Below are 57,671 nucleotides of genomic sequence, written 5' to 3'. Positions count from 1 at the left end.
TGTCAAACCCGATCAGCTTATAGCAATATTTATTTTGCTGGGGAGTGGTATAATTTAATGCAACGTAACTGATTGAAAAATTTTGCCCGTAAGCCATCCTGATATTTTTCGCAATTGAAATATCCTCCTTGAGCGATGAGCTTTCACCAGGATAAACGGTACTATTAGAAACTTTGAGCTCGGTTAAAAGGACTTTAGGAATAGCATGATTATTAGGTAAAAGCTTTGGATCAAAATAGTTAAAGCCGTCCTGCCCGCCAAAAAAGAGCTCACCCCTTGTTGATTGCATACCTGAACCTGAAATGAACGGGCTGTTTTGGACACCATTATGAGTAGTGAAGTTTTTGAATTTTTTATTGACCGGATCAAAGCTGTAAATACCCTGATCTGTACTGAACCATAACATACCGTTTTCATCCTGAAGGATCTTGTGAACAATGCCACTGGATAATCCCTCCCGGTCTGTATAGGTAATAAACTTACCATCCTTCTGGTTAAAGAGGCTTAGCCCTCCTCCATTAGTCCCCACCCAGGTATTTCCGGCACGGTCATGAAACATACAGAGTACTCCATCATTTGCCAGGTTGCTGTTGCCCCTGTTGTAGATCTTGAATTTTCCAAGGTCCTTATTAAATACAGCAATCCCCGTGCCTAATGAACCTACCCATACTTCACCATTTTTATTTTCAGAGATGGTACTGATATAACCGTTCAATGCTAATGGCATTTCGCCCTTATGCCTGGCATTTTTAGTGTATTTGATAAACACGCCGGTTTCAGGGTTATAAAGGTTAACGCCTCCGCCTAAAGTACCTACCCAAATACGGCCGCGGGAATCTTCCTCAATGCAACGGATATCTTTATTGTTGATTTCGTTATCTCCGGCTCCTGTTGAAATTTTTTTGAACAGGCCCGTAATTGGATCAAGCCGGAAAAGTCCTTTGTGAAAGGTTCCCATCCATAAACTACCGCGCCTGTCCAACTTCAAAGCAAGCACAGATAAATGTCCCATCTGGCTTCCCTCGCCGTAATGGGTAAATAAACCCGTTTTCTGATCAAACAGGTTAACACCGCCACCATCGGTACCAACAAAAACAAGGTCGGTTTTATATTCGGCAAAAGAAGTCACCAGTGGTGAAGCAAGACCTTTGGGATCAAGTGCATTGCTTCGTTTAAGGTTAAACAGCGGAAGGTTGCGATCATATTTGTTTAGACCTCCCTGGTAGGTACCCAACCAAAAGATTCCGCCTTTATCAATATAAATACTCTTTACAGATTTATTGGCCAGGCTAAAAATCTTTCTGATGTCTGGTCCGATTTTAAACGAGGTATAACCCGACAGATCAAATATATTTAAACCCTCCTCTGTGCCCAGCCATAGTTTATTATCACCGGCAGGTTCAATCACATAAATATCATCACTGCTCAAACTTTCAGGATCGTTATCGGCATGACGGAAACTACGAAAACTTTTGCCGTCGGGCATAAGCAGGTTTAATCCCCGGGTAGTCCCAAACCACATATTGCCATTCGGATCTTCAGTTATGCTCTTTACTACGTTATCGCTTATACTTGCCGGATCCGCATCAGCATGTGACAGTAAAGAGCTTTTACCCGACTTTAGGTCGAACACATAAACCCCGTTATTCGTTCCCGCCCACATTCGTTGCTTACTATCCTCAAACAAACTTAAAACCACGAAAGAATCCGACACCTTTCCCAGCTGTACTTTCAAAATTTTATTTGTGCGGAAATCAATTTTCCGGAGGGTGCCATAGCTGCCTACCCACAAATTGTTCATGTGGTCTTCGCATATGGCACGGGCGCTGATATCACGAAGGTTCGGCCAGTCGGCGCTGGCCCGGCGGGATTCGAACGAATTATGCCGGCGATCATAATAAGCCAGGCCTCCCCCTCCCGTACCAACCCACATACGCCCTAAATGATCCTCACAAATTGACAAAATCTCATTGGCAGGTATACTGGTAGAGTCCTGTGCATCATGACGATATATGGTGAAGTTTGTGCCATCAAATTTATTCAACCCGTCGCTGGTCCCGATCCACATCAATCCCCGGCGGTCCTTCCAGATCACACTAACCGTGTTAGAGGACAATCCGTCTTTGGTGGTCAGCGCTGTGAAATTGAGATCACGCTGGGCTAAGACCATGCAGCACCTGCAGCATAAGAATAGTAAAAAAATTAACGCTTTGCCTGTTAAAGGTGTCTTTGGCATCATTAAATTAAATATCTATAGGTTCACGGCTTTATAAAAAAAATCAGCCATCGTATTAATAAGGCTTATTAGTATCAATACGAGGTAATTGGTTAAATCAAATATAGATAAACAAAAATTAAATGTGCAATCGATTGCACATTTAAAAATCAATCTTATTTGTTCAACCCGAATGGGGATTACAGGAACCGTAAAGGCAATGCCATGGTAAATTTGCATAACAAATCCGGTTTAAAAAATCTGGCTATTTCGGGATAGTGAATGTCTGCCTGAAGGATGATTTAGTCCGGTTCGTTGATTTGGCACTACCTGACAGGGTGTTTGAGGCTGTAGTTTTACTAAAAAAAACTAAAAGCTATGAAAACTAACAAAAACAGGCTGGCTGCTGCCATTATTATTACTGCCCTTGCAGTTTTTACTCTCCCTTCATCTGTGCTGGCTCAAAAAGCCACAGCAGGGCGTACCGAATTACAGCGGCATGACCTTAGTACTCCCGGCCGTGAAATGGTACAGGTACGCGTAGATGTTGAAAAAGGAATGTCGTTCCCGCAGCATACGCATTTCGGCGAAGAAATTATTTATGTACTTGATGGGTTACTGGAATACCAGGTAGCAGGCCAACAACCGGTAACACTTAAAGCAGGTGATGTTTTATTCATTCCTTACGGAACCGTGCATTCGGTAAAAAATGTGGGGACCACCAAAGCGAGTGAGCTTGCTACCTATATTGTTGAAAAAGACAAACCACTTGTTACATTAATTAAATAAGGTTCATTATAGATTTTGGAAGTATCGATCCCCGGTTTCATCAATCATCATTGCGATCAATACTTCCAAAATTGCTTCGGGCACAGCTTTATAAGCTTGATTTAAACCGGTAAGCTCCCGGCATCAAACGATAAATTGCTTTGTTTCCTTCAAACCTGATAAAGCTGATACCCTTTGCACCTGTAGCAGGATTACCGCCTTCGGTTATGCCTTTAACAGTACTTGCCGGAAGAAACAATGTAGCTGTGGTATTAGCCGGAACAGTTGCATTATAGGTCAATATTTTACCGCTTACCGACCAGCTGCTGTTTATCCGTCCATAAGGCGAATCATAAGATCCTTTAGCCCAGGTCATCTTCCCGGTCGGGTCGGGCTCGGGCTGCAAAATAAATTTCTTAAAACCAGGCTCATCGCGTTGGATGCCGATAGAATAAGCAAGCATCCACTGGCCAATAGCACCAAATGAATAGTGATTAAACGAGTTCATACTATTATTTCCGCCAAAGCCATTTTCCACGGTGTACCCATTCAGCCTTTCCCAAATGGTTGTAGCACCCTGGTCAATAGCATACAGCCATGATGGGTAATGCTCATTCTGCAGCAGTTTATAGGCCAAGTCCGAATGCCCATGATCTGAAAGCGCTTTACTGATCCCGCCTGTACCTACAAACCCGGTCATGAGCGAATAAGCCGGACGGACGATCCCCTGGTCATCTTTATTCTCGCGTTCAACAGCCGCCTGCAAATTTTTCGTCATATAACTGATGTTTTCATCGCTGAACACGCCGAGTGCCAAACCTGTTGCATAGGCCGTTTGCGTATCCGAAACTTTAAACTCCTTCTTGCCCGGTTCGCCGAACATCCCGCCACCAATAAGGCCTACTGCCTTTTTATCAGCATTAACAAATGTTTTGTTGAAGAAAGCTTTTCGCTCATCATACTTCTTCCTGAATTTCTCGGCATCATCCTTTTTACCTAAAATACCAGCAACCTTTGACATAATACCCAGGTCATAAACATGGTAAGCAGTAACCGGAAAGGCTGTGCCCAACTGCATATACTGTGGCCCAAGCCAGTCGCCCAGCACACCATCCGTACTGAAGCCGGTTTTAGGATCAATAGTTGAGTCGATGTAATCCATATACCTGCACATTGCTTCATAATGTTCGGCCAGCAGGGATACATCATTATATTGCTGGTAAGCCTCCCAGGCTACGGTGATGCCTGCACTTCCCCAGATCACACCGCCAAATCCGCCGCCTACAGGTGCAATATCGGTAAACCGTCCCTGCTCCGTTTGCAGATCACGCATGGCCAGCATATGCCTGCGCAGAAACTGATCTGCATTGGATACATAGGTTGCCGTACGCGAAAAAATACTGATATCGCCCGACCAGCCCATGCGCTCGTTCCTTTGCGGGCAATCGGTTGGTATGGTGAGGAAGTTATCGATGTTTGACCACGTCAGGTTTGACCATAGTTTATTCACCTTCGGATTGGAAGTTGCATAATCGGCAGTCAATTTTTTGACAGAGCTGATCGCGAGTCCCTGTACATCACTAAGGGGCAATGGGCTATCAATACCGGTAATTTCGATGTACTGATATCCATGCGATGTAAAATGCGGCTGAATCACCTGGTCACCATCTTTCATGATATAAAGATCCTGGCTTAATGCTGCACGGTAATTTTCGGTCATGATCATGCCTACATTTTTACCAGACTCTTTCAGGTTGGGGTACATGATCTCAGCATAGCGCAGGGTTAGTTTTTTCCCGGCGATACCATTTTTGATTCTGATCTTAGGCACGCCTACAAAATTTTGCCCCATATCATAAACGTAAACGCCTTTTCGAACTTCCTTCACTGCTTTTGCGGTAAGGGTTTTATAGATCCCTGCCGATGTTCCGATCTGCCCGGTCATCGAAATATGATCAAAATCAACAGGAATCTTTTTTCCGAAGTAGTCAACGTCATCCCCTGTATATGTTGTTCCTTTTAACGATACTTCCTCCGCTTTTTGCCAGGTATGATCATCATAGGCTACCGTGTTCCAGTCTTTAACTGCTGCTTGACGCATGGCATCATCAACCTCGCCCATATCCAGGCTGCTATAAACAACAGGGCCGTGGTTAAAATACTTCCAGTTTTTGTCGTTAGTTTTGATCACCTCCTCTGAACCATCAGCATAAGTAATCACCAGTTTCGCCAATAAAGATTGCCGGTCGCCAAAATGGTTCCAGACAGATCCGTAGCTTAACAATCCGCTCCACCAGCCTTCACCAAGCATAGCTCCGATAGCATTTTTACCTTTGCCTATCATAGCCGTTACATCGTAGGTTTGATAAAGCTGGGTCTTGTTATACTGGGTAAGGCCGGGATTGTAATAATCGTTACCTATCCTTTTACCGTTAAAATAAATTTCATAAATCCCCCTTGCAGTGACATAAAGCCTTGCTTTCGAAATAGCTTTATTCGCACTAAACACCGACCGTAACATCGGCATGGCATTTCGGCTGGGATCGGCAAGGATGAATGCCCCGGCACTTCCACCACTTACTTCATATTTTCCATTTTTTATAACCAGGCTGGAGGCAGGCGCAGCAGCGGCTTCTTTAAAAATTCCGCTGTAATTATTTTCTTCGGGTTTTTCACTGAATAAAGCGTTGCGCGGCGACCTGATATTTGACACAGTAAGATCGGAAAATTCAGCTTTCTGGTTCTGGTCTGCCGAAAAGCCTATTTCACCTAACATTCCATAAGATACAACATCTCCCCCCGCGCCCAGCGGGTTAAGCGTTATCACCGCTCCGCGGTTTGCCGGTACGGGGCTGGCTACTGCTGTGCCTCTTTTTTCATCGGCAAGAAATGTTTTATCATCATCAACAGTAAATGTAAGCGTACCAAATTCATTATGGATGAGGATGGAGTGCTGTTTGTTCTTATTGCCGTTGCCAATCAGGTCGGTTTTTACCGGAAAGCTTTTAAATACTTTACCCAGGGTATCTTTATCTGAATACCCGGCCCTATATACATTGATTCTGGCATTCCCTCCCTGCTCCAGGCCGGAAATATCCAGCTCCACCTTAAAGTATGATTGGTTCTTTTTATTGGCAAGCTGGAAAACGTTCCTGTTACTATCCATCAACCGTGGGTCATTAGCGGCAAAAATTATACTTGCCCTGGAGCTGCCTGGAGCGATAGCCACTTTATATTTCAGGTTATACAGCGGCAGGTAATGTGCATAAAGCACCAGGTCATTATCCCCTCCTCCTATCCATTGCGCACCATCCCAGGCCGACATCTCCGTGTCCATAAGCCCGGTTTCGAACCAGGAGTTTGCGGAAGAAACGCCGCCTGCCTGATCCCAAACATTTACCGTCCAGCTATAGCGGGTCGCGGCTTTTAGCGGCGAGCCTGCATAAACCACAGCCAAGGCCGTTCCGCTTTTTATTTTGGAGCTTTTCCAAACTACTTTTCCCTGTGCATCTTTTACAGAGATCTGATAAGCAACCTGGCTATAGCCTCTCGATCCTTCAGGGGCGAGCATCTGCCAGCTAAACCGGGGCAGTTTAACATCAATCCCAATAGGATGGTCAGTATATTCCACCTGCAGGTTCACTATCCTGGTTCCCTTTGCGGCAGCATATAGGTTAACTTGTATAAATGAAAATAACAGTAATAAAATCAGGACAGCCGATTTGGCTATAGAGGCAGGATTTTTTATCATAATTGGGTTTACAGTAAAAACAATTGGCAAAGCAATATGCTAATTAAATGATTCTTAACTGTCCCTTACTTACCCCTTTGATAAACTATTCAAATTATTTTCAAAACAACTGGTTGATATATCAACCAATTATCTACTTTTGTCTTATGGATAGGAATTATGGCAATCCTCTGCCACCGTATTTAATCGCCCAAATTGGGGCAGTTTCAAACAGGTTGCGCCGGGAATGTGATAAAATTTTCCGCGACCAGGGCCTCCCTCTGGAAATGGATCAACTACAGGTTCTACTTAGCCTGTACTATACAGGGACTACCTCGCAACAAGAAGTATGCTATAAGCTGCAACGCGACAAGGCCTCCGTTAACAGAACAGTAGCCTTCTTGCTTAAAAATGGCATGGTAAAGGTAGATCAGGACATTGATGACAAACGGAAAACTCGCGTTGAATTAACAGACTATGGCCACAAGCTCTCTGTACAGGCCGACATTGTTATTGAAAAATTTGATACTGCTTTAACGGCAGAATTTACTGCCGAAGAAAAGAAACAGCTCGATTACCTCATGAAAAAACTAATTTCAATAGTTACCCCTATGTAATCAACCCCATCTCCTATAAACTTTAAAACAAATTAACAGACATGAAAAAATGCATTTTTCTTCTGGCAGGACTCTTATTGCCTGTACTGTCCTATTGCCAAAGCCCGGATACGGCAAAACATAAAAAACTGCTTACTACATCACCCTTTCTTGGTGGCGTTAGCGTAACTGATATTGTTAGCCCTGTTAAAGTAAACAACAATACCATAACGCTGCAGCAGCCAATAGCAGATATCGGCATCCCTGTTTACAAAGATTTTTCCAGTGTAAACTCTGTTCTAATAAAAACCGGGCTCCGGTACAGGGGCCTTTTCCTCTCAAATGAAGAAAAAATTGGCGAAAGTGCCTTTCATTCAGTTACTATTCCTTTATTGCTGAATTATTCGCTATCCCGGACTAAAACAATTTCCTTTATAGGTTTAGCCACTGCCGGTTCAGATTTTAAACACAGTATCGAAGCCAATGATATCCTGTATACACTTGGTGTACGCATGGGGTATCGGTCAGGCAAATCTTTTAAATGGGGAGTTACATTGGTGTATACACGCAACTACTCGGGGCAGTTTTTATTGCCCCTGCCTGATTTTGACTGGACTATTAATGATAACTGGAACTTTACCGCTGTTTTACCCTCAAGAGCATCATTAAAACGCAGACTTTCGAACTCACAATCGCTGGGTGTAACTATGGCAATTGACGGAAGCATGTACCGCCTCAATACCAATGACCAGCCACAATACCTGCATTTACGACAAAACAGCGCCGGTTTATTATATGATCTCACACTCGGCAGAAGATGGAAATGCACCCTGGTAGCCGGCCATACATTTATGCAAAGACTGGAAACATTCAACATGGATCAAAAGGTGCCATTTGAAGGATTTGGTAAGCTTAATGACCGGGTAGCCAATGTTGCTTATAACCAAAACTCATTTATATTTCAGGGTGGGGTTAGTTACCAGTTTTGATAGGATAGTTGTGATTTGACTCCTTTCTGAATTCAAAGGTTTCCTGGAAAATCAGGAGACCTTTGGAATATTCCCATCCACAATACTAACGCCTAACCGCCCAGGCTAAACCATCTGCCCCACGGATATCAATATGCCCGGTCACTTCTAATTTATTAAGGTCGATCACCGCCACGTAGTTATCGCCGGTGCAGCCAATAAATGCACGTGATCCGTCATCATCTATCAGGATACCCGCCGCGCCGTGACCCGTATTCAGGCGTTTCAGTTCCTGGTGTGATACTGCATCGAAAATAAACAGATCACCTGTGCGGAGGCTTGTAACCAATACGCGCTTACCATCCGGCGTAAACTTAAGCCGGTTAGCACCCACAACCTTGGCATCAATTGTAGCAGTTACCTTTTTGGCCGCGATATCAATGATTGAAATAGCGCCTTCATCAGCACCTGCAGTCCATAATTCACGGCCGTCGGGCGAAACATCAAAACCTTCAGAGCCTTTAGCTACCGGAATAACAGTTTGTACCCAGTTGCGGCGCGCCGGTGGAGCGAACCCTCCCGGAGGGCCCGTAGGTTTAACCAGGCTATCCACCAAAAAGCTTACGGTTGCCGAGGTTACATTTGTGGTGTAAACCTTCTTCCCGTCATCGGTTACATAGATCATATGCGTTCTGTCCTGGCCGGTTCCCATAGCCCAGTCAAATTTACCTGTTGCCGGATCATAGCGGCCAACGGCTTTGGCTCCCTCTGCAGAAAACCACACCTTACCAACGGCAAATGTTAACCCGTGCGGCCCCATCAGCGGCCTGGTATCAATAGCGGGTAAGGCCTTTTGTGCTATAAGATCAACCACGCTAAGCTCGTGCAGGCTTCCGCCGCCATAGATCGAAACATAAGCCATCTTTCCATCAGCCGATGCAATAACCTCATGTGGATCGGAACCTACCGGCACCCGCGCAATAACCTTCAGCGTAACCGGGTCAATGATTGCCAGGATATGATCGCTTTTTGAAAGTGCAAGCAGGGAGCGCGGTGCCGTAGCCTGTGCCTGGCATTGGGTTATAGTAAACGTTATCAGGATCCATAAAAAGCTTACAGCAAGTAAATTGATCAGGCCGAATTTTAGAGCTTTAAATTTAAAGCTTTGGTTACGAGAGACTTTTTTCATGCGGTTTGTAGATTGGAAAAACAGGCTATAATTAACCGAAGGCGGTCATAAGAAATGCCCCTTCCTTAAACAAATATACTGAACGTAAACTAAGCTTTCTCTGCTGCTGCCGGATAATCGACGATGGCCGGAAGGTAACCGATTATGAGTTGTTTTTAATAGACAAGCGCCGTAAAACTGAAATTCCTTCTATTGCTAATTCGCTATTTACTTCATATTTTTATATAACAGCTTCAATACTTTAGCGTATGAACCAGCCAGCCATCGCCGGCATTGCGCCATTCTTCATTGTAAGTAATGTCACAACGGCAATATCCTTTTATCGGGAGAAACTCGGTTTTGATACCGTTTTCCAGGAGCCGGATCACGATCCGTTTTTTGCAATTGTACAGCGGGATGGGGCGATGATCTTCCTGAAATCTGTAGGCGGGGACCCGCTTCCGAACTACAAGCAAGCCCCGGATGCCCGTTGGGATGCTTATGTTAGTGTACCTGACCCGGATACACTGGCGGCGGAGTTTATATCGCGCGGTGTTAGCTTCACTGTACCGCTACTGAATACTCCTGATGGTTTGCGCGGCTTTGAGCTGGAAGACGCTGATGGTTATATTTTATTTTTCGGTCACCCCCGCTAATAGCTAAATAGATATACAGGTATGCTTTTTGCAACAGGTACAGCATGGATCAAAATTATTTACTGAACTCCGTAGATGGGGTCGACGTTATCTTAATTCCCGGTTCAGGCAGTAGCGTCTGCGTTTTCGAACCAGACACACAAAGCAGTCCGGGCTTGCCACAACCATTACGGGCTACTATACTGGATAAAGAACTGGTTTTTCAGCCAACAGGCAGCAATACTATATCAGAAGATGAACTGTTGAAAGTTATCCGCTGGTACAGTTACCGCAAAACTTTTTCCTGAAATATCTCCTGAAAATTACGCCAACGAAGCAGCTTTCATATTTGCTGATATGTAAAATGGCGTATATAAACTTTCCCGAACCGGGGAAGAATTAACCCTGCCATGGCGCTGCCCCGCCCAACCCTTACTATCTATCTTTATTGTATTGATATTGTTACAGATAGACTTTTATCAGAATGGCTTTTAACCCAATTGGAAGCAGTAAAAACGCTGCTATTGATTTGGGTTAATTTATCACCCCATTTAAGCATTTCAAATTACTCGTACACCAGGTTGAATCGATAATATAAGAGGTATAAAAAAAGCCTCTCCCTGAACAGGGAAAGGCTTCTGAGCGAAAGACGAGATTCGAACTCGCGACCCCGACCTTGGCAAGGTCGTGCTCTACCAACTGAGCTACTTTCGCGTTGGTGGCCGCAAATATATAACTTCCGCCAGGTGCTGGCAAAATATTTTTTGAAATTTCGCACATTAAATTTAACACACTTTTAATCAAATGTTTATACCAGGCATGAAGCCTGTTATAGTTTGCAATTGTTGTCCGTTTTAAAAACAAGCGCTTAAAAGAAGGCAAAGAATGCGCTTAATTTGTCCGTTTGGGTGTGTTTTATTTGAAGTCGCTCTCTGATATGTTGACAAACAGTTTCCCTCACTATCGCACCTAATTATTAAATTTGAAGATAATTTCCTGATCCGGGAAGCGATAATATATAACAAGTGTATGGTGCTGGAGCCTTTTCATGAACTCGTCCTTAAATTTATTAAAAATACTAACCGGCCGATATTTTTAACCGGTAAGGCCGGCACAGGTAAAACCACTTTTCTCCGCTGGATCAGGGCAAACGTTACCAAAAACCTGGCAGTTGTAGCTCCTACCGCAGTGGCAGCTATTAACGCCGGCGGCGTAACCATTCATTCCTTTTTCCAGGTACCTTTCGGGCCGCAGGTACCGGTAACCGATCATAACAACCACAGCACGCTGTTAAGGCAGGTAAGCCTCGAAAAATCAAATATATTAAAATGCCTCGACCTCCTCATTATTGATGAGATCAGTATGGTGCGGGCCGATACGCTCGACTATATTGATACCGTACTGCGCCAGGCTAAAGGATCGGCGAGGCCTTTCGGCGGGGTTCAGTTGCTGATGATCGGCGACTTATTTCAATTGCCCCCGGTTTATGAAAAGGACTGGCCGGTACTCAGAAACTTTTACAAAGGCCCCTATTTTTTCGATAGCCTCGCTTTTCAAAAATTCCCGGTGCTAACTTTTGAGCTTACCCAGGTTTACCGCCAAAAAGACCCGGTGTTTGTTGAGATACTGAATAATATCAGGAACGGCTATGCAGACAGCGAAATGCTTAACAAACTGAATGCGCATTATAACCCTAACCTGAATGCCAACTGGCTTAAAGATTACGTAACCCTATCAACCCATAACCAACTGGTTAACGAAATTAATCAGCAGCGTTTACTGGAACTTGATGGCGAAGCCCACACTTTTAAAGCCACCGTGACCGGCGATTTCCCTAAAGAGGCCTACCCTGCCGAAGAGGATTTGGTATTGAAAGTTGGCGCACAGGTAATGTTCATTAAAAATGACAGCTCGGGTAAAAAGCAATATTATAACGGGCGTACAGGGCGTATAGTTGCTATGGGCCCGGGCAATATCCGTCTGAATTTTCTTGATGACGGCTCTGAATTCGAGGTAACCCCCGAAACCTGGCAAAATGTAAAATATGCGCTGGCCGAAGATGAGCAAAAGGTAAATGAACAGAACAATGGTTCGTTCAGTCAATACCCCTTGAGGCTGGCCTGGGCTATCACCATACACAAAAGCCAGGGGCTAACATTCGAAAAAGCGGTTATTGATGTTGATGCCGCCTTTGCCTTCGGGCAGGCGTATGTTGCGCTAAGCCGTTGCCGCGCGCTTGATGGCATGCTCCTTAAATCACCGGTACGCCCCGAAAATATCCGGACCGACCCCGAAATCATCGGTTTTATGCAAAATGCCGTCATTTCTATGCCCGATGAACAGCTGCTTGAAAGCACCATCCGGCAAATAGCGCTGGAAGAAATGAAAGACATCTTTGATTTTTCGATGCTTACAGGCGCCTGGAAACAGCTAAAGACCATCATGCTGGCCCATGGGGTTAAAAATAGCCCCTTATCTGAAAGTATTAACAAAACAGACCACAACTGGGATACTGAAATTAAAAACATCGGCGACCGTTTTATCCGGAAGGAATTCGCCGCCTTGCCGGATGATCAGCTCATCTGGAACAATGCACCGTTTATAGGCAGGTTAAAAAATGCCGCCAACTATTTCCTGCCTAAATTAAATGCTTTTACAGAGGCTATTAATGGTTTCTATATTGCCATTAATAACACCAATCCTCCGGCCGAATTTTATGACAGCTTAAATCACTTACTGGTTAACCTGAAGGCGAAAACGGCAGCATTTGTACGCCTGCCCATAGCCACATCGGGCAGGGATGTTTTATCATCGGTACAGGAAGCCGGGATAAGTTACAAGCCTGTGTATAAAAACTGGAACCCGAAATCCCTGCCAAAAGAAAAGGAAATTGTTAACCCAGAGCTATATAAGCTGTTGTTGAACTGGCGCAAAGAAACCAGTCTTGAGCGTAAGATCCCTGAACATACGCTGGTATCAGAAAATATGCTGCGGGATATCACTTCAAAACTGCCGCGATCATTAAACCAGCTTTCGCAATTAAAAAGTTTTGGTGACGCCAAAGCAACAGACCTGGGCGAGCCCATCCTGAAAATGATCCGGAGCTATTTAGGCGAAAATGACCTGTTTTCCTGAGCCACTAAATTAAAACCTTGGGATTTCCGGGCCGTTATACGGATTTTCGAGCGCGTTTTTGATCCTTATTAACTGGTATTGGTGCCTCCAGTTATCGGGATAATTTTTCATATTTTTTAATAGTTGCTTAACAAAATCGGCAACATGGAGCTGGGTTGTAGCACGGTCTAACCTTAACTCATCGGGTAAAGTAACATTACTAAAGTATTCACTCAATTCTTCGTAGCTCATGATGCAAAAGTAAAAAAAGCCCGGCATTTTAATACCAGGCTTTTAAGCGAAATATCTTCCGATAGCTTAAAACACGTAAAATAAACTGGCCTGAACGTTATTATTTTTAAAATCGTTGTTGATGCTGGAAATATTAAAGTTGCCCACTTTTGAAAGTCCGTAAACATATCTTACACCGATACCAAGGCCCAGTTTCGATTGAAAGCCAACACCTCCGGCCGCTGCCAGGTCAAGTTTTTTGGCAAAATCGCCCGCGCTTAATCCTGAAACATCTTCTTTAGCTTTCATACCCACCTGCGGACCGGCTTCAATATAAAAACCTGAGTCACCGCGGTATTTTAACAGAAAAGGGACCGAAATGTAGGATAGTTTAAGGTTTTGATCGCCAAGTGAACCGCCCTTAATTTTTGCACCTTGCGAAGAGAATAAAAACTCTTCCTGGATCAGGAAATTATCGGTGATCTTAAACGCAACAGTAGCACCTGCGTGAAAACCAACCAAGGGGTCAGTAGGGAAACTGGCATTGGTAAAGTTGCTATAGTTGGCTCCTGCCTTAAGCCCAAATTCAAGGCGCGACGCAACCTTTTGGATTAAGCTCTGGCTGAAACCTTTAGTTGATACCAGGATTAAACAAGTAAACATAATGAGTAGCTTTTTCATAAATTTTAATTTCAATATTTGAGATAAATTTTTGCGGCCCGAAAGCGCATTTGTTTTTTTATAGCGCAAAAGTGAACCTATGAAGCGGCCTGCGAAAGGAAAAGCTAACCGAAGCGGGCAAAGTAGCGCCGGAAGCGGAATAATTGGAAAAATACGTTACCGCTGCAGCATAAAAAAATAGCGTTATTATGAGGTAAGGTATTGCATAGCGTCTATAAATAAATACAACATGCCCAGCTAAAAATCAAATCATTGGCTTTTAGCTTTGTGTATTTTGCTTTTTGCTTTCATAAATATTTATCAGGCTTTTGCCAGCCAGGCAAGGAATTGAGAAGCTTTGCCTTTGCTTACCACAACTTTTTCGCTGAAAGTAATATTGAGGTTAAGCGATAATTTACGGGAGAAAAAGCTGGAAACATCAATAATGGCTTTTCTGCTGACCAAGAATTGGCGATTGGCCCTGAAAAAATAGCTGCCACATGTTCTTTCCAGTTCATCCAGGTTTTTGTTAGGATAAAACTTCTTGCCCGAAAAGGTCAGCAAATGTGTAACCTCATTTGAAAGATAGATCAACGCGATATCATCTAATTTTATCGGGATGATCTTATCCTGGTGATAAACCAGTACTGATGATGGCCTGGGCGTTTCTTTTTTGGCTAACAGCTCCAATAGCATGTCATATTGCGGCGGCTGCTTTGTCAGAAATACCTTTTTTAACTGGGCATAACGTTCAAGCGCCTGCTGAAGGGTTTGTGTTGTAAAGGGCTTTAAAATATAATCTATTCCGTTCGCTTTAAACGCGTCCAGTGCATACTCATCATATGCCGTGCAAAAAATAACCGGAACATCAATAGCAATTGCCGCGAAGATCTCAAAACTTAAACCATCCCCCAGTTGAATATCACTGAATATAAGATCGGTTTTATTACCGCCGGTAAAATAGCCAATGGCCTCCTTTACAGAATGCAGCTGTACAATGGTTGCAGGTTCACTGACAAGCTGTGTTATACTCAGCTCCAGGTCATCGGCAACTAACGGTTCATCCTCTATGATCGCTATATTCATTATTCAATAATCTGATACTTACGGAAAATGTATTCGCATTTTCATTGATAATAACTTCATCCCCCGATAACAGGCTATACCGTTCGGCAAGATTGGCCAGCCCATGGTAGGTTGAAGTTACATTAAGATTTTTCTTTTTAAGCGTATTGGATACCACTATCCTGTCTTCTGAACAAAAAATATTGATAATAAGCGGCGACTGCTGGGTTAGCTCATTATGCTTGATTGCGTTTTCGAGCAGCGGCTGTAATGAAAAAGATGGCAGATAACGGTCATTCAAAATATCGGCAGGTAAGTCAATAATACAGTTTAATGCCGAACCAAACCTTATCTTTTGCATTTCCAGGTAGTCGAGCAACAGCGCCAGTTCATCGGCAAGGCTCGAAGTTTTTGCTGCATGATTATAAACAGAGGCCCTTAAAAAATTAGCCAGGTGAACAATATAATTATCTCCCGCGCACGGATCTTTCCGGTAAAGTGCTTTAAGCGTATTAAGTGCATTAAACAGGAAGTGCGGGTGGATCTGCTGTTTTAACAGCAGATTTGTGGCTTCGGCATGTGCTGTTTTGATTTGGGATAGTTCCAGATCGGCATGTGCTTTATCAGCCTGCAGGATCACGAAGTCCTGTAGCAGGACAATCACGGTATTAACAAGAATACCGGAAACAAGAAATATGATCAGATAAACCGGGAAAGGGAATAAATTACTTTTGTGTTCAATATAATCAAACGCGGGTGCCAGCATCACGTATGCAGCAGCGCTTGCTGTATAAGTAAAAAAATAACGGTACCGCCTGAATACTTTACCCCTGGCGCTATACTTACGGGCCAATAAGATCAGGATCCTGACATTTACAAATGCCACCAAACTTATCCCCAGCGCGGTCATAGCCATATAAAAAACCTTGTATAGCGGCGCTTCGTCCAGTAAAAAAATAAAATACAGCGATATGATCGCGGTAAAAGTAGATACAAGCAGCCAGTTAAGCCGGATGAGGCTCTTAATTGGTAATGGAGACGGCATATTACTCAAAGATAGTTAATCGGCATAAGCCCGGTATCAATTTACTCCCGAAACAGGCAAAAAGGGACCTGAACGTACTTTTAAAGGGTTTAAAAAGTGCAACTGCCGAAAGTATCTTTGTTTTTCTGATTATAAAAAATCCGATTCACCAGGTTACTTTCCTTTCGGGAATTTATCCCCCATCAAATTTAAATGAATCCCGTACTCCAGCCAGGCCTTCAACCCGTCTAAAACCGTAGTAAAACCTCCTGTCGAATCTTTGATAGCAGCAATTAATTCGTCTCCCGTTTTATTGAAGCCATAATTCTGAATCTCTACATAGGTAGCATCATCGCCCATAGCTTTAAAATTAAAATCAACAGTTGTCGCAGGCGATCCCCATTCAACGGTGATCAATTCGTTTTCTTTAATAACTATCGGAACCACTGCCGATGATACACCATACATTTCCCATGACCAGGTAACCTGCTTTCCGGTTTCCAGTTTACCTGTTGATTGTGTAAACCAGAATTGCGTGGTAACATACGGATCGATAAAAGCGTTAAACACTTCGGCAACAGGCTTACGGATCAGCATTTGCGCTTCGGCGCTTTTTGATTTTTCGGCTTTCATATTAAGTAAATATTAAAGGGCTTAAAATGTAATAAATCCGTGCTTCAGGATAATCAGTTTTAAAATAACATATATCATATTTTAAATGTTTTATAGCAGGCGAGCCAAATGCAATCTGCTTCATGCTATCCTCATTTAGGATTTGTATCTTTGTTTAACATTATTTAACTATCATTCGCTTGGAGTTTCGGGTTTGCTTTCTTTTATTTATAAGCGTAATGCTGGCATTGTTATCCTCAACCAAAATCCGCAGAGTTTTATTTATCTGCCTGTTTATCTTCATTTTACCATCAACCTTGTTTGCACAAAACCTTTTTTTGCAAAAGGTAGAGATGTGCAACATCACCAATTATTGCATGGATTGCGGCGATCCCAAGGCCAGCTGCGATCAGCTTGCCATTGATTTTGTTTCTGCGAGGATCAATAACCGTTACCTGCTAAAAGAAGCTACGGGCTCCATAACCTTCCAGGTTTTGGTTGACGAAAGAGGGTTTAGCTGCGTACTTAGCCATAACGATGCAAGCAAAAGCGCCCTCACTAACGAGTTGATCACCTACCTGAACGGTTGTATCTGGAAACCGGCCAAAGTGGATGGAAAACCGGTAGCCTCGTCTGTAAATGTGATCTTTCGTTTTATAAGCGGCGGCGTTTACGGCCAGGTACAAAGGCTGGACCTTGCCGAAATGAAACCTCCCGGCGACCCAACCATTTACAATAAAACTTTCACCTACGCTAATCCATCATTAAAAAACTACGACTTTACAGTTTGGACAAAATATAACTCGCCCCTGGTTGATAACATCAGTAAATCAGCTGCTATGGATCAATCGGATCTGTTATGGTATGCTACCGAAAAAGGGATGACCCGTTTTGAGGGAACAACATTTATCCCGGTTAATGAATATAATTCGCCATTCCCGTCAGATGCTAACATAAAGGAAGTAACTATCGACAGAGATAACAATAAATGGGTTTATTACGATAATAAAATATTTATGTACGGCAGCGGCGGCTGGCAGCTGTTTGATTTTAAACAGTTTTTAGCAGGCGGGGTTAACCAGGTGCTGAACAGCCGCAACGGCGAATTGCTTTTTACAACCCAAAACGGCCTTGTTGTAAAAAGGAAAGATAAAGTAGTTGTGATAAACAAAAAATCGATGCCTGAAATGCCCTCAAGCAATGTACTTTTTGCCTATGTAGATAGTCAGAAACGGCTTTGGATAGGTACGTCAAAAGGCACTATTATGATTGACAAGAGCGTTATCACCTCTTTTAACAGCCTCAATAATACCCCGTTAAAAAATGCAACCATTTCGGGCGCTGTGGAGGATGAAAAAGGAAATGTTTACTTCTCACTTGTTGATTGCTATAAACAGCCTGGCGAAAATGACAGCGATAAGGAAGGTGTTGCTGTATTAAAGTTTAATGGCAATTGGCTGCATTATAACGATAAAAACTCGGGCATACCCGCTAACCATGTTAATACCATGTTGTATGATAAGTTTGAGCATGTTTTGTGGCTGGGTACCGATGAATCAGGCATTGCCAGGTTCGACCTGAACAATGGCTGGGAAAATTATCACAATAACAATTCGCCGTTACCGGGTTTTACTATTTACCAGATAGTACAAGATTCAAAAGGCATCATTTATGCAACTACTGCCAATGGTTTGTTAAGGATCAAAAAAAAGACAGGAGCTTAACATTAAGCAACTTTATATTATCAAAATAGCTTAAACTGCATTATAAACAAATCTGTTTACATTTGCTTGCTGGTTAACATCGGGCCCTTTTGACAGTAGTAAGTTCATTCGCATTTAGTTTGATTATCCTTCCACTGTCCCAAACCCCTCCCATAATTGTCATCTTTGCTCCTTCCCTCAAACATCATTTACAATTATGTTTGTTATGCAGCCTGATATTTTTAAGGCTATCTTTAAATAAAACTACCCATCATGATACTCCAAAATAAAAACGCGGTAATTTACGGTGCAGGCGGTTCATTAGGCGGTGCAGTTGCAAAGGCGCTGGCCGCTGCCGGGGCGCACGTATTTTTAACCGGGCCTAATCCCGCCTCAATTCAAAAAGTAGCTCATGAGATTATTGCTTCAGGGGGCCTGGCTGAAACAGCAATTGTAGATGCATTTGACGAAAAAGCAATTGATCGGCATTTACAGCAAGTGGTAAGCAGCGCAGGAACAGTTGATATCTCATTTAACGCCGTTGGAGTTGATGTGGTGCAGAACGTACCGCTTACCGAAATATCGGCCGAAGATTTTGTAAAGCCGATTACCCTTACGATGCAAACCCGGTTCATGACGGCCATTGCAGCAGGCAAGGTGATGATGAAACAAAAATCGGGAGTAATTTTATCGCTTACAGCTACGCCGGGAGGTATCGGCTATCCCCATACAGGTGGCTTTGGCCCGGCTTGCAGCGGTGTTGAAAGTTTTTCGCGCACACTGGCATCTGAACTCGGTGCTTATGGCATCCGCGTGGTTAATATCCGTTCGGGAGGCTCGCCCGATTCGCGCGTGTTTAAAAACGCAATTGACACTATGCCCGATGTTATGGATCCTATCCTTAAAAAAATGGAAGCTGATACTATGCTCAAAAAATTACCCTTAATGGCCGATATTGCCAACACCGCGGTTTTCCTGGCATCAGATCTGGCTGGTCAGATAACAGGTGTTACCATTGATGTAACCGGGGGCACAACTGCAGCATTAAATTACAGGGTAAACAGGCTTGATTGAACGGGTTTAAGAAGGGGACGCCTTTAATTGATCCGAAAAATAAGACAAGCATAAAAAATGAGATCGGAGTACTGCAGTTAACTACTTTCCACTCATAAATCCTATCGATTTTGCCTCGGCCTGTTTAGTTATTACCCCTTCAATGTAAAGCTGCCCGTCTTTAATTTTATAATCGAGGGTACGCTCATCAACTTTATAGTCATCAACATTAAAAAGGCCCTTCAGTTTGCTCAGCAGTTCTTTGCGATCAAATACGGGGCTAATGCTTAACTGACCGTCAACCGGGGCAAGTACAATGCCATCTGCCTTGTATGAAAATATCTTAGATTCCATTTGATAAAGATAGGCTATACAGCAAACATCAGCAAAGTAATCTCTTATGATTTCCGCCTGTAGGCCTTGTGCTTTGTAAAGCCTTTGCCGCTTTGATAAATCCCGTTTACAGGTTGCGTTTGCTGAAGTTTATCAGCCGATGTACCGTTAATGCCATCCTCTGCTATCCCGCTATAAGCGGCAGGGATCCATTCCAGCTTCAGTTTACATGAGTTATCCATATCTATATTTCAAATAAATATAAATTTACGAAACACAGGGCACAAATACCAGCATACAGATTAATGCCTCATCCTATGCCAGCGCATCGGCCGCAAACTGGCGGCATATTTTCACCTCCTTTACCGCATCTGATCCATCAGGAACCTTGTACTCCAACTCAATGGTGGCCGGGAATTTATAGTGGTTATTTTTAAGCAGTTGCAGCACTTCCTTTATAGGAGTATCACCCTGCCCCCATGGCTGGTTGGTACCGTCATGAAACTTACGGTCTTTGATGTGCATGCTGGTTATACGGTCATGATATTTTTCGATAAACGGTATCGGGCTGCTGCTGGTACCCGCCACATAATGGCCAATATCCAAATTAATGCCGTTATACTTTGACTGGGCCAGGGCTGTATCCCAAAGGGTTGGCGTAGCCTGGGTGTGGGCATGGTAGCCAACCATCATTTTATGTTTGGCAGCTATATCACCAAGGCGTTTGGTTTGGGCCTCATCGGGCAACTCAACCGTTACGTGGTTTACACCAAGAGCTTTTCCTGCATTAAAAGCATAATCAATTTCGGCATCGCTGTTTTTGGGGCCGAGGGCATTGGGTTTCCAGGCATAAATATTTACCCCGGCACCGTGGTACATTTTCCTGATCTCCTTAAATTTATCCATCGGGGCCGAGGCACGCCATTCGGCCATTTTTTTTCCGAATGTGGCCCAGTCTTCGCCGGCCTCATGTTTAGGCGCGCCGGCATAAATTTCGGCAGCATCGCCCATGAGTTCAATGGCATTAATATTACAGTCGATACAGTACTTCAGTAAATCATCAATAGTGCCCGGCATGCTCCGGAATGAGTAGGTGATCACCCCTATTTGTACGCCGTTAATAAGCGAGTTGGGTTTATCAGCCCGGCTTGAAACCACGCCCGCAAATGATGATCTTGAAAATGCTAAAAACCCCGCTGCGGCAAGTGCGCTGCTGCCAATAAACCTGCGCCTCGATAAGTTATGCTGCTTCATAATTTTATAGGAAATACATTGGTTTACTCCAAAGTTATCAATTAATTGATGCCTGCAAATTGTGTATTGAAAGTGTTACTAACAAAGTTAATTTGTAGCGTTTTGCCCGATATTAACGTAAAGTATTATAAACCTTATGCTATGAAAAAGTTATTTTTATTTGGCATACTCGCCGTTTTGTCGGGCTGTAAAAAAGACAATACTCCCAATAATGATCAGTTGATTGGCAGGTGGGAGTACCGCGGCACAAGCTGTTACTGTGAGCCTCCTAAAGATCTTAATTCGATAAAACCAGGCAACGGCAATATTATTGTTTTTGCCGCCAGTACCTACAAACGATTCAAAAAAGACACCCTGATAAACAGCGGTATTTATCGTACCCGTAAGTATGACAATGCACACGAGCAGATCATGTATGATAATGATACCTCAAGTAACAGCATTACATTTTTCAGGATAGAAGGCAAAATACTCACTTTTTACGGAACAGTCCCTCTTGCAGCAGATGGACCGGAATCTCACTATGAGCGGTTATAATATTATTGTTTGGGCCAGTGGAAGCACAGCAGGTACCCATCCGGATCAAGCAAATAAATGGCTTGCCAGCCATAGCCCGTAATTTGAGGTTCTTTTAGATGCATGCCTTTACTTAACAAATAGCTGTATAGCTTATCAATATCAGGGTGGCCGAAATAAAGTGAAGTATCGGCATGGGCAGAAACACGCTGTTCATCGGGACCAGGAGGGCGGTCTGTTTTTTCGTAGGCAGTGTTGAGCATCAGTTCTATACTATTGAGTTTCAATAACACCCAATCAACATCATCTCCTTCGCCCGATGCCTGTACTATTTCAAAACCCAGCACATCGCGGTAAAATCCTAAAGCAACGGGCATATCAAAAACCTGGAGCAAGAGGGCCATACCCTGTATTTGTTTTGTGGGGGGGATTGAACTCAGATCATTCATATTCTGCTTCTGGTAATTCTAACAAAACAATTTCGGGCTGATACCTTTAGAGATGGAATTAAAGATATTTAAAAATACTAATACTGTTCGTCAAAACCTATTTTTAATAATAGATACACCTGCACGAAAACGAACAATAAATGTATCACAACGATGCACCTCATCGCATTTAAACCAGTAACAATCAATTGAAAATCAACACTATAAATACATGGCACTTAATTTGAGTTCTTAACAAGGATTACTGTATATATCATGAGACACGGCAAACAACTGGAAAGGCGTACTTTCAACCAGGACCGTTTTGAAATACTTATTAAACGGCAAAAAAATGGTATAGCCACCTTTAACGAGCTCACCGAACTGGATGAGATTGTAAACCGTGACCCTGAGATCCGTGAAATTGTTTTGGAAGAAATGCAGGATGCCGATAACCCAAAGCCTCCGGACAATGATCAAATTCATATGATCGAAAAACCGGTAAAGAAAAGCTTTATCGAAAAAATAAAGGCATTCATCAGCCGCCTGTTCACAGCCGAAGATGGTGGTCTTAATCCGGCTATTGCAGCATAGGCAGTGCAAACCCTGCAAACAATTTTAACATCGCGGGCCTATCAAAACAAAAACGGAACAATCTTTATAGATATGTTTGCAGCACTGTTATAAAGCAAACTGTTTATGAAAATATTTCAGCAAATGCTTCAGCTTAGAGAGCGCAAAAGAGGTTTTCATCTCATCACAGCCGAAGTAATTAATGCACTACCTCAAATACATGAGCTAAAAACCGGAATTTGCCAGGTATTTATTCAGCATACTTCGGCATCATTAACCATTAATGAAAATGCCGACCCAACCGTCAGGCAGGATTTTGAAATGTATTTCAGCAAAACCGTACCCGAAAACGATCCTGATTATTTACACGATGATGAAGGGCCAGATGATATGCCTGCCCACCTGAAAGCTGCGATGCTGGGCAGCTCGGTAACCATTCCTATCCGTAACGGAAGACTGGCTTTAGGCATGTGGCAGGGAATTTATTTATGCGAGCACCGTAACTATGGCGGCAACCGTATGCTGGTAATATCGGCATGGGGCGAATAAATAATGAATTAAGTATCAATTATTATTGTAAAAAGCACAATTAATTTACACATTTGACTAACAATTGTAAATTAATACTTTTTTAACAGGTATACATGGCAAAATTTGCCTGCTTATATCGAATGTTATTCTATATTTGTTTTTACCATAAAATTATTACTGTTTATAAATGCTCAAGTACTCCAAGCAAACAAGGTTATTATTAGCTGTTGATTGTATCATTTTTGGCTTTGATGGCGAAGTTTTAAAAATCTTATTGATAAAAAGAGGCTTTCAACCCGAAAAGGGAAACTGGAGCCTGATGGGTGGCTTTGTTCAGCCCGACGAAAGTCTTGATCAAAGTGCCAACCGTATTTTAAAGCAATTAACCGGTTTGGAGGGCGTGTACCTTGAACAATTATATACTTTTGGGCAGCCCCAGCGTGACCCTATTGAGCGTACAGTATCTGTAGCTTACTTTGCACTGGTTGATATACACAAATATGAAGCCCAGATCAGTGATGATTACCATGCCGAATGGTTTCAGCTTAAACGTGCCCCTAAATTGATATTTGACCAGCAGGAAATGGTTGAGCAGGCCCGCAAACGCATCCGCTACAAAGCAGCTATGCACCCTATCCTGTTTGAGCTTTTGCCTACCAAGTTTACCATCCCGCAACTGCAAACCCTTTACGAAAGCGTGTTTAATACCACTATTGATAAACGTAATTTCAGTAAAAGGGTACTGGCAACCGGTTTACTCATTAAACTGGCCGATAAAGATAAAGCCGGCTCAAAACGCGGTGCATATTATTACCAGCTAAACATGCAAAACTACTATGCCAAGTTCCAGGCATTTATGAACTTTATTCCCAATCCCGATTCACTGTAACAGTTCTTTGAATCGTTTTTTTATTTCAACCATTTATGCCGGTATTACCTGCAGAAGGTTTAATGTTTTTGATTAACAGGTAAAACTAACTGTACCTGAGCCTATTTTATTTAACATTCTTCAACCATACCACTTTTTATCCGTATAATAGCTTTAGGCTATATCATGAACCGTTAGCCCGTTTTGCAAATATTAATTAATGAAAAAAAACGTAAGCTTTTTAGTATTACTGTTGCTTGCTGTATCTGAATGTTCCGGCCAATTCAGGGAGGTTAATAAACTAAAAAAAGACCTCCCTTTAATTCATGACAGTATTCAATATGTAAACACACTTAACCGGCTGGGCTTACTTTTGTATGAGCAAAACATCGACAGTGCTTTTTATTATGCTAAAAAAGCAAGAAATATAGCCGAGCGGCTTGACTATAAGGCCGGCAAGGCCGATGCCCTGAATGCTATAGGCATTGTTTATGATCTTAAAGGCAATTTGCAGCTTTCGCTGCGGTATTATAATGAGGCCTATAATCTTTATAAAGAGTTAAAAGACACCTCAAACATTGTACAGGGGTTAATGAACATTGGCCTGGTGTTTAACGAAACCAGGGAGAATAAAAAAGCAATAGATTTTTTTAAGCGTGCAATGAACATCGGCAAAACCCTGCAGCGTGATTCAATTATGTCGCTGGTGTTATGTAATTACCTGCTCTTATACCCGGAGCAAGTACCAAAAGACTCGGTTGAAATTTACCTGAATAAGGCGCGGGAGATAGGAACAAGATTTAAAGATAACCGTATGCTGGTTGAAGCAGACCAGATTCAGGGCTTATTATACCTGCAAAACAATGAGCGCGAAAAAGGTACCGCATTGCTACAGCAGGCTGCTAACAACGGTTTAGCTATGGAGCTTTCGTATCTGAGCCTTGATATTATCATTAATCTTGGCGATTTGTACCTGGATAATGATATAGCCAAAGCTATTACATACTATAAACAAGGGCTTTCCATTGCCGAAAAAAATGGTTATCACTATTATGAAAAGTTCTTTGGCAAAAAATTATATGATATCTACATCGCTCAAAATAACCTGAATGAAGTACAGCGCTACAGCGAAAAATTATTGAAGCTTTATGAAGATGAAGAAAAATTCGCCAACACGTCGGGCTTCGATTACATTGATTACGCACTTAAGGACCAGGAACTTGAAGCTATAACCGTCAGGAGCCAAAACAGGCAGGTCCTTGCGATTGTACTGGGTATTTTATTTGTGATAACCGCCATTACTGTAATATTTACCTACCGTCTGTATAACCTTAAGAAAAAGCATGGCCAAACAATGGAAGAACTGAATCACACCGTACGGCTACGAAACGAAAAACTGGAAATAGATCATGAATTCAACAACAGGCTGGTATCTATTCTTGCACATGATTTCAGGCAGCCAATAGGCGCACTCAAAACACTGGCAACGGTACTTAAAGACGCTAATACTTTTACACGGGAAGAATTGATGGAGTTGGTAGATACCATGGAGCATTCTTCAAATATTTCGCTGGAGATTTTTGAAAACATATTACAATGGATCAAACAGCAACTATCCGGCTTTAATTACAAAGCTGTTCCATTGCCTTTAAAGGACCTTATTGATGAGGCTATACAACCGTTTTACTTAATGGGTAAAGACCGCGGGCTTAAGTTTGTAACCACAGTTGACCCGGCCATTGTTATTCATGCCGACAAAGAGCTGGTACAGTTTATCCACCGCAATTTTATACACAACGCCATTAAGTTTTCGCCGGATAATTCAACCATTACTATAAGTGCATCAAGCGATAATAATGAAGTAACTGTTTGCGTACAGGACGAAGGAAAAGGTATCTCACCCGATAAGCTGAAGTTGCTCTTTAATTTTAAAGCCAACATGCAGTACAGCAACGAAAAGGAAAAAGGTGCAGGCGTAGCCCTTATGATATGTAAAGATTTTACCGAAAAAATGAATGGCCGCATCTGGGTTGAAAACAACAAGGTAAAAGGGGCTGTTTTCTGCTACTCATTACCCACCATTCATTAAACCCTTTATTGTAATTTTTAAATTACCTGTTGAAAAACAACATTTTAAGTTCGTAAATTTCAGATCAAATACAGTTTGCTATAACCTGTTATTAACCTATAATTTATGAAAACTTACTTATTACTGTTTGCGGCACTGCTGCTTTCTGCTTATTCCTTTGCCCAGCAAATACCTGCCCGCTGGGACGAGCTTGTTGCCTCAGATTTTCCTGCCGCACTCGAAAAATCGTCAAAAACCTGTATCCTGCCCATCGGGATCCTGGAAAAACACGGCCCCCACTCCCCTTTAGGCACCGACCTGATCCATGTACGTGAGTGGGCTGCCCATGCTGTTAAGTCGGAATATGCTGTTGTATTTCCCGATTATTTTTATGGGCAGATCAATGAGGCCCGTCATCAGCCAGGAACATTTGCCCTGCCCAGCAAAGTGATCTGGGATTTACTGGAAGCTACCTGCGATGAAATTGCCCGAAACGGATTTGATAAAATAGTAATATTGAATGGCCATGGCGGTAACCCGGAGTTTATCCAGTTCTTTATGCAATCGCTGCTTAACAAACGCCATAATTATGCAGTATATTTTTATGATCCGCACGGCGGCGATAAGGAGTACAATGACCAATATCGAAAAATGCACAAGTCGGCTATGGAGGGTGACCAGCACGCCGGTGAAAGCGAAACCGCATCAATGCTGTACTATCGCCCCGACCTGATGAAGATGGATAGGGCAGCATCACAATCGGGCGATAATCAGCACCGTTTAAACCTGGCCAATATTTACACACCTATATGGTGGTATGCCGCTTACCCTAACCATTATGCCGGTGAAGGCGCTAAAGCTACACCCGAATTTGGCAAATTTATAGCAGAGCATGAAATAGCCAGCTTTTTACAAGCCCTTAAAGCTATTAAAGCCGATACCAGTACCATCAAACTGCAAAATGAGTTTTTTGATAAGGTAGATGCGTTGAATAAGTGATCTAAATAGCCAGACTAACGAAGTTTTAAAAACTTCGTTAGTCTTCAATATGCTAATCAATCCTCCTTAGCTCCCAAAACCTCGTCTATCATCCCAAAAGCTTTCGCTTCTTTGGCTATCATCCAGTAATCCCTGTCGGATACTTCATAAACCCTGTCGTAGCTTTGCCCGCTGTGCTTGGCTGTGATCTCATACAGTTCCCGTTTCATTTTAGAGATCTGCCGGGCAGCAATTTCAATATCCGATTCCTGCCCCTGCGCCCCGCCCGATGGCTGGTGCAGCATCACCCGCGAATGCGGCAATGCAGCCCGTTTGCCGTTAGCACCGGCGCAAAGTAATGTCGAAGCCATCGAGGCAGCCATACCCGTACAGATAGTAGCTACATCGGGCGATATAAACTGCATGGTATCATAAATCCCCAGTCCGGCATATACCGAACCGCCTGGCGAATTGATATAGATCTGGATATCCTTTTTGGCATCGGCCGATTGCAGGAACAGCAATTGTGCCTGGATGATGTTAGCCACCTGTTCATCTATGGCGGTGCCCAGGAAAATGATCCTGTCCATCATCAGCCTCGAAAAAACATCCATTTGCGATATGTTCATTTGCCGTTCTTCCATAATATAGGGTGTCATGCCCATGCTTATTTTGCTGTTATTTACCTGCGCAATAAACCTGTCGACATGTAAACTTTGGACACGGCGGTGCCCTACCGCGTATTTGCGGAACTCATTTTGATTGATATTCATATAAAATTTAATGTTTAGCGTTTACGGAACAAACGCATGATCTTCTGCCTGAAACCCTCGTGCTCAGGCAGGCTGAATAGCTTCTGATGTATAGTTTCAATCTCGGCCTTAAGGCTGTTACGGCCATATTGCTGCACCAGGCCCAAGGTTTGTTTGTGCCACATCACCTTATATTTAAGGCCAGGATTAATGATCAGTTTGGCCTCGAACAACAGCGCCTCATCAGGTGCAGATTGCCCAAGCACATGGTCATCAATTTCCTTGATCTCATTCAATGAAGTCCTCATAAGCCAGTGATTGTTCTTTAACTGTTTCCCTTACTTTTTCAATGCATTTATACTTCTGCACGGTAGCCGAACGCTCGCCGGCGTAGCCAAACAAATCTGCAAGCTCCTTCATAGGCAGCTTATGATAATAAAAGGCGCTTAGCAATTCCATACATTTTTTACCGGCAGCTTCCAGGTACCGCATCAGTTTACCCCCCGAGGGCTGATCTTCCACTTCATCGGTAACATCAAAATCTTTGGTACAATTATCAATCGGCAGGTTATGGCGGTCGTCCTTAAATTTTTTAAGCCAAAGATGTTTGGCAATGCCAAGCAAGTAAGCCTTTTCGCCATTATGCAGGGACAAATTCCCGTTCACGGCCTTTTCATAATAAATAACAAGGGCATCCTGAAAAATATCCTTTGCATCATCAAAAGAGCCACCCATTTTGCTTACGTATTTAGCCACTGTTGGGAAAGCGCTTTGGTAAAGCTCCGTAATGAGCTTTTCCCTTTGGGCCGCAGGTTTATCAAAAACTATCTCATGTGCCATGATCAATGCGTTTAATAGTAAGTGCGCAAAACGAGAGATATATCACCGTGAATTTAGAAAATTATTCCCGGGGAAAGGATAATAGAATCATTTTCAACCTTTGGGATGGCAAAAAATTATGCCTTCTTCGTAAACTCCTTTTGGTACATAAGCGGACTTTTACCTGTTACCTGCTTAAAATGCTTGTGAAAAGTGGAGAAATTATTGAACCCGCTGTCGTAACAAAGCTGTTTGATGTTGAGCTTGTTTTCGATCAGGAGTTTGCAGGCGTAGCCTACTTTAATCTCAATCACAAACTGTGAGTAGGTTTTACGGGTTTTTGATTTAAAGTACCGGCAAAAAGAGTTGGCGCTTACACCGGCTATATCGGCTATTTCCTCCAGGTAGATCTTTTTACGGAAGTTGCGTACCGAGTACTCATAAATGTTATTGAGCCTGTCACTCTCCGATTCATTATGATCATATTTAAAACCTATGGAGGTTAAATAATTAAGTGGCGAACTGCCCGCTATGGTATTCAGTGCTTTGAGCAGCATGATGATCCTTTCGGCACCATCGGTATTGAGCATGTCAGCTAAAATACCGGCCACCTGTTTCTTTGTTTCGCCGGTTATTTGTAAGCCGCGTTTTGAGCGCTCAAGCAGTACCTTGATCAGCTTATTTTCCGGGAGCTGAAGAAACTGATCGCCCCAAAAGTTTTCACAAAAATGCACTACGATAGTATCAACCGGCACCTGCTCGTTGCCATTATTAAAGTACATGTCGTCAAAGCGCCAGTAATGCGGCAGGTTTGATCCAACCAGCACCATATCGCCGTCTTCAAACTGTTTGATGCTATCGCCTATAAACTGCGTCCCGCCCCCTTTTGTAAAATAAATGAGTTCCAGTTCGGGATGGCAATGCCAGCGGTTATTGATATCAGGTAATACGTCATGCCTTACGCTAAAGGAATGTGCAGGATCGGCAGAAACTTTAAGTAAAAGCGGCTTCATTCAGTTTTATTTACAAATAATTGGCTAAATGTAATTAAAAACTGTAAAAATTGCTCATTATTTTCAAGCAGGTGTAAATTAACCAGCATTTAAGTCGCTAACCCGCTAATCGGTAGCAGGTCAAACACTGCGGCAGATAAAATTCAACCTTAGGTTTAAGTTATTAGGGCTATAATAACAAGGTAAAGAATAATATTGAAATATTAACACACTGATAAGCAAACAAATAAACCAATAACGCTGATTTATATAAAAAAACTTAAAACCATAAAACCTATACAATCATCTTAACGTATAATTAATAAAAAAGGGGCGTCCCGTATCTCACCCCGGAACGCCCTGCAGTTATCTGATGATAACATCAACTAAATCTCAGATCATCATGCTTTTTTGATCTGAACTCACCATCTTTCTCAGGGATGGGAAGGTTTTTAATATTTATGAACCTTGCCGTTCTTTAAAACGGTGGCGGTCCGCCTGGGCCGCCGCCCGGAGGTGGCCCACCTGGTCCTCCGCGTTCCATAGTTGGCTTTTTGCCGGCAAATTTCTGTAGTTTAAGTGTAAAGGTTAACAGGTAGTAACGGCCCAAACGGTTACTGTTGGTTTGAGTGATGTAGCTACCGTTTTGAGTGGTGGCATACCCGGTATTTTCGTTAAACACATCCATTACCGAAAAGCGCAGGGTGCCCGCATTGCCTTTTAAAAAGCGGCGCTCCACATAGGTATTCAATATGTTGGGGTTGGTAGCACCGGTGTAGCCATAATAGATCATTTTTGAATAATCGTAGCTCAGCGTCCAGTCTTTAAAATAGCTTTTACCGTTAACCCCCAGGTTAAGGGTTTGGAAGTTGCTGTTAACGTTTGCCTGCTTGATAGAATTGCTTGAGGTATTAACGCTGTAGGTAGTACTTGCTTCGGCATCAATAACATCGGTAATGCTCACCCTAAAGCGCGCGCCTTGAGATAACACCAAATTTTTGGCTATATTTTTCTCGGTTGTCATGTTATAGGTAGCAGAGTCGACATTACTTATATATGAGACGTTGTTATTGTACGAAATGTTACCGATCATGAACAAATTATATTTTCTTTTTTGCCATGGCTTGGCAAATACGTAAAACCCCTGTGCCGAGTAGTACCCATCGGCATTCAGATACTGGGTTAAAATACTTCCGGCCAGCTTACTGTTTGGTGTATAAGTTTTAGGATAAGTGATGGTATTGGCAACTATCTTATTATCCGTTTTAATGAACGACAGGTTGCTGAAAAACACATTACCGCTTTCAAAATTGAACTTATTGTATTTTAACGACAGGGTATTGTTAAACTCGGGCTTCAGATCAGGGTTACCCTGCACCGGGTATGATGCGTTGCTGAAATCGGTAACAGGCTGTAATTCCGTATATGTAGGCTGGTTACTGCTACCATTATAATTTAAACTAAGCGACTGGCTGCGCGAAAAGTTATAAATGAACCTGGCTGTGGGCGCCCAGTTAAACGTGTTGTTATTGGTTGTAAACGGCGTACCATCAACTATCGACGATCCTTTTAACAATGTAGGCTGTGCCACCACGCCTAAGGTGTAATTATATTTTTTGTCGATAAAGCGATAGTTAAGTCCGAACCTGTTGGTAACAAAAGTCGAATTGTAGTTATTGCTCAGCAAATCGTACCGGTTTATATTTCCGTCATCGGCCAGGGTATCGGTAGCTTTATCAGCAGTAGTATAGGCGTAATGGTAAGCATAGTTAAGCTCCAGGTAGCCCTTTTTGCTTATCGGTTCCATGTATGATACCGTAGTCCCCACGCTATCGGTACGGCTATCGGTATTGATGAACTGATTAAGGGGCGCGTTGCGGGCACCATCAATATAGGTATAAACCGGGTTTTGATATTTATTAATAGTGTAACTGCCTGCACCAACATTTACGCTGAAGTTGCGCCCGTGGCTATTAAATTTGTGGTTAAACAACACGTTAACACCATAATTGGGCTCGGTTGATTTACTGAGGTTTGCGAGGCTATAGTTTGATACCGTTTCCGAATTGCGGAGCAGCAAGCTGGTAGCGTCTGATGTGGTGTTGGTGCTGGCGTAAGCATATGTTGGGATGATCTTTACATAATTTATGGTATCGGGTTTATACTCTATGTTAAAGTTAACCCGGTGGTTCAGCTTTTCGTCCTGCTGGTTATTAGTTTGCGTGTTGGTACTGGGATTGGCTGACGAAAGATTATTTTGAATGGTACTGCTGATGGTATTCACCGAATTGTCGGCAAAGCTGTAACTACCATAAGCGGTAATTTTTTTGCCCCAGCTATCGCGATAATTTAACCCGAATGAACGCGCGGTAGTGATCCCGTTTGATGAGCTGCTGTTTGATCCCGGAGGCCCACCCGGTCCTCCGCCTCTTGGACCACCACCTCCAAAGCTAAACAGATTGGTATTGGTGTTGTTAAGGTTACCTAAAAAGGCCAGCTGCCTGTTTCCGTTAAAGCTAAATACGTTGGCCGACGCCACATACCTGTTGCTCTCCTTATCGCTTGATACACCGGGAATAGCATCCCGCCCGCCGCCTAAGCTGGCCTGCCCAAAGTAACCGTAGTTTTTATTTTGTTTGATAGTGATGTTCAGTACCTTATCCGGTTCGCCCGTTTTTACACCGGTGAGATTTGCCTGATCGCCGTAATCATCAATGATCTGGATATTTTGCACGATATCGGCAGGCAGGTTTTTGGTGGCCGTTTTAACGTCGCCTCCAAAAAAATCTTTCCCGTTAACCCTTACCTTGGTTACACTTTTGCCCTGGGCGGTGATATTACCGTCTTTATCAACATCCATACCCGGCAGTTTTTTGATCACATCTTCAACAGGGGCATTATCGCGTACCTTATAGGCATCGGCGTTAAACTCAATGGTATCCTCCTTAAGCTTTACCGGGTTTACATCGGCAATAACCACAGTTTTCAACATGGTAGTTTCTATTTTAAGAATAACCGGGGGCAAACTGGCGGGCTTATTATCATTTGCAAGTACGAACCTGCGCCTGAGCGGCTGATAACCTATCGAACTAAAAACTAAACTAAACTGGTTTACTGTTACATTGTTAAAGGTAAAAGTGCCGTCGGCACCCGTAATAACCGTGGTGCTATCTGTACCGGTAAGCATTTTTACACTGGTACCGGCAACGAGGTACCCGGTAGAGTCTTTTACGATACCTTTAACCGTACGACCGGTTTCGGCATTTGCGTTAAGTGGTAATGCAAGCGCTAAGGCAATTATTACTGCTAAGGAGTATAGGATTTTCATTTTTTGCTGATTAACAGCGACAAAACAATAGCATTAATTTTGGTGTAAAAAACATAATAGACAGGCGCTGGTAATGTATAGACAGGGTACCACTTTTCGGCTATAAAGGCGGATAGTTACTCTGGATAAGGCTTGTAGCGGCCTTTAAAGATCAGATCAAAGCGCTCATCGGTATTTTTTGCCTCCCGGGCGATTATGATTGTCCTGAAGCTTTATTGATTTGTAATATTGCTGAATTATATATGTAAATTTATTTTTCGTGCACTATAGTAAACTCTTTCAATGAGCCTTAAGTCAAAAAGCAACACCATCACCATACTCATCCATATTTTAATATGGGTAGTTTTTGGACTGCTGTTGTTCTTCTATCAGCCCCTTAGCTGGAATGTTGAAATACCGTACCAGTTTTGGGTCAAACAGGCGGTTACTCTTTTTATACTTGTTGCTGCTTATTACTTCAACAGCAAATTACTTGTTCCGCGATTTTTATTGCATGACCGTATAGGGATGTATTTTATAGCCGTTGTGGGAGTAGTGATTGTTTTTTTGCTGCTCAATAGCTGGGCCGATAAGGTGCTGCATATGCATGAGCATATGGAAGCTGTTTTTCACCGGCAGCACCGCCCGCCAAAACCAAGGGACCGCGGGGGCTGGGACTTTTTTGGTACTGTTATCGTAGCGTTGGTTTTAGGTATCAGCACCAGTATTACTGCTATACAAAAATGGCAAATGGATATCCGCCTGCGCCAGGCCCTGGAACAGGACAAGATCAGTTCGGAATTATCATTCCTGAAAGCCCAGATCAACCCGCATTTCTTTTTCAATACGCTTAATAACATTTACGCGCTTACACATGTTAATGCCGAAACATCGCGCAAGGCATTGCATCAGCTTTCGCGCATGATGCGGTATGTGTTGTATGATACGCAGCATGGCACTGCATTATTAAGCCAGGAGATAGCTTTCATTAAAGACTATATCAGCCTTATGGAACTGCGCCTTACCGAAAAAGTAACCATTACGTTTACTCCGCCTGCACATACTAATGATGTAACCGTTGCCCCGATGATTTTTTTACCTTTTGTAGAAAACGCCTTTAAACACGGGATCAGCGCTACGGAACCGAGTACCATCCGCATCATTATCGATCAGCATGACAACCTGCTGGAGTTAAAGGTGGAGAACGGTATCTATAAAGATCATAACCTAAACATTGGCGAAAATAAAGGTATTGGTTTAACTAATACCATTCGCCGGCTTGATTTGCTCTATGCCGGAAAATATAAACTGGATATTACTGAGGATGCCGCTGCCAACATCTATACCGTTCACTTAACCCTTAACCTGTCATGATAATTAACTGCATTGCTGTTGACGATGAGCCACTTGCGCTGGGATTGGTTTGTGCTTTCATTGAGCAAACCCCTTTCCTTAATTTGATAGGCCGCTACAGCAGCGCCGTCGAAGCGTTGATTGGCTTACAGGATCAAAAGGTTGATCTTATTTTCCTGGACATCCAGATGCCTAACCTTAACGGCATGGAGCTGGCCCGGGTGCTTGACAGCCGCGGAGCAAATAAACCCCGCATTATTTTTACCACCGCCTACAACCAGTTTGCTATTGAAGGTTACCGGGTTGATGCACTCGGTTATTTGCTCAAGCCTTTTAACTACGAGGAGTTTCTGCACGCTTCAAATAAAGCCCTAACTTATTTTGAACTGGTAAACCGCTCAAACGCCCCCGCAACCGTAGTCGCCGCAGAACAGGAAGAGGAGGAATACCTGTTTTTAAAGATCGAATACCAGTTGGTACGGATAGCCCTTAACGAGATCCTGTATATTGAGGGGTTGAAGGACTATGTGAAGATCTATCTTCAGGATAAAGAAAAGCCGTTACTTTCTCTCACCAGTTTAAAGGCACTGGAAGAAAAACTGCCTTCCAAACGTTTTATGCGCGTACATCGCTCATTTATCGTATCGCTCAATAAAATCAACTCTATTACCCGCAATGCCTTGCAGATAGGTAAAGTGAACATTACCGTTGGCGATCAGTATAAGGAAGCCTTTGGGGGTTTCCTGAGCAAGTGGAACTGAACCGGGATTTAAGGAATTTTCCTGATTTCAGGATTTTTGAATGCAGCCTGAAGATTAAATAAGGCACTCAACGTTCTATCCCCGCGATCGTGTCCTCACGATCGCCTTCCGGATGATCACTCTGTCTTAATCAGAGAAATCCAATAAATCCGCGTAATCCCCCCAAATCACGGTTCAGACAAACAAAATCCTCTTAATCATCGTTCACCCTATTGCAATTTTTTGCCTCATTTTTACATCATTAAATAATATTCCCTACTTTTAAATTATGCAAAAGGTAAGTGAACTACAGGTAAGCGTATCAGACTTGAAAGCTTTTGAAGCTTTGGCCAATATACCCGATGATCAGCTTCAATGGCTGATTGATAAAAGCGAGATCCTAACATTTGAAGATGGCGAATACCTGATGGAGCCGGGTCAGGACCTTACAGGACCTCATTTTATATTGGAAGGCAACATGCGTTTTTTTATGATGCAGCAAGGCTCGCGCCGTGATTATACGCTGGTTGAAAAAGGCAGCATCACAGGTTATATGCCGTTTTCGCGTGGGCTGATAGCCAAAGGTTATGCCCAGGCTGTCGGCGAGTTAACAATACTGAGCTATCCTACGGCCGAGATCATGGAGATGATCCAACACCATTTTGAACTTACCCAGGCGCTGGTTCATATCATGACCACCCGCGTACGCGATTTTACGGCCATGCAGCAGCAAAACGATAAAATGATGGCTTTAGGCAAGCTATCGGCCGGTTTGGCGCATGAACTTAATAACCCGGCATCGGCCATTGTGCGCGATTCGTTGTCACTAAGGAAACACCTGCGCATGGTGCCTGCCCATCTAAAAAACATGTTTGCCATAAGAGCAAGTGATGAACAGGTTGACGGCCTTACAGACGAGTTGTTTAGGATCCTGAACAAAAAGGAATGCTATACCCGCCTTACACTTAAACAACGCACCCAGCTTGAAGATGAAATATCTGAATGGCTGGAAGATAACGGCGTTGAAGATGCCTATGATATAGCCGAAAGCTTTGTTGATTTTAGCTTTACTACCGAAAATCTGGAGGCACTGAAAGCACATATACCTGAGCACGCAGTATCCATTATTATGGGCTGGCTTAGCAGCAAGCTTATGGGCGAAAAGATGATTGAAGATATCCAGGAATCGGCGCGCCGCATTGCCGAGCTGGTAAGTTCAGTTAAAACGTTTACCCATATGGACCGCGCCCAGGACAAGCAGTATGCCGATATCCACATCGGGATCCGTAATACGATAACCATGCTGGGTTATAAGATCAGGAAGGAGAATATCACTGTAATTGAGGAGTTTGACGATACGCTGCCCGAGGTTAAGGCACTCATTGGCGAACTTAACCAGGTATGGACAAATTTAGTTGATAATGCCCTTGATGCCATGGAAGTGAACGAAAAAGGCACCCTTACCATCCGCACTAAAAAAGATAACGACTTTGTTGAAGTAACCATTATTGATGATGGGCCCGGCATACCGGAAGATAACGTCACCCGCATCTACGACCCTTTCTTTACTACTAAAGAAATGGGCAAAGGTACCGGTATGGGGCTTGAGGTGGTGCAGCGTATAGTGAAGCAGCACCGCGGTTCGATAAAGGTAAAATCAAGGCCCGGGCATACCGAGTTTATAGTTTGCTTCCCGATAAACGGATAGCAAAAAGCTGATTTTACCAAAAATATTAGTTAATTTGCCTGCATATTTACCCTATGAGCCGTCCGATAATATTTTCCATAGATGATGACCCGCAGGTTTTGCGGTCAATAAGCCGCGATTTAAAGTCGCAGTATGGCAAAGAATATAAAATACTAAGCACAACATCGGCAAATGAGGCATATGAAACCCTTATTGAATTGAAAAACAGTTCGGAAGTGGTTGCCTTGTTTTTGTGCGATCAGCGCATGCCCGAAATGGAAGGCGTTAAATTTTTGGAGAAGGCAAAAAAAGTATTCCCCGAAGCTAAACGGGTACTGCTTACCGCCTACTCCGATACCGATGCCGCCATTAAAGCCATCAACGATGTGCAGCTTGATTATTACCTGATGAAACCCTGGAACCCACCCGAGGAAAAACTTTATCCGGTAATAAATGACTTGCTTGGCGACTGGCATAGCCACTACATCCCCGAGTTTGTAGGCATGAAGCTGGTAGGCTACCAGTTTTCGCCGCAATCGCATGTGATAAAAGATTTTTTAGCAGGTAACCTGATCCCTTATCGCTGGTTTGATATCGAAAAAAACATCGATTCGGCCAGTTTGCTTACCATCAATAACCGCACAACCGACGATTTGCCAATGGTGATATTTGAGGATGGTAGTTGTTTAACAAAACCCACCATAAGGGATATTGCCGATAAAATGGGCAAAAATCCTACCCAGCTCACCGATGTTTATGATGTAGTGATTATTGGTGCAGGTCCGGCAGGATTAGCCGCCGCAGTATACGGTTCGTCAGAAGGTTTAAAAACTTTACTGATTGAGCGCAAGGCACCGGGCGGGCAAGCCGGTACCAGCTCACGTATTGAAAACTACCTGGGTTTCCCGGCAGGCTTAAGCGGCGCCGATCTCACCCGTCGCGCCATAAGCCAGGCTATGCGTTTGGGGGCCGAATTTTTGTCGCCGCAATCTGTTAACGATATTAGACAAAAGGATGGCTACAAAACAATTATTTTGGATGACGGGCCCGAGATCATCAGCCGTACAGTAGTAATTACTACCGGGGTTGATTACCGCAAACTGGAAGTTAAAGGCGTTGATAACTTTACAGGTGCCGGCATTTACTACGGTGCCGCCACTACCGAAGCTTCGGCATGTACAGGTAAAGAAGTATTTGTGATTGGCGGGGGTAACTCGGCAGGCCAGGCAGCTATGTACCTATCCAAATTTGCCAAAAATGTGCATATCATTATCCGCAGGGATGATTTGACGGCAACCATGTCTGCCTACCTGATCAACCAGATTGCCGATACGCCTAATATAAAGGTTTTGCCAAATACCGAGGTAATTGAGGCCGAAGGTACCAACTGCCTCGAAAAGCTTACGATACAAAACTGTAAAACCAAAGAATCCGAGGTTAAAACCGCTAACGCGTTATATATATTCATTGGTGCTAAACCTTATACCGACTGGATAAAACTGGATATCATCAAAAACAGTAAAGACTTTATTGAAACCGGCCGCGAGTTGCGCAGCTATGAAAGTTTTGGCAAAGTTTGGAAGCTTAAACGCGATCCATTCTTGTTAGAAACCAGCTGTCCCGGCATATTTGCTGCAGGTGATGTGCGTGCCGGGGCTATGAACCGTGTGGCGTCTGCCGTAGGCGAAGGCTCAATGGCGATAAGTTTTGTACATAAATACCTGGCCGAAGTTTAAATCACCAAACACCTATACTTATGGAAGAAACCTGTGCCCACATTGAAGCTATTGAAAGTATAACCCAACCTAAGGATTATGTTTGTGAAGAATGTATAAAACATCACAGTACGTGGATGCACCTGCGTACCTGCCAAACATGCGGCGTAACACTTTGCTGTGATAGTTCACCAAATACACATATGACCAAGCACTTTCATGCCACAGGTCACCCCGTGGTTATATCTGCCGAGCCAGGTGAGCGCTGGTTATGGTGCTATGTGGATGAAGCCGTTAAAGGATATTGAGTAATAAGTGGGTTAAAACGAAAAGAAAGCGTCATTGCGAGGTACGAAGCAAGCCCCGATTGGCAGGTCGTTTGGGATTGCTTCGTACCCCGCAATCACGCTTTTATATTATACCTGATTTCATAGAGGTATTAAATTCAAAAAAGAGTTCTAACAATCTAACCTCTTAATCTCCACTACCCCTTAAACGACAGAACCTTATCTAACGACCATGGGCCGGAGCCTAAAATAGTAAATAGTATAAGCAGGGCCAGCGCTGTAATTGATGGCCATAACATGGCATTGATAGGCTCCTGAAAAATACCTGTTAAAAATACCGCACCCACCAATATCGGGATCTGGATAATGCAGCCCAAACGGGTTAATATGCCCATAGCTATGAGTATGCCGCCAACCATATGGGCAAAGGACACATAGTACACCAGGATCATCAGCATATCGGGCGATACATCAATAACATCCTGATCGGTAATAATACCGCGCAGGTATGATGTATTTTCCATAAAGGTTATGCCTTTCACCAATAAAAATACGCCAAGAACAATACGCACAATATCCAAAACTTTAGGGTGATGAGTATCGCCCCAGTGTTCAATTTTATGAACCAGATTCATAAAGCCCTCCTTTTAGTTTAATAATTGGTTATCAGCAGCCTGGGGTAAATCTGAGAGATTGAACGGCCGGGATGCTGCTACTAAATTTAGTAACAAATTTGTTATAAAACAAGTTTTAGCGAAAGGAAAAAATCACTCCGTCATTGCTGGGTACCAAGCAATGACGGGTGAAGAGTGGAAAGTGAGGCCTACAGATCATACTCCGCAAGCCAACCCCGCAATCTGGCCAAATCCTTTTTTAAAGCGGCTGAAAATGCATCCTTACTAATAGCCAGCTCACGTTTACCATCCTCTGCTCCGCCTAAAGGATATTCGCAGTGCAAGCTCATGGGGCCATTGATATTGTATTGTTTCAGCAGGCCAAAGTATTTTTTAAAATCAACCATTCCCTCGCCTAAGGGTACACTTTTCACCTGCCATTTGTCGCCCCTTTTCTCCCAGTAAAAATCTTTTACATTGATTGTTTTGGAATAAACCTTCAACAGGCCGAGTGTAATAGGCCAGGTATCGGCACCTTCGGTAGTAGCATGTCTTACGTCGTACTGGCAACCGATGTTATTAGGGTCAAGCCCTTCAAGGCTCAGCCATAAATCCCATTGCGATGCACCAAACAGATCACCGGAATGGTTTTGATAGCCACCATGCATCCCATATTTTTTGTTGAGCCTGGCAAGGCCGGCCAGTTGTTTATTGATGGCCTTAATGTTGGCCGGTACACTGATAGCCTTGTTATAATTAAACCAGGCGGTGCGGTAATATTTAATGCCCAATGCCGATGCTGTTTTCAGAATCGCTTCGGTGTATTTTTCATCGGCAGTTTTAATATTGGTTACTATGGTGTAAATCTTGAGTCCGGCTTTTTCAATAGCTTCAACCGCTTTGGGCAGGTCATCGGCAACGCGTTCAGGCAGCACATGGCCGTCGGGACGTACGGTCAGGTCAATACCGTCGAAACCAAGCTGTACCGTTAAGGTGGCCATATCGGCATAATTAAGCCAGTGCATATGTTTAGAAAATATACTCACTTTTATTTTTCCACCCGGAGAGGGATTGCCGACAGCAACGCCAGAATCTAAAGATGACGGCTTAGCCAAAGCACTTAAACCAAAAGGCAGGCCGGCAGCAGCTATTGCGGCCGAAGCAATAAATCTTTTACGGCTAATATTTTCCATAAGTATTAAAATTGGTAATGCAAAATGCCATTTTTTGTTGTGATTATTTCCTGATTTTACCCACCTTTATCCAAACCTATTTATCATGATACTATTCTGGTACAGCGTAATACTGTTTGTAATGACTTTGGCGCTAAACTTTTATCTGCTCAACGGTCTCAAACAAATTAAACAGGTAAGCCAGCAGCCTCTAATGGCTAATCCCCCGCCACTTGCCATCATTATAGCAGTACGCAACGAGGAAGAAGATCTGGAAAAAGCACTGCAAAGTGTTTGTCGTATCAACTATACCAACTACCGGATTATTGTGGTAAACGATCGCTCAACCGATCGTACCGCCGAAATATTACAGGGCTTTACTTCCCAATATCCACAACTCCAGGTTACCACTATCAGCACCTTGCCTGATGGATGGCTTGGTAAAAATAATGCCTTGTACCAGGGCTACCTTGGCAGCACCGAAGAATGGATGCTTTTTGCCGATGCCGACATCGTTTTCCACCCTGATGCTATTAATAAAGCCGTTGGTTATGCAGTTAAGCAGCAGCTTGATCATTTAACCATGCTACCCGAGCTGAAATCGCGGTCAGCTATTTTAAACAGTGTGTTTGCTACTTTCGGCATTATGCTTATGGCCCACATGAAACCATGGGAGGCTAAAAATCCAAAATCAAAAGCATCATCGAGCATTGGAGCTTTCAATTTGGTAAGGCGTACAGCCTATGAAAAAATGGGCACCCACGTGCGCATCAAACTACGCCCGGATGACGACCTGCAAATGGGCCATATAATAAAAAAGGAAGGCTTGCGGCAGGATGTATTAGTTGGCAAGGGCTACGTTTGTTTAGAATGGTACAAAAACCTGGGTGAGTTAGGACGCGGTCTTCAGAAAAACGCATTTGCTGTAGCCAATTATAATCTTACGCAAGCCATCGTTAACGTGCTGAATATGTTATTAACTGTAGCTTTGCCCATGCCGTTGATGTTTGTTTTCGGCACTACAGTTATCCGCATCATGGCTGCTATTATGCTGGTATTCCATATTGTTTATATGATGATGGTGCCCCCAAATAAGTGGTGGTATGCATTCATGATCCCCTTTTCGGGATTCTTCTTAGCCTGGCATTTTTTAAAAGCATCAATAATAACCGTTGTACAGGGCGGCATTTACTGGCGGGACAGCTTTTACTCACTTGATATGTTGAAGGGAAGGGAATAAAATTGGGTTTATTAAGATCCCGACATCTTACCCGGAATGCCACGCAGGGCTGTTATTTACAATTCAGAATACCACGGATTTCAAAACTCAGGGATGATATAGCCCGTCAAATTTAAATTCCAATCACATTACATTAAAGCGTTTTAAAACACTATTTTTAGCGCCTCAAATATTGGTGCTTGAATATCAGCAAACTGATGTTCGGGAACACCGATCATATACGGTTAACAGCAACATAAAAATGAAAGTTTTAAAATTTGGTGGGACATCAGTAGGTAGCCCCGCCCGGATGAAAGCACTGCTTGATATCATTAATCCGGCCGAGCGCCAGGTAGTGGTACTATCGGCAGTGTCAGGCACAACAAACAGCCTTGTAGAAATTGGACAAGCATACCTCGCCGGTGATAAGAAGAAGGCGGTACAGCTTATTACTATCCTGAAGGATAAGTACGAACTTTTTATTAAGGAATTGTTTGTGAAGCCCGAGTTTTTAGCCCAGGGCAAAGAGGTTATCGACTACCATTTTTCGTTGCTCAGCAACCTGGCCAATGATCTTTTCACCCATATTGAAGATAAGATCATTGTTGCGCAGGGCGAACTGCTTTCAACTACCCTCTATCACGTTTATTTAAAGGAGATAGGCATACCCTCAGTATTGCTGCCTGCTTTGGATTTTATGAAGATAGATGAGGACAATGAGCCCATTGTTGATCATATTACCGAAAACCTGCTCCCGCTGCTTGATAAGCACCCCGAGGTGAACCTGTTTATTACCCAGGGCTATATTTGCCGCAATGCCTATGGAGAGATAGATAACCTGCGCCGCGGCGGCAGCGATTATACCGCTTCATTGATTGGTGCCGGCATCCGCAGCGAAGAGGTACAGATCTGGACAGATATCGACGGCATGCATAATAACGATCCGCGGATTGTAAAGGGCACACAGCCTATTGCCCAGCTGTCATTTGATGAGGCTGCCGAGCTGGCTTACTTTGGCGCCAAGATCCTGCACCCTCAAAGTGTGTTCCCTGCTCAAAAATATAAGATCCCTGTTCGTTTATTGAATACCATGGATCCGCAGGCAAAAGGTACCCTGATCACCATCACCAGCGAAAAGGACAAGATCAAATCCATCGCCGCCAAAGATGCCATCACCGCTATCAAGATCCAATCGAGCAGGATGCTTTTAGCTCATGGCTTCCTGCGTAAGGTGTTTGAAGTGTTTGAACGCTATAAAACATCTATCGATATGATCACCACTTCAGAAGTAGCGGTTTCGGTAACTATCGATGACACTACCTATTTGGGTGATATCACCAAAGAGCTGAACGCATACGGTTCGGTTGAGATAGATGTGAACCATACCATCATTTGTGTGGTAGGTGATTTTGGAGCCGAAAAACATGGCTATGCAGCCCGGGTACTGGAAGCCGTTAAGCATATTCCGTTAAGGATGATATCATACGGCGGCAGCGATCATAACCTGTCATTACTGGTGAAAACCGAGGATAAGGTTGAAACTTTAAGGAGCTTACATAACAGGCTGTTTTAAAACCTCACCTAAATCCTCTCCAAAGGAGAGGACTTTATAAAACACATTAAATTAATCTCATTAAATAGCCTTCTCCTTTGGAGAGGGTTGGGTGAGGTAAAATATATTACAATGTTCACAAGTAAAACTATAGATAAATTCAACGGCCTGGATACCCCGTTTTATTACTACGATCTTGAGGTGCTTAAAAACACCCTGAGTGCCTGCCGCGATGCATCTGCAAAGCATGGCTTCCATGTGCATTACGCCATGAAGGCCAACTTTAACCCAAAGGTTATTGATACCATACAAACCTATGGCTTTGGCGCCGATTGCGTGAGCGGTGGCGAGGTAAAGGCGGCCATTGAGCATGGCTTTGATAAAGGCAAAGTTGTATTTGCCGGTGTAGGTAAGTCTGACCGTGAAATAAACCTGGCCCTTGATGCTGATATCTTCTGCTTCAATGTCGAATCCATCCAGGAGCTTTTTATTATCGATGGCCTTGCAAAAGCAAAAAATAAGAAAGCAGGTGTAGCTATCCGTATCAACCCAAACGTGGATGCGCATACCCATCATTTCATCACCACCGGACTTGATGAAAATAAATTCGGCATCAATACCTGGCAATTGCCTGATGTTGCTGCTGCTTTACGCAAATGTAATAACCTGCAATTTTTAGGGATCCACTTCCATATCGGCTCACAAATTACCGACCTGGAAGTTTACAAAAATCTATGTACCCGCATTAATGAAATGCAGGATTGGTTTGAGGACCGCGGCTTCCCGATAAAAGTGCTTAATACCGGAGGAGGCCTCGGGGTTGATTACTATGCTCCGGACAACAATATAGCCGATTTTGAAGCCTACTTCCAGGTGTTTAAAAACTTCCTGAACGTTAAGCCGGGGCAAGAAGTTCACTTTGAGCTTGGCCGTGCACTGGTGGCCCAAAGTGCTTCACTTATATCGCGCGTATTGTATGTTAAAAACGGGCAGAAAAAGAACTTCCTGATCCTGGATGCCGGTATGACCGAGCTGATCCGCCCGATGCTTTACCAGGCTTATCACCAGATAGAAAATTTAAGTCGGAAGTCGGAAAGTCCGGAAGCAGGAAAATCCGAAAGTTTAAAGTATGATGTTGTTGGGCCGATATGCGAAAGCACGGATTGTTTTCAGAAGGACGTAAGCCTGCCCGAGTCATTCCGCGGTGATCTGATAGCTGTGCGTACAGCGGGCGCTTATGGCGAGGTAATGGCTTCAGGCTACAACCTGCGCGACAGGGTTGGCAGCGTTTATTCTGAATAAGCTATCTAAATCTGTAGCCAAGCCTTAACTGTACATAGTTACCGGCTTCAACAATGGCTATATAGTTTTTGATCTGCATAAAATAAGCAGCGGTTACAAAACCAGGATTGTAAGCCCTGTAAACGTAATCGCTGTTTTTGTTTCGGTATACGTTGTCGTTACCGAATGTACCTCCCCAAAAAAGCCGGAATCCAAACTGGTTGGTAACTTTATTGGTATGAAATATAACCTCGGTTGTACCGCCTAACGTAAGCAGATCGGCGCGTGAGTCGGTGTAAAAACCTGGTTTGTTGGTAACAGCTTTCCTAAAGTCAAGATAATCGCCAAATTCATGACTGTAAGCGGCTTCAAAGCCAATAAAGCGAAAATCGATATGCCCGCTGCTCACAAAAAAGTTACCCGATAACCTCCCTCCTGCCGCTCCAAAGAACTTATTTTTAAAATAGTTGGGGTCTTGCGGCTCCAATTCGCTATTATGATAATTTCCTAATGTACCAAAAGCACCATAAGCCAGGTTGAAATGATCAAACACATGTGCGCGGCTAAAATTAAGCTGTGCACTAACCAACTCGTCCGAGTAATTGGGGCTTTCATCAACTACTAATGCCCCCGAAATATAATTTGCCGATTTAACAGCATCAGCAGATACCGGTTTAGGCAGATAAGCAATATCGCTATGGTGCATGGCCGGCGCATAAATATGATCACTGCATGAGCTGATGATCATACCGGCCAGGAGCAAAAGCAGGCTGAATTTAAGTTTCATCGTAAAAGGTTCAGATCAGGTTTACAAATAGGATCCTGAACAATAATACGTTAAAACAAACAATAAAATAACAAACCCTACTAATTATTGCACCAGGCCCTTAATAAAGCTATCCGTAAAATCATTGGCAAAATGAATTACATTTTGCAAAGCTTCAAACTCATCCTGCTGGTGTGTTGTAGTAAGTACAACAGCTTTCATGCCTGCATTGGCGGCAGCTTCGGCGCCTTTGGGTACATCCTCAAACACAATACAGTCTGTAGGTAAGGTGTTCAGCAATTTAGCAGCTTTTAAAAATGTTTCGGGATGGGGTTTACTTAGTACTACATCATCGGCACTTACTATTGCTTTAAAATAATGCCTGATGTTAAGGTTATCCAGTACAAAATCAATATTAAAAGGAATTGCCGCCGAGCCTATAGCCATGGGGACACTCTTTTGATAAGCGTTTTCCAAGAACTCATGCAAACCGGGTAAAAGTGCCAGGTGGGGCAAAAACTCATCCTGGTAGCGCTGTTCTTTAAGGTAAGAAAGCCTGTCCATTTCTTCGGTAGTAAAGCGGTTGGGGCCAAACATACGTACCAGTACTTCCTGATTTTTGCCGTACATCTGTGGTTTTACTTCATCCCAGGTAAAGCTACCGCCAAGGTCGGTATTTAAAAGATATTGCCATGCTTTGGTATGATAGGGCATGTCATTGATCATAGTGCCGTTGAGGTCGAATATAAAGGCCTTCATGTAGTAATTTTCAATTTTATGAGGATAAAACCAATCACGGTTTTTTTGCAAACTTAATCCTTTAAAAAATTAAAGGCCGGGTTAGGTCACATATTCTTTAAACACATTGGCGATTAGTTTTTAACAGCAGCCTGGTAAACTACTACACGCAAAAGGAACGAGGAACAAATCAGTATTCAAAAGGAGACTCTTAAACATATAGCTATCATACAATCGAACGAATTGCGGAGAGCCGGTAGCATTACTACCTGATATATCAGACCTCCTGCGGATGGAAAAATATTGATTTGGTTACGTTAATACAATAGAGCATATCGTTAACGAACGAAATGAAAGACACGGGGAATAGTGAAAGATCCGGAAGAGACTATACAGGAAGGCTATTTGGCAATAGTAACCTAACCATCAATCACTTAACAGGTAAACACTGTTCCATCTGTTTGAATTGAACCTAAATTACCTTTTGGGTATTGCTTAATTACGGTAAATTATGGCTATCTTGGCAGCATTAATAAATAAAATAATGCAAAATCAAGGAACAGTAAAATTTTTTAATGAAACAAAAGGTTTCGGATTTATAGTACCAAGCAATGGTGGTCCTGAAATCTTTGTTCATTCAACAGGCCTTATTGACGAAGTTCGTGAAAACGACACCGTTGAATACGAAGTTGAAAACGGCCGTAAAGGTCTTAACGCGGTAAATGTAAAAGTTATATAAGTATAATATAATCATTAAGCCTACCAGGCACTCAATTTCTTGAGTGCCTTTTTTTTGCCTTATTTTTTTGTTAACCTATCGCGTACACCGGCTTAATATTTGAATGTTACTTTCAAATAAAAACTGGCATTGTTGTTGTTTATCCTGTAATATCATAAATCGACTACACATAAAACAAAGAAAAGAACATGAAAGATCAAGCAAAAATTATAGCAGCACTATTGGTAGGTGCAGCGGCGGGCGCGGCTTTGGGTTTATTGTTAGCTCCTGAAAAAGGAACAGAATTAAGAGGCGATATTGCAGATTATATAAATGACCTGGTTGATACCGCCAAAACTAAAGCGCAAACAACAGCCGGAGATATCAAAGATTACAGCAATAGTGTAATTGACAAAGCTAAAACCAAGTTTAGCGGAACTGTTAGCGACCTTTGGGATGCTAAAGATAAAGCTGTTGATGCTGTTAAATCAAAAGCCGATGATATCGCAGGCAATGCAAGTGATGCTGCCGATGAAGCAAAATCAAAAGCCAAAGCAACTGCCAACGATTGGAACAATTCTGTACAGAACGCATAATATTTAGTACTATTATAAAATAATAAAACCCTGCCAGTTAGCAGGGTTTTATTATTTATAGGCACTTTTTTTATTATTTATTCCATGTATTGTTACTTTCATCCGCATCCATAAATATGCCGCCATCTAAAGTAACTGATTTAATGGCCTTAGTGGTTTTAATATCTATTGCAATTTGCTTTTGATTTTTTTCCCAAACAGCAGGGGTTTGGTGAATGCTTCCAGCCGAGCCGTCTGCATAAGTAATCTTTATATCAAACGGAACTACGAAACCGCCTATGTTTTTAATAGTTGCGGTGTAGCCGCCTGCTGCTTTTGTAACACTCTTTAAAGACAGGTCAATATAATAATTGGTGAAGAACCAGTTATTGAAGAACCAATCGAGGTTTTTACCTGTGATATTGCTCATAGAATTAAAATAATCCCATGGTATTGGGTGTTTACCATGCCAGCGGTCCATATATCCATGTAAGGCTTTTTTGAATAGTTGGTCGCCCAGCATATCTTTCAGGGCAAAATAACTTAATGATGGTTTGCCATATGAGTTATTGCCGTAACCGCCCCTCAATTCGCTCGACGGTGTAATAACCGGCTGGTCTTCGGCGGTTGAGGCATCATGGATCCACCTGTCAACACGGAAATTTTTGTATAATGCTTCGGCTTTTTCTTTGCCTATTTCTGATGTTCCTATCAACAATTCAAAAGTGGTTGCCCAGCCTTCGTCCATAAAGGCATAACGGCTTTCGTTTATACCCATGTAAAAAGGGAAGTAGGTATGCGCTATCTCATGATCCTGCACAAATTGCGAAAACCGGACGTCATTGGTATGGCTGTCATTAACCATCATAGGATATTCCATATCTGCAAAGCCCTGGAACGAGGTCATCTTAGGAAATGGATAAGGCACTCCGGGCCAGTTGTGCGACAACCAACTTAATGAATTACGGCCGTTTTGTACCGCATGGTGAAAATCTTCCGAGCTATCTAAAAAAGCTGCCTGCATACTGGCGCGGCGGTTTGTTGCATCATCAACCACAACGCTGGCGGCATCCCATACATAATGATCGCTGATACCTACAGCCATATCGCTGATATCGTTAGCGGTCCAGGTCCAGGTGTTCATCTCCTTTTGAGCCGTTACTTTATGAGCGGCAACCTCGGCGGCCGATGCCACGTTGATAGTTGAATCACTGGTGAACGAAGCTTTCAGCCGTTTCGCATATTCGGGCTGGAGTACTTCATCAGGGTTTTGCAGGGTACCTGTGGCCCAAACTACGTAGTTTTTAGGCGCGGTAACGTGCAGGGTATAATCGTTAAAGTCGTTGTAAAATTCCTGGGCGTCCAAAAAAGGCAGCCTGTCCCAGCCATTGTAATCGTCATAAACTGATACCCGCGGATAAAAATAGGCCAGGTAACAGGTAGTGGAATCAATCATACCTTCGCGGCCACTTTCTTTTGAAATTTCAAAATGCCAGCCAATATCAAGCTTAACCGAATCATGCGGCATCAACGGCTTACTTAAACCCACCAAGTGATTTGTTGAATTGGAAACCATTTTTTTTGCTTCGCCATTAATCAAAAAATTATCAAACTGAATGCCCGGTGTAAGATAATCAGCTCCGGCATCGCCAAAACGGGCGGCACCCGGTTTATGAATGTTCAGAATGAGCTTCATGTTAAGCCTTTTTAAAGTATCCGGGCTGTTATTTACATAAGTGATCTGCTCGGTACCTTTTACAGTTCGATTTTGGGGCACAGCCGTAATACTGATATTATAGCGTCCATAATTTTGCCAGTACTTTTTACCGGGACGGCCATCAGGCGAACGGGTTTCGTTTTTAAATGCTTTTTGTATATCGCGGGGCATATACAAGGTTTGAGCCTTAACCTGTACAAAAACAATACAGGATAAAGCAGATAAAATAATGGGTTTGATCATACGTCTTAAATTTCAGTCGCCAATTTAAATCAATTGGACTAAATAACGATATGCAGGAAGCATTAATCATGAAATTTAAAACAAAAAGTTAGCTGATAAATCGTTGTACTGATGTGCATTTTGTAACAAAGCTGTCACAAAGTTTATTTATGAATAAATATTTTGTGCTATCGGATATATTTTTTTTTACTTTGTTACCAGTTATTTTAATAGGGGTATTAAATAACTAACATTTAAGCCATCTGCGCTGTGCGGATGGCTTTCTTATTTCCCTTTTCAATCAGCAACAATATATTCTTTGGAAATGAGCGTGAAAAGCTCATCATTGTCAATTGATTCATCCTTACATTCGGTAAGCAATTGTTGAGCATCGGTGTAATTAAGCTGCCTGGCAACCATTATAAGCATATGGCATGATGTTATATTAATATGCTCAAGCAATTGCAGATACATCATAATATCCATATCCAGTAATACGGGGATAGTCTGTCCTTCGTCAAGGCAAAACTCATCTTTAACAATGGACTTTATGGGGTTACAGTTTTTATCAGACGGGGTTTCATTGATCAAAACATAAATCTCATCCATCCGGCGTATCTGCTTTTTGATATCATCCCAAAACTCCTGTATAGCTTGTTGCAATGCCATAAATGAGGCAAGGCTTTTCAAGTGTTTGAGGTGTTTGTCAAGGTAACATTTACCAAAATAAATTCTGTTCAGGTTGTGGACAAAGACTTGTTTCAATAAAACGGCATCCAATGTTTTAGGGGTATTACTGCTCATGACATAAAAATTAAAGTATGTAATTAAAGATGATGCTGTTAAAACGGTGGATCATATAGTCATCTATCAAACTTGCCTTAAAAAATAAGTAAGTTTTATTGTCGGCACAGATGTGCCCGGATAAATTAACTTTGCACAGTAATAACATACTACTATGAAATATAAATTAGGCGATTTTGTTCGGTTTGTTGATGAAAAAATGGAAGGTTTTGTTACCCGGATTATCGATGAGCAAATGATAGGCGTTACCGGCGACGACGATTTTGAGATTCCGGTACTTGCCAGCAAAGTAACTTACGTTCATGGTTACCAACCGGCAGGGACAATAAAAAGCAGCAGCACAACGGATGAAAAGCCTGTAACACCAGGTGAATTTGTAAAAAACGGCGTTTATATAGGTGTGGTTACTGACGCCAGGGCAAGCTCTGTTGTACATTTTCATTTAATCAATGAAACATCATTTCAACTACTGGCTACTTTAACAACTGATAAGCAACAGGTATTTAAAGGTGAATTTGCAGGGATCATAGCTCCTAAATCAACCGAAAATATTTACTCCGCCCAACTGGCCGATCTGCAGGTTTGGCCAAAGTTTATTTTCAGCGTTTTATTCAGTACCAAACAAAACGTTGAACCACCGGCGCCGTTGGCTCTACATGAAAAATTTAAGGCTAAGGATTTTTCGACCACTAAAAAGAACATTCCACTGCTTAACCAGGCTGGCTGGCTCATCAGGCTCGACGAGCCTGAGCTGGTTATTGATGCTCAAAAACTGAAGGAAAGCTTTTTTGAAAGCCCTACCGAAAAAATAGTGATTGAAAAGCCGGTTAGCGAAGTCGACCTGCATATAGAAAAACTGCGGGACGATTACCAGTTTTTAAACAACGCCGAGATTATGGAAATTCAGCTGGCCCATTTTCACAAAGCGCTGGATGCAGCTATTGTTCATCAATTACCCGATATTACTTTTATACACGGCGCAGGTAACGGCACACTGCGTAATGAGTTGCACAAACAATTGGGAAGGCATAAAAAAGTACAAACCTTTATGGATGCACGTAAAGAAAAATTTGGTTACGGCGCTACTAAGGTGTTGCTGAAGTAACAATTTACGATAGTGTCAGCCTTACGAAGGTTTGGGAACTTCGTAAGGCTGATTTCCTGGTTCCTATTTTTTCGAAAACCAAATTTCAAGGTTAGGCAGCTTTAAAGTTTGATGCGGTGATGCCGGATCATGTAGTTTTAAACTCACCGGGTAAAGCTTATTGGCCTCAAACATTAAAGGTTCAAGATCTTTTGTATAGATATTTTGCGGAATGCTGTGTGTGAGCGCAAAAGGGATATTCTTTTTAAAGTTGTTGAATACTTTTATCAGTAACTGGTTATTGCCAGGCATCAGTATCAAACTTATAACATGGCTTACATAGGCAGCCTTACCCGGATTATTATTGATCAGTAGCTGCTCACCATTCAGCAATACGATGATGCCATCACCACTGGTTATTTTAACCTGCGCATAAATCAGATCCTTGCCTGCGTTGATGTTTTGCAAAATGTAGTAAGCATTATCCATACCTGCCGGCAAATCAATAAGCTTACCGTTTCTGTAACTATCCATACGTTGCCATGGTTTATCAGTTTCATTTGTATATGGTTTGCTTATGTCAATTTTACCGGCGCTGCCGTTTAAGCCTCCTAAGCCTGCGGAGTATGGGCCGGTTATATATAATGGGCCCCATTTTATTTTAGCCGTATCAGGTTTATACTTCATCCTCCTATCGCTGTCGAGCTTGAGCGTGGTGGTTACATTGTTTACAGTTAGGTCAACAATGCTGCCTTTTTCTTCATCGGTAAATTGTATGGTAGGCAGGTACTTTCCGTTGTGTTTGGGCTTAATTGTCCAGCCTTGCTTTACCGTGCTTTGGTAATTGCTGTTGTAATCAATTCCTGATGAACTATAGTAATTATAGGCATTATGCTCGTTCAGTTTTATATGGTCATAACTACTGCTCAGGATATGAACAGGTTGCACTTTATAACCTTCGGCAATGTCAACAACTATAACTTTTATTTGCCTTTCACCGTCAAAATCTGCGGGTAAGGTTATCACGGCGGCATCAGTTACTTGCTTAAAGTTAAGAGATTGTTGTTCGCCCAAGACAGAAACCTTACTGATCTTGCCTTCCAGACCGGGCAAGGTGATCAGGCCGTCGGCCGGTACCGAGGTTACAAAAAGATAAAGCTTATTGGGTTTACTGGTTATATTACCCCAGTTAAATGCGGTAAAAAATGGATCGGCGTTTGTTCCATAAACAGCTTCAGCATTTTTAGAGAGCCAGGTGCCTATCTTCAATAAAACATCCCTTTCAAAACCAACCACTGAGCCATCGCCTTTAGGCCCGATATTGAGCAGGTAATTGCCTCCCCTGCTAATCACGCGGATCAGGCTTCCCAGTTTTTCTTTATACTTTTCGTCCTCGCTGCCGCGCTTTTGCCATGACCTGTAGCCCCAGGTTTCGTCAAAAAAGGAGGCGGGCGACTGCCAGGGCACCCCAATGGAATAATCCGGATACTGATTATCGCCCATAACGGCAAAATCGCCCTGATCATTACCCAAACGGCTGCTCACCATGCAGTCGGGCTGCAGGCGGTGTACCAGTTGATAAAGTTCCTTGCTTTGTTCAGGACTTTGCGACCCCATATCAAACCAAAGCTCAGATATAGTACCATAGTTTGACAGCAACTCGGTTACCTGTTTTTTGTTATACTCATGATGTTCGGGTGTTATATAATCAGAATTATGACTTGATATTGGTGATGCCTGCGGATAATGCCAGTCTATCAGCGAAAAATACAAACCAAACCTTAAACCATGCCTTTTACAGGCTTCTGACATTTCTCTTACTACATCACGTTTAAATGGAGTAGCGTCCACCACATTAAAATCGGTAGTTGCTGTTTTAAACATGCAAAATCCGTCGTGATGTTTTGAAGTGAGTACAACAGAGCGCATCCCTGCCGCTTTGGCCAGCAGGGCAATACTATCAGCACTCCAGTTTACCGGGTTAAAGTTTTTGGCCAGGTTGGCGTAAGTATCACTGTAAATACCGGCATGGGCCTGGATCTGCTCGCTTAAACCCCGGGTAACGGGCTTTCCATCCCAAACACCACCCAAAACTGAATAAATACCACCGAAATGGATAAACATGGAAAACTTCTGGTCCTGCCATTGCCTTACAGAAGATGAGGATGGCTGAGCAAATGCGAAATGAGTGCAAACTAATAACAATAACAGCGGACATATAATTTTCTTCATGGCGATAGATTCAATATCCCAAAGTGTAAAAAAGTAGTTAATAAACAAAAAAGTCACAGTTTAAAATTGCCTGTTGTAAACTAACAGTTGCACAATTATGCACACAAAACAACCCAATTTTACACTTTTACTAATAAACATGTTACATAATTGTGAAATCTACTTCTCAAATTGCATTTTTTTAATAAAAATATTATTTGCATCTTTGTAGCAACGCAACCCAAACCCTAATTCATAATGATAAAAATTCTCTTGCCCAATAGCAGGGGGGTCATTTAACCTTTAAAAAACGTAATGTCCGAGTCTATCCAAATTCAACCCAATATCCATTGTGAGCCTTGCAAAGCGTGTGGTGCACGTCCTGTAATTGATCAAACCCGTAAAGGTTTTGTGGTTACCTGCCCAACAAATAAAAAGCATTATGCAACTGCTCCCGGTATAGTAAATATTGATGAATGGAATAGGTTTAACAAAAAATCGCCGGTGCTTACAGGCACACCATATAAAAGTAAAGCCTCATAAAAGCTATTCCATAAAAGGAATATTTTAGTTTTGGGTATTTAATCAACAAAGCCTGCTTATGAGGATACAATGGGTTTAATTGTATTCATGTTATGCATATTGTAAATACTGAAAATGAACCTTCAAAAAAAAGGCACAGTTATACATTTTGTCCAAAATGTCAAACTAATACTGGCCAACGGATCCATAGGCCGGTACTGTTAAAACTATTGACATTTTGGCTACCGGTTAAAAGGTATTTTTGTTATAGCTGCAACAAAAAGTACCTGGTAATTGAAAAATACTTTTAACAGTACCAGCCCATTCACCTTACAAAAAGTGGAGTTGTTTGTTTACTGCCCGATTTGAGGTACTCGGTATAGCTTTTTTTAATGTAGCTCACCATATCATAGTCGCTCATCTTTTTAACCTTTTTAATATCAGGGTGATATTCGTTCATAAAGTTTTGAAGCGAATCGCCTTTGAGGTTGGTTATTGAACTTACTTTCTCTGGCGAAAAAAACCTGTCGACATACTCACCTTCCTCATCTTTCAGTAAAACCTTTTGCAACTTTGATTGAGGAGCCTTGTTTTTACCAAGCATATCAAGTACCGAAAGCAGGTTGATGCTTAAAATAGTGGCAGTACTTTTATCTGCATTTATATGATTGCTGGGTTTATTAATATCAAGATCATATGGATGTGCTATAAAGGCATCTTTTATGGTTGAACCGCGATAGGCAAAAGCAGAGGCAAACTCCCTCCTGTTCCGCAAAGAATCAGCCCTGGCGTTGCGCCTGCCCCTGATCTTAACTTCCCTTAAAACGGTTGCATCGGGCTCAATGTAACATCTTAAAGTATCATATTTTAAAAAACTTATTATAAGTCTAAAAGGCTTGTAGCCTATACTGGTAATCCTCAAAGTATCGCCGGGTTTTACCTTGGCCAACACGAATTTCCCTTCTGCACTGCTTATATTTTTTGACGTCGGTGTGCTTATAAATGCATTTGTAACCGGCAAATAAGTAGCTTTATCAATCACAATTCCTTTAACACGCTGAGCAAACAGATTTACTGACAAGAGCATCAATATTACTGCAAAGGTAAGTTTCAATGTTTTCATGACGGGTTCAGTTAACAGGTAAAGTAGGTTATCTAAATATAACACATAAATTATTAACCTGTACGCTTTTAACAAATATTAACACTAACCCGGATAATGAATCCGGATGTTGACTAATAATGCACAAAAACAACCAACATTATCCCTCACCAAACAAAGTAGTACCAATAATTATCGCATCATAAACTCAAAAATTTCGTCAAAGCTTTTATTCTTAAACTTTTGAAAGGTACCGTCGAATTTTTCACTCACCGGATTAAGCAGTTGAAAGCACAATTGCTTATCTTCATCACTTAGCACATTTACCATCATTCGCGCAACTTCAAGTACACGCACCTTGGCCTTACCCAGGGCATCCTCTCCCCTCGCGGTTAATTTCAAACGCTTAATACGTTTATCATCTATGTCTTCATACTCGGTTATAAGTTCACGTTTTTTGAGCCTGTTCAGCATATTGGTACCGCTCGATAGCTCGATGATATTATTATAGATAGCCTCAGATTTTATAGGGTTAACCTGGTTAAAGATGGTAACCAATATACCAAACTCTTCTATCTGATCAAGCCCCGTACCTTCAAGCGCTTTGTTTGAATATACCATATGGTACTTCCCTATCCGTCTTATTAAAATCATGAGCTTGCCATTAATTCCCGGCCTTAGTTGCCAGTCGGGTATCGCTTTCTTTTCATCTTTTGCCTTCGCCGTTAGCTGATGCCGAAAAAAATCATCCAGAGTACAACCGGGGTTTTGCTCTTCATAATCGCCCCAAAGTTTAACCAATTCAACTGTTTTATTCACTTGTTACTTCCTTTTGGTATCAAATTTAAAAAAAACGCATTCAATATTTGCTATTTACTTCCTTTTGGTATATTATTGCATAACATTACTACCATATGGTATATAATTCAAATAAAAATTTAATTACCACAACAAATGAATACATCAATCTTTTTACCGACACTATTAATACTGCACCTAACAGGGCTAACCATAATGGCTGGTACTACCATTGTTGATTTTACAATATTTAAAACCTTTTGGAAGCATTTTGATGAAGACACAGAAAAGTTAAAAGGCATACTAACGGGTACGTCTAAGTCGTCAAGACTGATTGGTATAGGTGCCGCTTTGCTGGTTATAACGGGTATTGGTATGATGGCCTTAACCCATGGCGTGTTTGGCGAGCAGTTATGGTTCAGAATAAAAATAGGGATTGTTGTTATGCTGATACTGAACGGGATATTTTTTGGCAGGAGGCAAGGCGAAAAGTTGCGAACGATTATTAATAAAGACAGCGCCCGCTTAACAGAACAGGTTGACCGGATCAAGACGAACCTCAATATCTTTTTTGCAGTGCAACTGGTGTTATTTTTCAGCATAGTTTTTTTAAGCGTTTTTAAATTTAGCTAATCGCCAAAAAAATGAAAAATCCACAAAACACAACAATTTATAAATTGATAATTGTAGGCGCAAACGGCGGTATCGGCAGGCAATGCGTTGAACAAGCTCTACAAGCCGGGCATATAGTTACAGCAATATTGCGAAACCCAGCCAAACTGACAACCGAACACCCCAACCTTAAAAAAGTAAGCGGGGATGTTATGCAACCCGGCACCTTTGAAAATCATTTTGAAAACCAGGATGCTGTAATTTCGGCAATAGGCGTGGCCGGTGGCTTCGGATCAGATAAACCCACAACTTTGTATTCGCAAGGTAATGCCCATATTTTAAAAGCGATGGAGCAAAAAGGTATAAAACGCATGTTCCTGATCTCGGCCAGTGCAATTGAAATAAGCCCCGTACTGCCATTTTATATCAGACTTATTGAAAAATATGTAGTTCAAAAACTACTGAAACACATGTACGCCGATTTGCATAAAATGGAGATCCTGGTAAAAAGCAATAACATTAGCTGGACTATCATTCGCCCGCCGCAGCTTACTAACCAGGCTGTTAGTGGCAAATATCGCATAGCTATTAATGCATTTCTTAAAAACTGCCTTAAAATATCGAGAGCCGATGTTGCGCACTTTATCATCAATAACATTGCTAACCAGGATACTTACCAGGCAACAGTTGAAATTGGATACTAACACTAAATCCCGCCAATGAAGCAGAAAAAAATGGGTGCTATTGCGACACAAAGACTGAATGAACATGATGCCCGGCTCATATATTCAATAGATTAGGATATTTTCCTTACCTGTTATAAGCTATAACTCCCCTGAAAAACTGGATTCCACCAAAAACTATTGCACCCCAAAATATGAAACCAATATGTGCAAGTGTTAATACGAGGCCGCCGACACACCACAACGCGCCGTAAAGCATATCTTTTTTTGCCCGTTCTTTATGCGCGTTATTAATCTGTTGATCAAGCTGCTGAACAATATAATCAGCGTTTCCTTCGTCGAGGCCCCGTGTCATTAATGCCGTTTTTACTTCGTAGGAATTTTGTCCGCCGACGAAAAGATTGGTGGCGTATTGATACATTTCGTTGATATCAACTGCTGTAGTAGTTTGGATGTTTTCTGACATGATAAGATTAGGATATTGATTTTGTTTTGCCTGAATTTCGTGGTGTAACAAAGCTATTTATTCTCCGGGAGA

The 57,671-nt window shown here is 42.4% G+C and carries 55 protein-coding genes and 1 tRNA gene (1 of these 56 running past the window's edge); 28 read left to right on the top strand and 28 right to left on the bottom strand.

What is annotated here, in order from left to right; genetic code table 11:
- Positions 1-2,170 carry the 5' portion of a two-component regulator propeller domain-containing protein gene (locus SNE26_RS02545; RefSeq protein WP_321557811.1) on the bottom strand. The gene continues 1,919 nt to the left of window position 1, outside the view, so the window shows 2,170 of its 4,089 coding nt (coding positions 1-2,170); its start codon is at positions 2,168-2,170; its stop codon lies off the left edge, out of view.
- 423 nt (positions 2,171-2,593) lie between these two features.
- Here SNE26_RS02545 and SNE26_RS02540 point away from each other — a divergent pair, with 423 nt between their 5' ends.
- A complete protein-coding gene (locus SNE26_RS02540; protein WP_321557810.1) occupies positions 2,594-3,004 on the top strand; it encodes a cupin domain-containing protein in 411 nt (136 codons plus the stop codon).
- Between the two features lie 88 nt (positions 3,005-3,092).
- Here SNE26_RS02540 and SNE26_RS02535 read toward each other — a convergent pair whose 3' ends face one another.
- On the bottom strand, positions 3,093-6,734 hold the full coding sequence (locus SNE26_RS02535; protein ID WP_321557809.1) for a family 78 glycoside hydrolase catalytic domain: 3,642 nt from the start codon (positions 6,732-6,734) through the stop codon (positions 3,093-3,095).
- Between the two features lie 146 nt (positions 6,735-6,880).
- On the opposite strand from SNE26_RS02535, the gene SNE26_RS02530 reads away from it, so the two are divergent.
- The gene (locus tag SNE26_RS02530) at positions 6,881-7,330 is read left to right on the top strand and encodes a MarR family transcriptional regulator (protein WP_321557808.1); all 450 of its coding nucleotides are present in this window, start codon (positions 6,881-6,883) and stop codon (positions 7,328-7,330) included.
- Positions 7,331-7,371: 41 nt separating this feature from the next.
- Positions 7,372-8,298: a DUF6268 family outer membrane beta-barrel protein gene (locus tag SNE26_RS02525; RefSeq protein WP_321557807.1), complete on the top strand. Its 927-nt coding sequence runs from the start codon at positions 7,372-7,374 to the stop codon at positions 8,296-8,298.
- 85 nt (positions 8,299-8,383) lie between these two features.
- On the opposite strand, the gene SNE26_RS02520 is transcribed toward SNE26_RS02525, so the two are convergent.
- Complete coding sequence (locus tag SNE26_RS02520) at positions 8,384-9,466, bottom strand: YncE family protein (protein ID WP_321557806.1); 1,083 nt, start codon at positions 9,464-9,466, stop codon at positions 8,384-8,386.
- A 248-nt stretch (positions 9,467-9,714) separates the two neighbouring features.
- Between SNE26_RS02520 and SNE26_RS02515 the strand changes: the two genes are divergently transcribed.
- Positions 9,715-10,101, top strand: a complete 387-nt coding sequence (locus SNE26_RS02515; RefSeq protein WP_321557805.1) for a VOC family protein — start codon at positions 9,715-9,717, stop codon at positions 10,099-10,101.
- A 44-nt stretch (positions 10,102-10,145) separates the two neighbouring features.
- Positions 10,146-10,388 carry a hypothetical protein gene (locus SNE26_RS02510; RefSeq protein WP_321557804.1) on the top strand — a complete coding sequence of 81 codons (243 nt, stop codon included), beginning with the start codon at positions 10,146-10,148 and terminating at the stop codon, positions 10,386-10,388.
- A 333-nt stretch (positions 10,389-10,721) separates the two neighbouring features.
- Here the strand turns inward: SNE26_RS02510 and SNE26_RS02505 are convergent.
- Positions 10,722-10,794: transfer RNA gene (locus SNE26_RS02505), tRNA-Gly, on the bottom strand.
- Positions 10,795-11,109: 315 nt separating this feature from the next.
- On the opposite strand from SNE26_RS02505, the gene SNE26_RS02500 reads away from it, so the two are divergent.
- On the top strand, positions 11,110-13,215 hold the full coding sequence (locus SNE26_RS02500; RefSeq protein ID WP_321557803.1) for an AAA family ATPase: 2,106 nt from the start codon (positions 11,110-11,112) through the stop codon (positions 13,213-13,215).
- Between the two features lie 9 nt (positions 13,216-13,224).
- On the opposite strand, the gene SNE26_RS02495 is transcribed toward SNE26_RS02500, so the two are convergent.
- The 5 genes from SNE26_RS02495 to SNE26_RS02475 all read right to left on the bottom strand — a co-directional run bounded on the left by SNE26_RS02495 (position 13,225) and on the right by SNE26_RS02475 (position 16,807).
- Positions 13,225-13,446 carry a hypothetical protein gene (locus tag SNE26_RS02495; RefSeq protein WP_321557802.1) on the bottom strand — a complete coding sequence of 74 codons (222 nt, stop codon included), beginning with the start codon at positions 13,444-13,446 and terminating at the stop codon, positions 13,225-13,227.
- A gap of 66 nt (positions 13,447-13,512) precedes the next feature.
- Positions 13,513-14,106 carry a porin family protein gene (locus SNE26_RS02490; protein ID WP_321557801.1) on the bottom strand — a complete coding sequence of 198 codons (594 nt, stop codon included), beginning with the start codon at positions 14,104-14,106 and terminating at the stop codon, positions 13,513-13,515.
- Positions 14,107-14,406: 300 nt separating this feature from the next.
- Complete coding sequence (locus SNE26_RS02485) at positions 14,407-15,171, bottom strand: LytTR family DNA-binding domain-containing protein (RefSeq protein WP_321557800.1); 765 nt, start codon at positions 15,169-15,171, stop codon at positions 14,407-14,409.
- On the bottom strand, positions 15,146-16,195 hold the full coding sequence (locus tag SNE26_RS02480) for a histidine kinase (RefSeq protein WP_321557799.1): 1,050 nt from the start codon (positions 16,193-16,195) through the stop codon (positions 15,146-15,148). The genes SNE26_RS02485 and SNE26_RS02480 overlap by 26 nt, the downstream gene beginning before the upstream one ends.
- A 153-nt stretch (positions 16,196-16,348) precedes the next feature.
- Positions 16,349-16,807 carry an SRPBCC family protein gene (locus SNE26_RS02475; protein WP_321557798.1) on the bottom strand — a complete coding sequence of 153 codons (459 nt, stop codon included), beginning with the start codon at positions 16,805-16,807 and terminating at the stop codon, positions 16,349-16,351.
- 218 nt (positions 16,808-17,025) lie between these two features.
- Between SNE26_RS02475 and SNE26_RS02470 the strand changes: the two genes are divergently transcribed.
- Together SNE26_RS02470 and SNE26_RS02465 are read left to right on the top strand one after the other, a co-directional pair.
- Complete coding sequence (locus SNE26_RS02470; RefSeq protein WP_321557797.1) at positions 17,026-18,510, top strand: hypothetical protein; 1,485 nt, start codon at positions 17,026-17,028, stop codon at positions 18,508-18,510.
- Between the two features lie 252 nt (positions 18,511-18,762).
- Positions 18,763-19,563, top strand: a complete 801-nt coding sequence (locus tag SNE26_RS02465) for an SDR family oxidoreductase (RefSeq protein WP_321557796.1) — start codon at positions 18,763-18,765, stop codon at positions 19,561-19,563.
- Positions 19,564-19,644: 81 nt separating this feature from the next.
- On the opposite strand, the gene SNE26_RS02460 is transcribed toward SNE26_RS02465, so the two are convergent.
- From SNE26_RS02460 to SNE26_RS02450, 3 genes are all read right to left on the bottom strand, one after another.
- Positions 19,645-19,896, bottom strand: coding sequence for a hypothetical protein (locus tag SNE26_RS02460; protein ID WP_321557795.1), 252 nt, complete (start codon positions 19,894-19,896; stop codon positions 19,645-19,647).
- Between the two features lie 44 nt (positions 19,897-19,940).
- Positions 19,941-20,117, bottom strand: coding sequence for a hypothetical protein (locus tag SNE26_RS02455; protein ID WP_321557794.1), 177 nt, complete (start codon positions 20,115-20,117; stop codon positions 19,941-19,943).
- Positions 20,118-20,190: 73 nt separating this feature from the next.
- The gene (locus tag SNE26_RS02450; protein WP_321557793.1) at positions 20,191-21,129 is read right to left on the bottom strand and encodes a sugar phosphate isomerase/epimerase; all 939 of its coding nucleotides are present in this window, start codon (positions 21,127-21,129) and stop codon (positions 20,191-20,193) included.
- A 141-nt stretch (positions 21,130-21,270) separates the two neighbouring features.
- Between SNE26_RS02450 and SNE26_RS02445 the strand changes: the two genes are divergently transcribed.
- Positions 21,271-21,666, top strand: a complete 396-nt coding sequence (locus SNE26_RS02445; RefSeq protein WP_321557792.1) for a hypothetical protein — start codon at positions 21,271-21,273, stop codon at positions 21,664-21,666.
- 2 nt (positions 21,667-21,668) lie between these two features.
- On the opposite strand, the gene SNE26_RS02440 is transcribed toward SNE26_RS02445, so the two are convergent.
- Positions 21,669-22,049 carry a VOC family protein gene (locus SNE26_RS02440; protein WP_321557791.1) on the bottom strand — a complete coding sequence of 127 codons (381 nt, stop codon included), beginning with the start codon at positions 22,047-22,049 and terminating at the stop codon, positions 21,669-21,671.
- A 300-nt stretch (positions 22,050-22,349) separates the two neighbouring features.
- On the opposite strand from SNE26_RS02440, the gene SNE26_RS02435 reads away from it, so the two are divergent.
- The 5 genes from SNE26_RS02435 to SNE26_RS02415 all read left to right on the top strand — a co-directional run bounded on the left by SNE26_RS02435 (position 22,350) and on the right by SNE26_RS02415 (position 27,112).
- Complete coding sequence (locus SNE26_RS02435) at positions 22,350-22,667, top strand: hypothetical protein (RefSeq protein WP_321557790.1); 318 nt, start codon at positions 22,350-22,352, stop codon at positions 22,665-22,667.
- 105 nt (positions 22,668-22,772) lie between these two features.
- Positions 22,773-23,195 (top strand): secondary thiamine-phosphate synthase enzyme YjbQ, encoded by a 423-nt coding sequence (locus SNE26_RS02430; RefSeq protein WP_321557789.1) that lies wholly within the window; start codon positions 22,773-22,775, stop codon positions 23,193-23,195.
- A 169-nt stretch (positions 23,196-23,364) separates the two neighbouring features.
- Positions 23,365-24,066, top strand: coding sequence for an NUDIX domain-containing protein (locus tag SNE26_RS02425; protein ID WP_090533328.1), 702 nt, complete (start codon positions 23,365-23,367; stop codon positions 24,064-24,066).
- A 199-nt stretch (positions 24,067-24,265) separates the two neighbouring features.
- Entirely contained in the window at positions 24,266-26,134 is a 1,869-nt protein-coding gene (locus tag SNE26_RS02420) for a tetratricopeptide repeat-containing sensor histidine kinase (protein WP_321557788.1), read from the top strand.
- Positions 26,135-26,239: 105 nt separating this feature from the next.
- A complete protein-coding gene (locus SNE26_RS02415; protein WP_321557787.1) occupies positions 26,240-27,112 on the top strand; it encodes a creatininase family protein in 873 nt (290 codons plus the stop codon).
- A gap of 56 nt (positions 27,113-27,168) precedes the next feature.
- On the opposite strand, the gene SNE26_RS02410 is transcribed toward SNE26_RS02415, so the two are convergent.
- The 5 genes from SNE26_RS02410 to SNE26_RS02390 form a co-directional block, all read right to left on the bottom strand.
- Positions 27,169-27,864: an ATP-dependent Clp protease proteolytic subunit gene (locus SNE26_RS02410; protein WP_321557786.1), complete on the bottom strand. Its 696-nt coding sequence runs from the start codon at positions 27,862-27,864 to the stop codon at positions 27,169-27,171.
- A 14-nt stretch (positions 27,865-27,878) separates the two neighbouring features.
- Positions 27,879-28,151, bottom strand: coding sequence for a hypothetical protein (locus SNE26_RS02405; RefSeq protein ID WP_321557785.1), 273 nt, complete (start codon positions 28,149-28,151; stop codon positions 27,879-27,881).
- Positions 28,132-28,683 carry a sigma-70 family RNA polymerase sigma factor gene (locus SNE26_RS02400; protein WP_321557784.1) on the bottom strand — a complete coding sequence of 184 codons (552 nt, stop codon included), beginning with the start codon at positions 28,681-28,683 and terminating at the stop codon, positions 28,132-28,134. Before SNE26_RS02400 ends, SNE26_RS02405 begins: the two co-directional genes overlap by 20 nt.
- A 116-nt stretch (positions 28,684-28,799) precedes the next feature.
- Entirely contained in the window at positions 28,800-29,675 is an 876-nt protein-coding gene (locus tag SNE26_RS02395) for an AraC family transcriptional regulator (protein ID WP_321557783.1), read from the bottom strand.
- A gap of 457 nt (positions 29,676-30,132) precedes the next feature.
- The gene (locus tag SNE26_RS02390) at positions 30,133-32,982 is read right to left on the bottom strand and encodes a TonB-dependent receptor (protein ID WP_321557782.1); all 2,850 of its coding nucleotides are present in this window, start codon (positions 32,980-32,982) and stop codon (positions 30,133-30,135) included.
- A gap of 282 nt (positions 32,983-33,264) precedes the next feature.
- On the opposite strand from SNE26_RS02390, the gene SNE26_RS02385 reads away from it, so the two are divergent.
- The 5 genes from SNE26_RS02385 (at position 33,265) to SNE26_RS02365 (ending at position 38,764) form a co-directional block, all read left to right on the top strand.
- Positions 33,265-34,335, top strand: a complete 1,071-nt coding sequence (locus tag SNE26_RS02385; RefSeq protein WP_321557781.1) for a histidine kinase — start codon at positions 33,265-33,267, stop codon at positions 34,333-34,335.
- Entirely contained in the window at positions 34,332-35,075 is a 744-nt protein-coding gene (locus SNE26_RS02380; RefSeq protein WP_321557780.1) for a LytTR family DNA-binding domain-containing protein, read from the top strand. The genes SNE26_RS02385 and SNE26_RS02380 overlap by 4 nt, the downstream gene beginning before the upstream one ends.
- A 268-nt stretch (positions 35,076-35,343) precedes the next feature.
- Positions 35,344-36,762 (top strand): ATP-binding protein, encoded by a 1,419-nt coding sequence (locus SNE26_RS02375; protein WP_321557779.1) that lies wholly within the window; start codon positions 35,344-35,346, stop codon positions 36,760-36,762.
- A gap of 53 nt (positions 36,763-36,815) precedes the next feature.
- Positions 36,816-38,477, top strand: a complete 1,662-nt coding sequence (locus SNE26_RS02370) for an FAD-dependent oxidoreductase (RefSeq protein WP_321557778.1) — start codon at positions 36,816-36,818, stop codon at positions 38,475-38,477.
- A gap of 20 nt (positions 38,478-38,497) precedes the next feature.
- Positions 38,498-38,764, top strand: coding sequence for a UBP-type zinc finger domain-containing protein (locus SNE26_RS02365; RefSeq protein ID WP_321557777.1), 267 nt, complete (start codon positions 38,498-38,500; stop codon positions 38,762-38,764).
- Positions 38,765-38,940: 176 nt separating this feature from the next.
- Here the strand turns inward: SNE26_RS02365 and SNE26_RS02360 are convergent, their stop codons facing one another.
- On the bottom strand, positions 38,941-39,378 hold the full coding sequence (locus SNE26_RS02360) for a DoxX family protein (RefSeq protein ID WP_321557776.1): 438 nt from the start codon (positions 39,376-39,378) through the stop codon (positions 38,941-38,943).
- A gap of 188 nt (positions 39,379-39,566) precedes the next feature.
- Entirely contained in the window at positions 39,567-40,550 is a 984-nt protein-coding gene (locus SNE26_RS02355; protein WP_321557775.1) for a sugar phosphate isomerase/epimerase family protein, read from the bottom strand.
- A gap of 85 nt (positions 40,551-40,635) precedes the next feature.
- On the opposite strand from SNE26_RS02355, the gene SNE26_RS02350 reads away from it, so the two are divergent.
- From SNE26_RS02350 to lysA, 3 genes are all read left to right on the top strand, one after another.
- Positions 40,636-41,769, top strand: a complete 1,134-nt coding sequence (locus tag SNE26_RS02350; protein ID WP_321557774.1) for a glycosyltransferase family 2 protein — start codon at positions 40,636-40,638, stop codon at positions 41,767-41,769.
- Positions 41,770-42,010: 241 nt separating this feature from the next.
- The gene (locus tag SNE26_RS02345) at positions 42,011-43,321 is read left to right on the top strand and encodes an aspartate kinase (RefSeq protein WP_321557773.1); all 1,311 of its coding nucleotides are present in this window, start codon (positions 42,011-42,013) and stop codon (positions 43,319-43,321) included.
- Between the two features lie 111 nt (positions 43,322-43,432).
- A complete protein-coding gene (lysA, locus tag SNE26_RS02340) occupies positions 43,433-44,602 on the top strand; it encodes a diaminopimelate decarboxylase (protein ID WP_321557772.1) in 1,170 nt (389 codons plus the stop codon).
- A 1-nt stretch (position 44,603) separates the two neighbouring features.
- Here the strand turns inward: lysA and SNE26_RS02335 are convergent, their stop codons facing one another.
- Positions 44,604-45,368: a hypothetical protein gene (locus SNE26_RS02335; RefSeq protein WP_321557771.1), complete on the bottom strand. Its 765-nt coding sequence runs from the start codon at positions 45,366-45,368 to the stop codon at positions 44,604-44,606.
- 84 nt (positions 45,369-45,452) lie between these two features.
- Positions 45,453-46,106: an HAD family phosphatase gene (locus tag SNE26_RS02330; protein ID WP_321557770.1), complete on the bottom strand. Its 654-nt coding sequence runs from the start codon at positions 46,104-46,106 to the stop codon at positions 45,453-45,455.
- Between the two features lie 490 nt (positions 46,107-46,596).
- Between SNE26_RS02330 and SNE26_RS02325 the strand changes: the two genes are divergently transcribed.
- On the top strand, positions 46,597-46,824 hold the full coding sequence (locus tag SNE26_RS02325) for a cold shock domain-containing protein (protein ID WP_321557769.1): 228 nt from the start codon (positions 46,597-46,599) through the stop codon (positions 46,822-46,824).
- A 188-nt stretch (positions 46,825-47,012) separates the two neighbouring features.
- Positions 47,013-47,399: a YtxH domain-containing protein gene (locus SNE26_RS02320; RefSeq protein ID WP_321557768.1), complete on the top strand. Its 387-nt coding sequence runs from the start codon at positions 47,013-47,015 to the stop codon at positions 47,397-47,399.
- Between the two features lie 73 nt (positions 47,400-47,472).
- Here SNE26_RS02320 and SNE26_RS02315 read toward each other — a convergent pair whose 3' ends face one another.
- Together SNE26_RS02315 and SNE26_RS02310 are read right to left on the bottom strand one after the other, a co-directional pair.
- A complete protein-coding gene (locus tag SNE26_RS02315) occupies positions 47,473-49,338 on the bottom strand; it encodes a M1 family metallopeptidase (protein ID WP_321557767.1) in 1,866 nt (621 codons plus the stop codon).
- A 276-nt stretch (positions 49,339-49,614) separates the two neighbouring features.
- Positions 49,615-50,121 carry a DUF892 family protein gene (locus SNE26_RS02310; RefSeq protein ID WP_321557766.1) on the bottom strand — a complete coding sequence of 169 codons (507 nt, stop codon included), beginning with the start codon at positions 50,119-50,121 and terminating at the stop codon, positions 49,615-49,617.
- Between the two features lie 154 nt (positions 50,122-50,275).
- Between SNE26_RS02310 and SNE26_RS02305 the strand changes: the two genes are divergently transcribed.
- The gene (locus tag SNE26_RS02305; RefSeq protein ID WP_321557765.1) at positions 50,276-51,226 is read left to right on the top strand and encodes a Smr/MutS family protein; all 951 of its coding nucleotides are present in this window, start codon (positions 50,276-50,278) and stop codon (positions 51,224-51,226) included.
- Positions 51,227-51,289: 63 nt separating this feature from the next.
- On the opposite strand, the gene SNE26_RS02300 is transcribed toward SNE26_RS02305, so the two are convergent.
- The gene (locus SNE26_RS02300; RefSeq protein ID WP_321557764.1) at positions 51,290-53,437 is read right to left on the bottom strand and encodes an alpha-L-fucosidase; all 2,148 of its coding nucleotides are present in this window, start codon (positions 53,435-53,437) and stop codon (positions 51,290-51,292) included.
- 294 nt (positions 53,438-53,731) lie between these two features.
- On the opposite strand from SNE26_RS02300, the gene SNE26_RS02295 reads away from it, so the two are divergent.
- Positions 53,732-53,959: a hypothetical protein gene (locus tag SNE26_RS02295; protein WP_321557763.1), complete on the top strand. Its 228-nt coding sequence runs from the start codon at positions 53,732-53,734 to the stop codon at positions 53,957-53,959.
- A 304-nt stretch (positions 53,960-54,263) separates the two neighbouring features.
- On the opposite strand, the gene SNE26_RS02290 is transcribed toward SNE26_RS02295, so the two are convergent.
- On the bottom strand, positions 54,264-55,061 hold the full coding sequence (locus tag SNE26_RS02290) for a carboxypeptidase-like regulatory domain-containing protein (RefSeq protein ID WP_321557762.1): 798 nt from the start codon (positions 55,059-55,061) through the stop codon (positions 54,264-54,266).
- Positions 55,062-55,232: 171 nt separating this feature from the next.
- Positions 55,233-55,859 (bottom strand): hypothetical protein, encoded by a 627-nt coding sequence (locus SNE26_RS02285; protein ID WP_321557761.1) that lies wholly within the window; start codon positions 55,857-55,859, stop codon positions 55,233-55,235.
- Positions 55,860-55,994: 135 nt separating this feature from the next.
- Here SNE26_RS02285 and SNE26_RS02280 point away from each other — a divergent pair, with 135 nt between their 5' ends.
- The gene (locus tag SNE26_RS02280) at positions 55,995-56,471 is read left to right on the top strand and encodes a hypothetical protein (protein WP_321557760.1); all 477 of its coding nucleotides are present in this window, start codon (positions 55,995-55,997) and stop codon (positions 56,469-56,471) included.
- Between the two features lie 11 nt (positions 56,472-56,482).
- Entirely contained in the window at positions 56,483-57,154 is a 672-nt protein-coding gene (locus SNE26_RS02275; RefSeq protein ID WP_321557759.1) for an NAD(P)H-binding protein, read from the top strand.
- 106 nt (positions 57,155-57,260) lie between these two features.
- Here SNE26_RS02275 and SNE26_RS02270 read toward each other — a convergent pair whose 3' ends face one another.
- Positions 57,261-57,599, bottom strand: a complete 339-nt coding sequence (locus tag SNE26_RS02270) for a hypothetical protein (RefSeq protein WP_321557758.1) — start codon at positions 57,597-57,599, stop codon at positions 57,261-57,263.
- Positions 57,600-57,671 lie beyond the last annotated feature (72 nt).

Origin of the sequence: Mucilaginibacter sp. cycad4 (assembly GCF_034263275.1) — a bacterium.
Lineage (GTDB): Bacteria > Bacteroidota > Bacteroidia > Sphingobacteriales > Sphingobacteriaceae > Mucilaginibacter.
This window is presented reverse-complemented; position numbering and strand designations above follow the sequence as displayed.

What these genes read in the sequence shown, in the direction of transcription:
- SNE26_RS02400 (WP_321557784.1), bottom strand. Translation starts at nt 28,683, where the DNA reads ATGGCACATGAGATAGTTTTTGATAAACCTGCGGCCCAAAGGGAAAAG.
- SNE26_RS02355 (WP_321557775.1), bottom strand. Translation starts at nt 40,550, where the DNA reads ATGGAAAATATTAGCCGTAAAAGATTTATTGCTTCGGCCGCAATAGCT.
- SNE26_RS02520 (WP_321557806.1), bottom strand. Translation starts at nt 9,466, where the DNA reads ATGAAAAAAGTCTCTCGTAACCAAAGCTTTAAATTTAAAGCTCTAAAA.
- SNE26_RS02535 (WP_321557809.1), bottom strand. Translation starts at nt 6,734, where the DNA reads ATGATAAAAAATCCTGCCTCTATAGCCAAATCGGCTGTCCTGATTTTA.
- SNE26_RS02510 (WP_321557804.1), top strand. Translation starts at nt 10,146, where the DNA reads ATGGATCAAAATTATTTACTGAACTCCGTAGATGGGGTCGACGTTATC.
- SNE26_RS02495 (WP_321557802.1), bottom strand. Translation starts at nt 13,446, where the DNA reads ATGAGCTACGAAGAATTGAGTGAATACTTTAGTAATGTTACTTTACCC.
- SNE26_RS02295 (WP_321557763.1), top strand. Translation starts at nt 53,732, where the DNA reads ATGTCCGAGTCTATCCAAATTCAACCCAATATCCATTGTGAGCCTTGC.
- SNE26_RS02375 (WP_321557779.1), top strand. Translation starts at nt 35,344, where the DNA reads ATGCAAAAGGTAAGTGAACTACAGGTAAGCGTATCAGACTTGAAAGCT.
- SNE26_RS02305 (WP_321557765.1), top strand. Translation starts at nt 50,276, where the DNA reads ATGAAATATAAATTAGGCGATTTTGTTCGGTTTGTTGATGAAAAAATG.
- SNE26_RS02415 (WP_321557787.1), top strand. Translation starts at nt 26,240, where the DNA reads ATGAAAACTTACTTATTACTGTTTGCGGCACTGCTGCTTTCTGCTTAT.
- SNE26_RS02330 (WP_321557770.1), bottom strand. Translation starts at nt 46,106, where the DNA reads ATGAAGGCCTTTATATTCGACCTCAACGGCACTATGATCAATGACATG.
- SNE26_RS02350 (WP_321557774.1), top strand. Translation starts at nt 40,636, where the DNA reads ATGATACTATTCTGGTACAGCGTAATACTGTTTGTAATGACTTTGGCG.
- SNE26_RS02430 (WP_321557789.1), top strand. Translation starts at nt 22,773, where the DNA reads ATGAAAATATTTCAGCAAATGCTTCAGCTTAGAGAGCGCAAAAGAGGT.
- SNE26_RS02365 (WP_321557777.1), top strand. Translation starts at nt 38,498, where the DNA reads ATGGAAGAAACCTGTGCCCACATTGAAGCTATTGAAAGTATAACCCAA.
- SNE26_RS02345 (WP_321557773.1), top strand. Translation starts at nt 42,011, where the DNA reads ATGAAAGTTTTAAAATTTGGTGGGACATCAGTAGGTAGCCCCGCCCGG.
- SNE26_RS02270 (WP_321557758.1), bottom strand. Translation starts at nt 57,599, where the DNA reads ATGTCAGAAAACATCCAAACTACTACAGCAGTTGATATCAACGAAATG.
- SNE26_RS02475 (WP_321557798.1), bottom strand. Translation starts at nt 16,807, where the DNA reads ATGAAAGCCGAAAAATCAAAAAGCGCCGAAGCGCAAATGCTGATCCGT.
- SNE26_RS02300 (WP_321557764.1), bottom strand. Translation starts at nt 53,437, where the DNA reads ATGAAGAAAATTATATGTCCGCTGTTATTGTTATTAGTTTGCACTCAT.
- SNE26_RS02320 (WP_321557768.1), top strand. Translation starts at nt 47,013, where the DNA reads ATGAAAGATCAAGCAAAAATTATAGCAGCACTATTGGTAGGTGCAGCG.
- SNE26_RS02390 (WP_321557782.1), bottom strand. Translation starts at nt 32,982, where the DNA reads ATGAAAATCCTATACTCCTTAGCAGTAATAATTGCCTTAGCGCTTGCA.
- SNE26_RS02370 (WP_321557778.1), top strand. Translation starts at nt 36,816, where the DNA reads ATGAGCCGTCCGATAATATTTTCCATAGATGATGACCCGCAGGTTTTG.
- SNE26_RS02310 (WP_321557766.1), bottom strand. Translation starts at nt 50,121, where the DNA reads ATGAGCAGTAATACCCCTAAAACATTGGATGCCGTTTTATTGAAACAA.
- SNE26_RS02465 (WP_321557796.1), top strand. Translation starts at nt 18,763, where the DNA reads ATGATACTCCAAAATAAAAACGCGGTAATTTACGGTGCAGGCGGTTCA.
- SNE26_RS02385 (WP_321557781.1), top strand. Translation starts at nt 33,265, where the DNA reads ATGAGCCTTAAGTCAAAAAGCAACACCATCACCATACTCATCCATATT.
- SNE26_RS02540 (WP_321557810.1), top strand. Translation starts at nt 2,594, where the DNA reads ATGAAAACTAACAAAAACAGGCTGGCTGCTGCCATTATTATTACTGCC.
- lysA (WP_321557772.1), top strand. Translation starts at nt 43,433, where the DNA reads ATGTTCACAAGTAAAACTATAGATAAATTCAACGGCCTGGATACCCCG.
- SNE26_RS02290 (WP_321557762.1), bottom strand. Translation starts at nt 55,061, where the DNA reads ATGAAAACATTGAAACTTACCTTTGCAGTAATATTGATGCTCTTGTCA.
- SNE26_RS02455 (WP_321557794.1), bottom strand. Translation starts at nt 20,117, where the DNA reads ATGGATAACTCATGTAAACTGAAGCTGGAATGGATCCCTGCCGCTTAT.
- SNE26_RS02435 (WP_321557790.1), top strand. Translation starts at nt 22,350, where the DNA reads ATGAGACACGGCAAACAACTGGAAAGGCGTACTTTCAACCAGGACCGT.
- SNE26_RS02485 (WP_321557800.1), bottom strand. Translation starts at nt 15,171, where the DNA reads ATGAATATAGCGATCATAGAGGATGAACCGTTAGTTGCCGATGACCTG.
- SNE26_RS02405 (WP_321557785.1), bottom strand. Translation starts at nt 28,151, where the DNA reads ATGAGGACTTCATTGAATGAGATCAAGGAAATTGATGACCATGTGCTT.
- SNE26_RS02315 (WP_321557767.1), bottom strand. Translation starts at nt 49,338, where the DNA reads ATGATCAAACCCATTATTTTATCTGCTTTATCCTGTATTGTTTTTGTA.
- SNE26_RS02335 (WP_321557771.1), bottom strand. Translation starts at nt 45,368, where the DNA reads ATGAAACTTAAATTCAGCCTGCTTTTGCTCCTGGCCGGTATGATCATC.
- SNE26_RS02450 (WP_321557793.1), bottom strand. Translation starts at nt 21,129, where the DNA reads ATGAAGCAGCATAACTTATCGAGGCGCAGGTTTATTGGCAGCAGCGCA.
- SNE26_RS02420 (WP_321557788.1), top strand. Translation starts at nt 24,266, where the DNA reads ATGAAAAAAAACGTAAGCTTTTTAGTATTACTGTTGCTTGCTGTATCT.
- SNE26_RS02490 (WP_321557801.1), bottom strand. Translation starts at nt 14,106, where the DNA reads ATGAAAAAGCTACTCATTATGTTTACTTGTTTAATCCTGGTATCAACT.
- SNE26_RS02515 (WP_321557805.1), top strand. Translation starts at nt 9,715, where the DNA reads ATGAACCAGCCAGCCATCGCCGGCATTGCGCCATTCTTCATTGTAAGT.
- SNE26_RS02360 (WP_321557776.1), bottom strand. Translation starts at nt 39,378, where the DNA reads ATGAATCTGGTTCATAAAATTGAACACTGGGGCGATACTCATCACCCT.
- SNE26_RS02460 (WP_321557795.1), bottom strand. Translation starts at nt 19,896, where the DNA reads ATGGAATCTAAGATATTTTCATACAAGGCAGATGGCATTGTACTTGCC.
- SNE26_RS02440 (WP_321557791.1), bottom strand. Translation starts at nt 22,049, where the DNA reads ATGGCCCTCTTGCTCCAGGTTTTTGATATGCCCGTTGCTTTAGGATTT.
- SNE26_RS02500 (WP_321557803.1), top strand. Translation starts at nt 11,110, where the DNA reads ATGGTGCTGGAGCCTTTTCATGAACTCGTCCTTAAATTTATTAAAAAT.
- SNE26_RS02275 (WP_321557759.1), top strand. Translation starts at nt 56,483, where the DNA reads ATGAAAAATCCACAAAACACAACAATTTATAAATTGATAATTGTAGGC.
- SNE26_RS02530 (WP_321557808.1), top strand. Translation starts at nt 6,881, where the DNA reads ATGGATAGGAATTATGGCAATCCTCTGCCACCGTATTTAATCGCCCAA.
- SNE26_RS02445 (WP_321557792.1), top strand. Translation starts at nt 21,271, where the DNA reads ATGAAAAAGTTATTTTTATTTGGCATACTCGCCGTTTTGTCGGGCTGT.
- SNE26_RS02480 (WP_321557799.1), bottom strand. Translation starts at nt 16,195, where the DNA reads ATGCCGTCTCCATTACCAATTAAGAGCCTCATCCGGCTTAACTGGCTG.
- SNE26_RS02325 (WP_321557769.1), top strand. Translation starts at nt 46,597, where the DNA reads ATGGCTATCTTGGCAGCATTAATAAATAAAATAATGCAAAATCAAGGA.
- SNE26_RS02525 (WP_321557807.1), top strand. Translation starts at nt 7,372, where the DNA reads ATGAAAAAATGCATTTTTCTTCTGGCAGGACTCTTATTGCCTGTACTG.
- SNE26_RS02380 (WP_321557780.1), top strand. Translation starts at nt 34,332, where the DNA reads ATGATAATTAACTGCATTGCTGTTGACGATGAGCCACTTGCGCTGGGA.
- SNE26_RS02280 (WP_321557760.1), top strand. Translation starts at nt 55,995, where the DNA reads ATGAATACATCAATCTTTTTACCGACACTATTAATACTGCACCTAACA.
- SNE26_RS02410 (WP_321557786.1), bottom strand. Translation starts at nt 27,864, where the DNA reads ATGAATATCAATCAAAATGAGTTCCGCAAATACGCGGTAGGGCACCGC.
- SNE26_RS02425 (WP_090533328.1), top strand. Translation starts at nt 23,365, where the DNA reads ATGCTCAAGTACTCCAAGCAAACAAGGTTATTATTAGCTGTTGATTGT.
- SNE26_RS02395 (WP_321557783.1), bottom strand. Translation starts at nt 29,675, where the DNA reads ATGAAGCCGCTTTTACTTAAAGTTTCTGCCGATCCTGCACATTCCTTT.
- SNE26_RS02470 (WP_321557797.1), top strand. Translation starts at nt 17,026, where the DNA reads ATGCTGGCATTGTTATCCTCAACCAAAATCCGCAGAGTTTTATTTATC.